We start from the raw sequence: 57,671 nt of genomic DNA, 5'->3' as shown, positions 1-57,671 counted from the left end.
CATCAGGAGACAGGCCACAGAGAGACGATCAAGCTTGTATATGATCCTGAGAAGGTTCCATATGACAGACTTCTTGATATATACTTTGCCAATGTTGATCCATTCGATTCAGAAGGCCAGTTTATAGACAAGGGATTCTCCTATACTCTTGCCATTTTCTATAATTCTGATGAGGAAAAAGAAATTGCTAAGGCCAAGATCGCCAAGATAGAGGCAGAATCAGGCAAGAAGGTTATGGTAGAACTTCTGCCTTATAAGAATTTCTATGAAGCAGAAGAGTATCATCAGGATTATTATCTTAAGAATCCTGAAGCTTTTGAAAAAGAGCTGATAGAATCAGGCAGAAAAAAAGGCTGATAGAATCAGGTAGAAAAAAGCGCTGATTGCTGTAAATATTGTATATAAAAAGGGCTATTGTCAGGTTGATTTGATCATCTGTGACAATAGCCATTTTTTATAAGAGTCTGAATGGAAAAAATAACTTATAGATTCGGGAAGTTATATCAGCCCTGCAAATACACTTGCAAATATTACAGTTAGGATTCCCGCTACAGCGATGGAAAGGGAACTCATAGCGCCTTCTATTTCCCCAAGTTCCATGGCTTTGGCTGTTCCTATGGCATGAGCTGCTGTTCCAAGGGCAAGTCCCTTGGATATAGGCTCGTGGATCCTGAATAGCTTACATATAAGCTCGCCGAATATATTGCCAAGGACACCTGTGATAACAATAACGGCAACAGTAATAGTCACATAACCGCCAAGTTCTTCAGATACGCCCATTCCGATAGCAGTAGTGATGGACTTTGGAAGAAGTGTTACATAGTTTTCGTGGGACAAGCCCATGAGCTTTGAAAGTACAAGTACTGTTACAAGACTCGTCAGAACGCCTGATAAGATGCCAAGGACTACAGCTTTGGCATTATTTTTAAGAAGCTCCCACTCTTCATACAAGGGAATTGCAAGGCAGACAGTAGCAGGCGTTAAGAGCCAGCTAAGATACTTGGCACCTTCGTTATAAGTTTCGTAGTCGACATTGCATCCTATAAGGAACAGAATCGTTACGATTATAGATATGAGAAGTGGATTTAATAATCCAAAACGGAATTCCTTTTTCAAAAAAGCTCCAAGTCCATAAGCTACAAGGCTTATTGTGACTCCGGCATAAGCACTGGTCTGCATAAACTGTGTCATGACATTTCTCCAATTATTACTGATTTATAGATTGTATATGATATAAGTTTCGATTTCTGTTATTTAGTCTCTTTGCTCTTATCCTCGCGGATCACAATCTGTGAGACGATTCCGGTAGCACCCATTACAGTGATAATAGTTATGACTGTAATAACAGATACAGGTACAAGTACAGGCTTTAGGACGTTCCAGGAGGACATAAGTCCTACGCCTGCAGGGATGAACATTACAGGCATGATCTCTATAAGGAACTTGCCCGCGTCCTTAACCTGATCAAGCTTGATAACTCCTGTAAGGAGCAAAATGAACAAAAATACCATTCCATAAATGCTGGCCGGAATAGGAAGTGGCAGGAGTTCCTTCAACACCTCTCCAAGTAGAGATATTGCCAGTATGATCAAAAACTGCTTTAAATATTTCATTATATAAACCTCGAAAGTTTTGAGTGTATGAGTTGAAATCCACTTGAGGATATCGAACCTTACACATTATACTAGATGTGTTCCAGTAAGCAATTGACGTTTGTACTATTATTGTTCATAGATTTTAAATATATTTCGGCTATTTTTTAATGGCATTTATTTAAACTTATCACTTAAAAAGTAATGACGGCATAAGACATTCTATTTATTACGCACCTGGAGGTAACCAAGAAATATATGAAACAGTGGGATAGAGAACAAACAAACAGATATGGTCTTTTACTTGTGACATGCATAGTAGCTCTTGTTCTGGCGCTTATCATAATGGGGATTATATCTTCTCAGGGACCATTTTTTGACCAAGAATGGTCCCTGGGGATGGAGACCATTTAAGAAAATATGTGTTTGTGAATCCTGAATGTATAAGGGTACACTCCAACTGTAATAAAAGATACAATCAGATACCTAAGGCTTCTGACAATGCCTGCTATAAGTGTTCCTGAGTCAAGGAATTCTGCACTAAAAGGAAGCTTTAAGAGTGTGTTTAGAACCAGATATATAGCTACTCCAAAGAATATCCTAAGTACACAGCTGAGAGGATTTCTGGTATTTTCAAAGTGAACGAATCTTTTTTCAAATTCAAAGGCACCGTAGATTCCGCCTACAAGCCCAAGACAGGTAAAATAGTCTGTTGTCTTGCAGTACAAAAGGCCAAGACAAGATATAAGGAAGATCACCAGATACAGGATCCAGGTCTTGTCCTCAGGGATCTTGTTCCTGCAAAAAACAATAAACCATATGCACAGAAATCCCGAGATCCATCCTGCGATAACATCTGTAGGATAGTGGACGCCCACGGCAACTCTGGAGAAGCCGATCAGTAGGATGATAATGCCGCAGAGAATAGTAGCCCATTTCTTCCTGACTATCATGGCGATGGATCCAAAGGCAGCTGCTGCATTGGTAGAATGACCGCTTGGAAAAGATAGTCCCTGAGCCGAGATATCAAAAAGGTCATGCTCAGTATCAAGAGGTCTGTAGCATTCAATGGATTCGTGGTCAAAATAAGGGCGTCTTCGCCAGAAGATATTCTTGATAAGTGGATTTATAATAACGCCAAGAACCAGGATGGAACCCACTTTCTCGCCAATTCTTTTGTCATAGCACCAGTATAAAAATGCTATTAACAGTATGAGAAAATATTCTTCGCCAAGGGCTGAAAAATGTGAGACTATGCCAGCGCCCTTGTCTCCCAGGATCTGCTGTATCCATTCCATAAGTCTTACTTCAAATTCAAAATAAAAAGTATTACCTGTGACTGCGTCCATGATCGAGGCCTCCTGCCAATTCTTTTATTTGTAGACTTCCTTCTTGGGGATACCGGTCCGTCCAAGCGGGAACTCTTAGTCTATTATATAGTAATTGTACTATAAATGCTTCATTTGATGCCTCAAAATGCAATGATTATGGTGATACAACCATGTATGCTTTGGACGATGTATTGGAAGCGTTTAAAGAGAAAATGATATATGAAGATGTTGAAAGCAGACAATACGATGCTCGTGTTGTATATTTCAGACTTTATGATGCAGATGGAAATGTAATATACGAGCCTGCGAATTGCTCCGCAGGCTGAATTTTTATTTTATGATACATCCCTTCTTTAAGATGATATTTGCATACTGGCTTGTCTCGGATGTTGCGATGACGGCATATGCCTTTTTTGCCTCTTCATAAAAGGCAAAGCGTTCAAGAGTTCCGATGACTTTAGATCCTCTAGGATCAGCTTCATCTACAGTTTTCTTATACTTATCCCAGATAGATATATCAGCATTGTCTCCTTCACATCGCTCCATGAGTGTTACCGGCTTATCTTCATACTGATCGAGAGGGAATAGTTTTAGTATACTTTCAAGAATCTCTGGAACGCCGTGTCCGTCCATTCGTACAAGTATAGAATCTTTAGCTATAGAAGCGGCCGGGAAGTTGCCGTCAGCTATAACGATTGTATCTCCGTGTCCCATCTCGCATAGTACTTTGAGAAGATCCGGGCCTATGATCGGTGGTATACCTTTTAACATAATATTGTTCCTTTTAGTAGTATTGTTATTGACTATTAATAATGTGACATTGATCTATAATTCAGCCTATAATCAGTCCTATTCAGATGATTCTTTGAGAATAACGTAACTTTATAGGATGAAGTTTTATAAACTTATCGTTACAGCATGTTCTTTATATCAGGCAGCGGCTCTTTGAAATCAAATCCATAGAAGCGCATCGCATTGCCTCCAAGAAAAGCTCTTTTTTCTTCATCTGTGAGCTTGTTCGTCTCTTCGATGAAGCGGACAGCCATGATATAAGTGATATCTGTCATGGTACGCGGGTAGTCGCTTCCCCACATGAGCTTGTCCATGCCGCAGATATCCCGGGCTGTGATAATGGCATCGATAGCAGAAGGGTAGGGGTAGAACTCTTTGTGGAAGAGCCAGGTAAGGCCACCGCTTTCGATATATACGTTCTTGTTCCTGGCAAGAGCGATCTGCGATTCCCAGCCTTTGGTCGTGACCATACCAAAATGTCCTATGGCGATCCTAAGATCAGGACATGAATCTATCACAGCCTGAAGCGAATCTACCTGAAGGTCTCCGTCAGCCATATCGATAGATATGAACATTCCAAGTTCCTGCGCCTTCTTGAATACTGCCATATGAGAAGTCAGATCCTGATCCTTAAGACGGCCTGCACAGATCTTGATTCCATCAAAGCCTTCTGTATTAAAATCAGTATTTTCTTCATATAAAGAGCAGATCTTCAGGCGATCTTTATATTTAGCTTTAGAACTAAGGAGATAACTGTCCTGATTGCCATCGATATATTCCTGAGTGATCACTGCGCCGTTAACCTTTGAATAGTTCATATTTGCAATAAGGCGCGGGGCGGTATTTCTATTATCATCCATATATGGAGGCATCATCTGGCGAGTTTCGCCGCCAAAATCTGCAAGACCGTTGCCAAGACCTATGACAGGCTTCCCATCCACAATTCCTTGCTGCACGTCCCATAGATGTACGTGTGCATCAATCTTAATACAATCCATAGTAACCTCACGCCTTTCAATAATTTTGACAAGTCTTTTTACGATGTGTCTGAATAATCTTTAGACTATTACACCAATTCGTTTTCAGAATTGTAGATAAAAGATTTCATCTTCAATATTTTAACGCTTCTGCCTGTCTCAGATGTAGATTCAGATATAGAATCCTCCGGTTTATTGACTTCTATAAGCACCTTGGAAAGTGATCCGTCGTTGTGAGTCAGAGCATCGAAAGCGCCTTTTGTATCATCAATCGGATATACATCACTTACCATGTCCATTACATTAACTTTGCCTGAAGATATGAGATCTATAACGGCTTCGAAATCTTCCGGATAGGAGTTCCTGCTTCCGAAGACGTTCAGTTCTTTTTTCAGAAGGATTGAGTGAAGGAAGGTGGTCTCTTTCTTACCATTGCCTATCAATATGATCTTACCTGCAAATGCTGCGCAGTCTATGCAGTTTAGGAATGTGACACTGCTACCGCAAGCTTCAACGCATACATCGAAACCATTGCCATCTGTGATCTTCATGGACTCTTCGAGGATGTCAGTTTTAGCTGAGTTGATAGTGCCTGTAGCGCCGAAGTGCATGGCCTTTTCAAGTCTTCCGTCAAGGATATCAGCAACATATACTCTCGCACCCTTGGCAACAGCAGATATTGTTGCAAAGAGGCCTATGGGACCAGCGCCTACTACCAGCACTTTGTCAGAAGGCTTGATCTGTGTACGGCTAAGAGCGTGCCAGCCGATAGTGAAGGGCTCTACAAGTGCTAGCTCCTTGGCAGACAGGCCGCGGCCTGGATATATGCGCTCTATTGGCATTACGATATAATCTCGAAAACTTCCGTCTCTCTGAACGCCCATAGTCTGATTGTCAGTGCAGCAGTTGACAAAGCCCCTCTTACAGGAATAGCACTTGCCGCAGTTGAAGTAAGGGTTGCAGGTTACGATATCACCTGCTTTAAGCCCCTTGGAGTTCTCAGGTATCTCAACGATCCTTGCACTAAACTCATGGCCGGGGATCCTGGGATATGTGGTAAAAGGCTGATTGCCTGTGAAGCTTGCTACGTCTGCTCCGCAGATGCCGCAGTAGAGGACCTGAAGAAGAGCTTCTCCTTCACTGGGAGTGGGCTTCTCTGTCTCTACTACTGATATTTCAAATGGTTTATTTATAAGTACAGTTTTCATGTTTTTTCACCTTTCCCTGTTAACGTACTTCTCGTTCCAGATAACTGCTGTTTTAAGCGGTGCATTCTTGGAGTAGATCTTCTCTTTGTAAGCCTTGATCGGATCGGCGGCGAATTCTTCTCTGTCTATGAGTTCGACGATCTCGTCGTAGTTACTCTTTGAGAGGAGCTCTATTGCTTTCTCCATGTGATCTTGCCTGAAATTGATGGAGGCTATGATGAGATGATTTTCAAATCCAAAAGGCATTGTGTCAAAAGAAATCTTGGGTCCTAAAGAGAAGCTGTTGTACAGGCCATTGCATCCCAGCACTTTGTGCTCAAAAGCAATCCTGTGCTCGACATTGCTGCCGCTGACGCCGATGAAAGTAGTAGCTCTTCCGCCCAGCTTTTTGATAATGGCATCTGCAAGCTCTTTCTCAGTATCATAAGTATTGCGAAGGTACTGTGCGCCGGAGTTCTTGACAGAGAAAGTTACCTTCTTGGAATCTTCAGGGCTTCTTGCTATGAACAGGATCTTAGCTTCAGGATACTTCTTAGATATGAGGTCGCCGATGAACATACCTGTAGTTCCAAGACCGAAGATGACGGTTCTATCGAAGATCTCCTTTTTAGCAATCTCTCTGGCCGATGCCTCATCGCACTTATGTGCTCTCATAGTACGCCTGAAGTTGTGGGTGCTGCCCATGTCTTCCATGCGCTCTAGCTGGAATAGCATGCAGGCGAATGGATCAGGGAATACCATTTTTTTGGCAAAAGACAGATCGAGCTTGCCGTCATGGACATATCCATCCGGGATGGGCAGCAGCATGTCAGGATTGAAATATTCCTTATCTGCAAAAAGACCATCAGCCTTGTCACAGCCGTATTCGAAATAGGTCTCATCTTCTGTATATCTTGTAGGATCTATGGAATCACCGCCCCTTATCAGAACTATTGCAAAGCGGTTTTGTGAAGGAACCCATACGATGCCTTCGTGGCCGTTGACAAGCCTGTTCTTGCCTTCAGGGAATTTGGCAGATAGTTCTCCCCTTTGCCCCATGTTCATGAGCTCATTGTCTGTGCCGCAAAAACCAACCATGACAGGCTCGCATAGTACGCTGTCAAGAAGCGGCTCCCCCTTAAGACGCTGTCTTTTGATGTTCTCGATCTCTACATCACCGTAGACCAAAGGCCTATTGGCATCATTTTGAAAATAAGTGCCTTTTACGATCATTTGTAACCTCCCTATTTATTGTATTTATTTGATGAAAATAGTGTATCTTGCTTAAAACTTCCCACTTGGACAGACCGGCATCCCCAAAGTCTTTACAGGGGGCAGGCAGTATATAAATCATTGCCGCGCTGTTAATTGTTTTATAATTCATGGCATGATATCTGGCGCTTTTTATTCTGGGGTCCAAACTCGCTTCGCTCAAACATGTGGACCCCTGGCAGAATAAAAATCTCCATCTATCACGCTCATGAATTCTATAAAACAATTAAAAAGCGCGGCAATGATTTATATACTGCCTGCCTCCTGTAAAGACTTTGGGGATGCCGGTCCGTCCAAGTGGGAAGTTTTAGTATTTTTATCGTTAATTTACGAATGCTTAAGAGTATAAGGCATCTAGAGATGTATGTTTACTTTGACCGGAGAGAATTGTTGATTATGTTTTTTGAAGAAATAGAGCAATCCGGTCGTAATTATGATTCAAAAGAAACTTTTGAATCATATCGTATGTATTTATATAAGCCTTGCACTAGAGCACTTTACTTTAAGATTTATATAAGGCCCTGAACTAGAGCTCTTTACTTTAAGGATAAATCAGATAATATATGCCTAACAATGTCATAGAATGACGTGATAAGGCGATTAATGTCGTATAATTGCAGTTTTGCCTATATGCTTTTGAAGCTGGACATTTTAGAATGGTATTAGAGAAGGGACGTTCATTTGGGGCGTATTAAGCAAGGATATACTGCCTGTAATATGGAAAATATGATCATGGCAGTAGAATAAAGCTGCAGACAACTGCCTAAAACAAGCAAACAAGAAACATGGCAGTAAGATAAAGCGGCAGACAACTGCCCAAAACAAGAAATCAAGAAACATGGCAGTAGGGTATATGGGAGGGTATCACTATGAAGTATCGAGATCTAAGAATTTCTTTTGAGTTATCAGATATAGAATTCACAATCTTAAGTATTGGAGAAGAGACGATTCTGACTCCCTTCCCCAAGCATAGCCACAGTAAGAGTAGCTATGAACTTCATTATATTAAGAGCGGGCATGGCACCCTGATTGCAGACAATGTGACATACAAGGTCGGCCCGGGGACATTTTTTGTAACAGGTCCGGGAGTTCTTCATGAGCAGATCTCAGATATGGATGACCCAATGGTTGAGTATGGCATGTATCTACAGGCTTTTGTTCCGGGGGTGGTATCTAAAGATAACACCATGTCTCTTTTTCTAAATACTGTTTTCTATATATGTGACGCCGGTCAGAAGCCTGCCTACATCATGGAGGAGATATTTAAGGAACTCAGAGATACAAGATACGGATATGAGCTTATGCTCAATGCTCTTATACAGCAGTTCCTGCTTACTATTACAAGGCTTTACGAGAACGGAACTGTAAGACGTCAAAAGGCAGTGCTTGCAAGCCCTGCAGATATGACCTATCTCACTATAGAGGAGGCATTTCTATATGACTACAAGGATCTGACGCTTCCGGAACTTGCCAGAAGAGTTAATCTTGGAACCCGTCAGACCCAGCGCCTTCTTAACAAGCATTACAACCTGACTTTCTCGCAGAAGAAGGCAGAGGCAAGGATGTCAGCGGCGCTTCTTCTTTTAAAGGGCACTACTAAAAGTATAGGTCAGATTTCTGAAGAGCTGGGATTCTCGTCTCCGGAGCACTTTACCAATACATTCAAGAAGTATTATGGGATGACGCCGGGCTCCTATAGAAGATCGGCGTAGATAGTTCACAGGTACATTTATTTGCGCCAAAAGGTACTATTGATATAGATATCATCTGCTCAAACCTGGTGATATTCTGTCACAAGAAAGCTTTGTTCAGAAGATTAATAAAAAACTATAGACCATGATAATTATTGCGAGATTTGTCGCATGTTTTGAGAAGAATTAAGGGTTTTTATATTGCAAAATTAGTGTATGGAAAAACTCAAACTTAATATCATGTCATGAGCAAAGCGAGTGGCTGATAAAATAAATATTAGAATTTCTCACTTGGCCTTTGGTATGCCGGTACGTCCAAGTGCGAAGTTTGATCAAATACATTTAAGCGGGGATATATAATGACAACTAATAATACAAAAATAAACTTATGGTACAAACAGCCTGCAAGAAGATGGGAAGAGGCACTGCCTCTTGGATGCGGAAGACTTGGAGCGATGGTAATGGGCGGCGTATTAAGAGATGATATATTCCTAAATGAGGACAGCATCTGGAGCGGCAAGCCTACAGACAGGATCAATAAAGATGCTAAAAAGTATCTAGGAAGGATCAGGCAGCTTATAAGAGAGGGCAAGATCCCTGAAGCTGAGAAGCTGTCTATGATGGCGCTTTCAGGTACTCCTAATTCTGAAAGATCATACGAAACAGCAGGTAACCTTGCTATCTTTTTTGACAATGAAGGTGAATATACTGATTACAGACGTGAACTTGATCTTGGTACCGGAATTGTGACGGCTTCGTATAAGATAGGCAGCACTGAGTATACAAGGAAGTGCATAGCTTCTGCAGACTATCAGGTTATCGCATATCACATTGAAGCTGGAAGATCTGGTAGCGGCGATGATAGCGGCCTTTTGAACTTCTCTATGAGACTTGAAAGATGCCATAACAGACAGGATGAGATCATATACGATGATGATGAGATCGGATTCCATGTGACATCTGATGAAGGACATCCCTTTGCTGTAAAGGCAAGGGCTGTGACAGATGGCGGAAGCATCACATCTATAGGTGAGCATCTTGTGATAGAAGGAGCCAGGGCTGCAACTATTTTTATTGATATACATACAAGTTTTTATGACAAAGACTATCTCAAAGCCGGAAGCGATAATCTTGACAGGGCTGTAGCTGCGGGCTGGGACAAGATACTTGAGAATAACATTAAAGACTTTGAAGAGCATTTTAATACCATGTCCCTGAAATTGAGTAATGATAACGCTAAAGATAATGCGTATGGTGGTATCTCCAAAAGAGAACTTCCAACTGATGAAAGGCTTGATGCCTTGAAAAAAGGTGAAGAAGATCCTGAACTTTTTGCGACATATTTTATGTATGGCCGTTATCTTCTTTTTGCATCAAGTAGGGGAACATGCCTTCCGGCAAATCTTCAGGGAGTATGGAATAACAGCATGACTCCACCATGGGAGAGTAAGTATACTATTAACATTAATACTCAGATGAACTACTGGATTGCAGAGAGTGGTAACTTATCAGATTGCCATATGCCTTTCTTTGAGCTTCTAAAAAGAGTATGTGAAAATGGCAAAAAGACTGCCGAGAAGATGTATGGCTGCAGAGGCTCGGTTGCTCACCACAATACTGATATATATGCAGATACCGCGCCTCAGGATCATTGCATATCATCGACCTTCTGGATCATGGGTGAAGCGTGGATGGCAACCCATATCTGGGAGCACTATCTGTATACGGGCGACAGGAAGTTTTTGAATGAGCATTTCTATATACTTGATGAGTGCGTGACTTTCTTCAAAGACTTCCTTATAAGAAATGAAGAAGGCAAGCTCGTCACATCGCCGTCAATATCACCTGAGAATGTCTATATAATGAACAACGGCGTAAGAGGCTGCATGTGTGAAGCTCCGACTATGGATATTGAGATACTTACAGAGCTGCTTACCGATTATATCAAAGCCGGGCAGACTCTTGATATTGATGAAAAGAAGATAAAAGATGCAAAAGATATACTTGCAGATCTTCCTGAGATTAAGATCGGCAGATACGGTCAGATTCAGGAATGGCTTGAAGACTACGATGAGCAGGAGCCTGGCCACAGGCATATATCCCACCTCTACGGAGTATATCCCGGAACTTCTATCAGCATAGACAAGACGCCAGAACTTATGAAGGCTGCAAGGAAGACTCTTGAGAGAAGACTGTCTTATGGCGGCGGCCATACAGGTTGGTCCAGAGCATGGATCATCGGATTGTATGCTCATTTCATGGATGGGGATAAGGTTTATGAGAACTTGAATGCCCTTTTGTGCCAGAGCACATTCAATAATCTTATGGATTCACATCCATATGGAGCAGGCGCGATCTTCCAGATTGATGGAAACTTCGGCGCTGCTGCAGCGATGCTTGAGATGTTGGTTCAGGGCGATGGAGAGAGATTCCGACTCCTTCCGGCCCTTCCAAAACAGTTCTCTACAGGATCTGTAAGCGGATTGTGTCTAAGAGGCGGATATGAGCTTTCTATGGAATGGAAAGATCAGAAGGTCACAAGCTATGAGATAAAGCGCAGGGAAAATACATCTTATGATGATGCGGACAAAGAAATTGAAGTCGAAGTAAATGGAAAGAAGCAGGTTGTAAAGATTTGAACCGGGGGTGAAAATCGCAATCTACTTAGCAGGTAAGAAACAATAGTATGTTCAAAACAATGTTGCTATTGATCTTAACTGGTTGTATAATTGATAACGATTTTCAGTTGGATATATTCTTTTATTGCCAATGAATATGTGATAGATCAACATTTTCTGAGGTAAGTATCAAAAGTTTTTGACGCTATATGTATTTTATGAGGAAGGAGGAAGACAGCGATGACAAGAACTAACAGTTCTAAGGCAAGCAGAATCTTTGCCGGCATGATTGCGGTTCTGATGATTCTTGGCGTGCTGTTTTTTTCTTTCTATATCAGTTCAGAACTTGAGCATAACTGTACAGGTGGAGATTGTCCGATATGTGCAAGCATCCAGCAGTGTGAGAATGTTCTTCATAAAATAGGTGGCGGGATAGCATTGGCTGTTTCTATCATACTGCCTGTTTTACTTATTTGTGTTTTAATATATATTTCTGGCAATGATCTATTGCAGGCAACACCTGTTTCTAGAAAAATCCGTATGAATGATTAAAAAGACCTCCGGTGTGCTGATCTGTATGTACATGGCTTTATTTGTGTTGTCAAAAATCCGGCACAGATCATTTTTCTCTTTGATCATAATCCATGTATTTTTTAGCTATATCAGTCAGCATATCAGAAAATCAAATATTAGATAGCTATATCTATTGTATAGATAATTATTTGTTACTGTTTGGCAATAGCCAAGCCTTTTTGACATATTTTGATTTCTGGAGGTTTTTTATGAAAAAATATATATCTACTATCATTGCTACTGCTATGGCAGGTAGCCTTCTTTGCGCATGCGCTTCTGGCAACTCTTTGACTGAAAACTCCGCTAATAGTGCAGTTTCTGGGGACGCAACAGTATCTGATAATGGTGCTGACAATGCCAGCGGAGATACCATGAGTATCGTTACAACTATTTTCCCGGAATATGACTGGGTTATGAATGTACTTGGAGACAATGCGTCAAATGCAGAAGTTACAATGCTCCTTGATAACGGTGTGGATCTTCACAGCTATCAGCCTACAGCTGATGATATCCTTAAGATCTCAACTTGTGATCTCTTTATATACGTAGGAGGAGAGTCAGACGAATGGGTTGAGGATGCTCTTCTTGAAGCTACAAATAAGGATATGGTAGTGATCGATCTTCTGGATGTCTTGGGTGAATCTGTCAAGGAAGAGGAAGTAGTCGAGGGCATGCAGGAAGAAGACGAACACGACCATGATGAAGATTCAGATCATGACGAAGATGCAGAACACGATGAAGATGCAGAACATGACGAAGACGCAGAACACGATGAAGATGCAGACCATGACGAAGACGCAGATCATGACGAAGATTCAGATCATGACGAAGATACTGATCACGATGAGGGATCCGGTCATGAACACGAAGAGGGAGAAGTAGAATACGACGAGCATGTATGGCTCTCACTTAAGAATGCATCAGTACTGGTGCAGAGTATAGCAGATGCGCTTGAGACTATAGATCCTGACAATGCAGATACTTACAAAACCAATGCGTCAACATATATAGATAGCCTAAATGTCCTTGATGCTCGCTATGAAGAAGCTGTTAACAGCGCTACTTATAACACAGTTCTATTTGGTGACAGATTCCCCTTCAGATATCTTGTGGATGATTATGGTCTTGACTACTATGCAGCTTTCGTTGGTTGCTCTGCAGAGACAGAAGCAAGTTTTGAGACTATAACCTTCCTTTCACAGAAAGTCGATGAACTTGGACTTCCTGCAGTACTTACTATTGAAGGCAATGACCATCGTATAGCTGAGACTATAGTTGGTAATACATCGTCCGGCGATCAGCAGATCCTAACTATGGATTCCATGCAGTCCACAACATCCAAAGATGTAGAAAATGGTGCATCATATCTATCTATTATGGAAGACAATCTCGATGTACTGACCAAGGCTCTTAGCTGACGGATTATTTGAAATAAGGAGGAGTTAAATTAGAAATTAACTCCACAAATTGGTGTCGCGAGCTCCGCCGGTTTGAACCATTAGTCACTTTCTTTGCTCGCGACATGAGGTTAAATATGGCATTACTTAAAGTTCAGAATCTGTCCCTGGGATATGATTCGCATGCAATTGTAGAGAATCTAAACTTTACAGTAAATACAGGAGATTATCTGTGCATAGTTGGAGAGAACGGCTCAGGTAAATCAACTCTTATGAAGACACTGTTACATCTTCAGGAACCGATCAGTGGTCAGATTCTGACTGGTGATGGCCTTAAGAAAAATGAAATTGGATATCTGCCACAGCAGACCATAGTTCAAAAAGACTTCCCCGCATCCGTAAGAGAGATAGTTCTCTCCGGATGCCAGGGGCGAAGTCTATTAAGGCCTTTCTATAGTAAGGAAGACAAAAAGCTTGCAAAGATCAATATGGAGCGTATGGAGATACTTGACCTTGAAAAAAGATGCTACCGCGAGCTCTCAGGAGGCCAGCAGCAACGCGTCTTGCTTGCAAGAGCGCTGTGTGCCACAAGAAAAGTTCTTCTTCTGGATGAGCCTGTATCAGGTCTTGACCCCAAGGTTACGGCACAGATGTATGAACTTATACAAAAACTAAACAAAGATGGAATAACCATTATTATGATCTCGCATGATATTGCAGCTGCTGTTTTATATGCAAGCCATATACTTCACATAGGCGATGATATTTTCTTTGGAACAAGGGATGAATATAAGAAGAGTGAAGTTGGTAAGCTCTTCCTGATGCAGAACAAGATAGCTTTAAATACTACAAATACTATAAAAACTATAGAAGCGCCTGGCTCAAATACAGTATCAAGCCTCGGGCAGGGACAAGGAGGTCAGGCATGATATTCGATAAATTTATGATGTATCTTCAATATCCATTTGTGCGTTATGCACTTATAGTTGGTATACTTATTGCCCTTTGTTCATCACTTCTTGGGGTGACGCTGGTACTTAAGAGATTTTCATTTATCGGAGATGGATTATCTCATGTAGCCTTTGGTGCTATAGCCATAGCGTCAGTTTTTAATCTGACCAATAAGATGCTTCTGGTACTGCCTGTAACTATCATAAGCGCGGTTCTTTTGCTTCGTACAGGTCAGAACGCCAAGATAAAAGGCGACGCTGCGATAGCTATGATATCAGTTGGAGCTCTTGCATTTGGTTACCTTATCATGAACATATTTTCGACATCATCGAACTTATCCGGTGATGTATGCAGTACTTTGTTTGGATCAACTTCAATACTTACTCTTACGCAGAAAGAGGTATGGGTCTGCATAGTATTGTCGATTGCAGTTGTTATTATCTTTGTTCTTTTTTATAACAAGATATTTGCAGTGACTTTTGATGAAAATTTTGCAAAGGCAGCAGGCACCAGCGCTGATACCTATAACCTTCTTATAGCGATAGTCATAGCAGTTATCATAGTACTTGCAATGAACCTTGTGGGTTCACTTCTTATATCCGCACTTGTGATATTCCCTGCGCTGTCAGCCATGAGGATATTCAGAAGCTTTAAGAGCGTTACGATATTCTCTGCAATATTGTCGGTGGTATGTGCTTTTGGCGGTATGGTCATATCTATTCTTGCAGGTACACCAGTTGGATCAACGATAGTTGCAGTGGACGTAGCAGCTTTTGCCATATGCAGCATTATCGGATTTATATCAGGCAGAAGATAAAGAAGATAAGTAATATAAAGAAGAAAAGCAAGATAATGAAGCACCCGAAGGAGTAATAGATCATCATGAAAAAGAACATATGCTTATTGTATATTATATCGCTAATGTGTATAGTATCAGGCTGCGGAGATATTGCGCCGTCATCAAGAACTACAAGCTTGTCGCCAACTGTTGGAGACGTACTTGAAGCAGGAATAGAAGCAGAAGACAGTAAGAATACCACGTCAGAGCAAAACGATTACGAAAGTGAAAACAGTACCTCTTTTCAAGATGTTGCATCAGACAATGCCGCAAGCAATATGGACTCTCAGGATATAGCATCGTCTGATAATTCTGCAAGCGGCAGATCCAGCGGTGTGAATGAAAATGCTCCTTTACCTGAATCGGTGGATGATTCTGCAGTGCTTGGAAATAGCGAAGAAGGCATTGATATAGATCTGACAAATGCCTCAGCTACAGTAGTGTATTCTGAAGTATATGACATGATGTACTTCCCGGAGAACTATGTGGGCAAAACCATAAAGATGGACGGACTATTCACCTATTACTATGATGAAGCCATGGACAAGTACTACTTTGCCTGCATTATTATGGATGCCACAGCATGCTGCTCTCAGGGAATTGAATTCGAGCTTACTGATGATTATGTATATCCTGATGATTATCCTGAGGATGGCGGAGATATCTGCGTAGTAGGTACATTCGATACCTATGAAGAAGACGGATTTACTTACTGCGTGTTAAGGGATGCAAGGCTTTGCTAGTGTACTGACTCCTTCATATTTAATCAAATAAAAATATTTTTCTATATTCTGTAAAATTGATGTAAATTAATATTAATATTGATATATAATAGGTTGTTCGAATAATACATGGTATTGTGTTGAGTCAAGAATCAAACAGGAGAGATATAGTGAATCTTTTTGACATAATTGGTCCCATAATGGTAGGCCCCTCAAGCTCCCATACTGCAGGAGCTGTAAAAATCGGATACGTATCAAGAAAGCTGATCGGAGAGCCCATAGCAGAAGCAACTATCAATCTGTATGGCTCCTTCCTTGCTACAGGTAAGGGACATGGTACCAGATTTGCCATAGTGGCAGGACTACTTGGTATGAAGCCTGATGATAAGAGGATACCCGACAGCTATAAGTATGCCAAGGAGGCAGGCATGAAGCTTACATTTGGAGAAGCCGAGCTTCATGATGTACATCCTAACTCTGCGCAGCTTATATTAAAAGGAGTCTCTGGTAAAGAGCTCGAAGTAGTCGGAGAGTCTGTCGGAGGATCGCTGATCAATATAGCCCAGATAGACGGAATCGCTGCTAACTTCTCAGGAGATTATCCGACACTGATAGTTCATAACGTAGATCAGCCCGGACATGTTGCGGAAGTTACCAGCATGCTGGCACATAAATCTATTAATATAGCAACAATGCAGCTCTACAGATCCAGTAGAGGCGGCGAGGCTGCAATGGTAATAGAGTGTGACAAAGAAGTCCCTGCAGAGTCCATTAAGTGGCTTGCGCATCTTGAGGGAATTAATAAGGTTACGTATTACAGTCTTTTGAACTAAGAATATATATGAGGTTAAGTTTGAAAATGATTCATTTTCAAACCCAAATTGATGACGCGAGCTCCATCAATTTGAACCATTAGTCACTCGCGACATGAGGTTATAAATGAGTTTTTCTAAATTGACAGATATAATAAAGCAGGCAGATGAGCATAATATAGCTTTCTGGGAAGTGATAATGCATGATGACATGCAGGAGAGGAATGTCACTGATAAGGAAAGTTTTGATGAGATGCTGGTAATGCTACGTGCCATGAGAACAGCAGATGAAGAATATGATCCAAGCCTTATATCTGCAAGCGGACTTGCAGGGGGCGATGGCGAGAAACTTCATCAGTATAGACTTAAAGAAAATAAGCTTCTTGGCGATTATATATCTCAGGTTATGGAGAAAGCTATCAAGATGGGCGAATCCAATGCCTGTATGAAAAGAATCGTAGCAGCACCGACAGCCGGTTCCTGCGGAGTTATCCCTGCAGTCCTTCTGACTTATGAAGAGCAGAAGGGCGTATCTGAAGAAGAGATAGCTAAGGCACTGTTTGTGGCAGCAGGAATAGGAGAAGTTATAGCAGCAAGTGCCTGCATATCAGGGGCTGGTGGCGGATGCCAGGCTGAGATAGGCTCTGCAAGTGCGATGGCAGCAGGAGCTCTTACTTATCTTGAAGGCGGAACCAATGAACAGATAGTTCATGCAGTAGCTCTCTCTCTAAAGAATATGCTGGGACTTACCTGTGACCCAGTAGCGGGACTTGTTGAAGTTCCCTGCATTAAAAGAAACGTCTCCGGAGCAGTTAATGCTGTAGTATCATCTCAGATGGCTATGGCAGGCATCAAAAGTGCCATAGAACCTGATGAAGTCATAGATTCTATGAGAAGGATCGGCAAGCAGATACCGGAGTGCCTTAGAGAAACATCAAGAGAAGGTCTTGCAATCACACCTTCCGCAATTGCAGTAGCCAAAAGATTAAAATAAAGAACATAAACTTTTTTACAAACTGGAAATAACGATTATATATTCAAACTTCCCACCTTGGGTGCTACTGCACCGTCCAGGTGGGAAGTTTTGTTAAATATCTATAACACTATTTATCAGAATGTCATCGTGTATCCTTCTTCGAAGATCTCGCCTTTTCTTAATATATTTCCATATTTTCTGTTTTCGAGTTTTTTGTCAAAATCTTCGCCATCTGCTCTTCCGTACCAAGGCTCTATGCACATGAAGGGAGCATCCTTGCCGGCAGGAGACCATAGACCAAAGAGTGGTGCATCGAAGTCTACAGTTACAATCCTCTTATCTTTTTCATATAAGGATACGCTTGTTGCCTGCCTATCCTCTATTACCAGCGCATCGCCTGCAAACAGTTCATTTGAAAGGTGAAGCTTACCATTATCAAGATCATACTTTTGCGTACTATTAGTAATAAGCCCATCACTATTAAGAATATATGATGTGATGGAGTCATTCACAGGAGCCTTTGAAGATTCATCACTTATCTTAGCGAATGTAAGATAAGAATCTTTGAGGCAGCAGTTGAAGGCCGGGTGAGCTCCTATAGAGAAGTACATAACATCCTGATCCTTGCCGGATACACGCCAGCTCACAGATACGCTCTTACCTGTAAGAACGTATTCAACTTCAAGCATGAACTTGAAAGGATACTTGGCAAGTGTTTCTTCATTTTCTTCAAGGCGCATTACTATGCGGTTCTTGGAACTATCTACAAGATCAAATTCCATATCTCTGGCAAAACCGTGCTGTGACAGAGTATATGTCTTTCCATCATATACAGACTCTTTGTCCTTATAATTACCAACAAGTGGGAAAAGAATAGGAGAAGTACGCTTCCAGTACGTCGGATCAGCCTGCCACATATATTCGAGGCCATTCTGATCTTTTATAGAGCGGATTTCTGCTCCGAAACTTTCTACAGATACTGTCAGTTCTTCGTTTGCAATGTTATATAACATAATAAATCCTCCGATATATGAATTGGTGGTTTTTGTACATGTCTTTGTGTATGACTGTATAGATTGGATCATCGTCTTACAAAATCAAAAACTGTGCGGAACTTTGAGATACATTCAAGCCTACATGTGGTTTAATTATACCTCAAAAACCTTGGCCTAGGTGAAAAGACATAATAGATAGGTTAAGTTTAAAAATGCTATATTTTCAAAAACAATTTACAATTCTTTTGACACTCATATCAGCATCATGATATCAATCATATTTTGAAGAACTTTTGCAAAACAGTGGAAAATATAACGGTATTTTCATTTGAAACTTAAAAAGTCTACTGAAAAAAAGTTTCCTTAAAAGGTGCGCATTTATCTCTTGTATAGTTCTTGAAATTTATATTTAGTTTATAAAAGTTATGGAAACTGCACAAAAGCGTTTATAGAATGACGAGTTATGGATAGTAAAATACACAAAGAACCATTGATTTGAGTTTATATAATCTTTATAATTTAATTATAAATTCATAATAACAGGAGGGAATACAGTATGCTATTTCAACTTTATTCATCTAGTGCAGCTATGCAGCTCCTTGGATGGATCCTCGTATTTGCGGGACTTATCCTTTTCAATGAGATCGGACGCCGCACTAAGATCGGTGGAATGATCGTATTTGTTATCATTCCGGTGATACTCACTGTATACTTTATAGCTATTCAGGCAGGTGCATTTGGAGGTCTTTCCAATCCTACCAGAGCATATATGAATGGCTGGTTCCATTACTTCAAGCTTTATGCTGCAGACATAGGATGTGTCGGTTTCATGATGATCAAGTACAAATGGGGCCTTGGCAAAAAGGAATGGTTCAAATGGTGGCCTTGGTTCATCGTATCAGCTAACATCATGATCGCTAACGTATCTGACCTTGAGTCTGCATTTGCTGCAAGAGGAATCACAGGTGATTTCTCAGGCGCATGGTGGGCTTCCAACGAAGGTGTATTCATCTACGGTGGATGGTGGAATATCCTCAACTTCATCGCAGGTATGATCAACATCTTCTGTATGACAGGTTGTGTTAAGCTCCTTACTTCCAACGACAAGAACAAGAGCGATATGCTCTGGCCTGATATGACTATCTGGTTCATTCTTGCATATGATGTATGGAACTTCGAGTACACATATCTCAATCTTCCTACTCATTCATGGTACTGCGGTGTTGCACTCCTTCTTGCTCCTACTTTTGCAAACGCATTCTGGAACAAGGGTGCATGGATCCAGAACCGTGCCAACACACTGGCTATCTGGTGTATGTGGGCTCAGGTAGTACCGCTCTTCCAGCTCAAGGGCAGATTTGCTGCAGCACTTCCGAGAATATACGGCGGCGCTACAGAAGCCGGAATCACAACTATGGATCTGTACGAGAAGGCTATAGCAATCTTTAATGCAGGTGATGGTAAAACAGTTGCAGCTAATGAAGCTATGGCACAGATGGGCATAACAGCTGATCCTACAGCACAGGGCGTAGTAGCTATCGCAGCCGTAGTGATCAACGTTGTCTGCATCATGGTTATCATCAAACGCTCCATCAAGGCAGGACGCAATCCTTATTCCAACAATGTATTTGAAGGAACAAGAGATTTCGAAGAAGCAATGGCAAGAGCAGAGCGATAAGATGATTCGAGCATCATAATTCATTTTGATTTAAGATTGTATCATAAGGGTAAAATGTTATTTTTGATATATGGTAATTAACGGGTAACTAGACTCCTGATATGGCATTTCGCTGTATCAGGAGTCTTTTTATATCCAGTTATAGGAAAAAGCTATTATACAAATCTGAAATAGGGTGCTAGAATACAATCATTCAAATCCTATAGAAATAGTATGAAAACAGCAAACACGGTCAAAGGAGGAGACAATTATGGGAAAATTATTTACATCAGAATCAGTAACAGAGGGACATCCGGACAAGGTAGCAGATCAGATTTCAGATGCAATACTTGATGCACTCTTAGAGCAGGATCCCAAGTCAAGAGTTGCAGCAGAGACAACTGTAGCGACAGGACTTGCACTCATCGTAGGCGAGATCACAACCAAGGCTTATGTAGATATTTCCAAGGTTGTCAGAGATACGATCAGGGAGATTGGATATACCAAGAACTCAGATGGATTCAATGCTGACTCCATAGCAGTCCTTCAGTCAATCGATGAACAGTCTGCAGATATCGCACTTGGCGTAGACAAGGCATACGAGTCCAAACAAGAAGGCGCTTCCAAGGATTACGGAACAGGCGCAGGAGATCAGGGTATCATCTTTGGATATGCAACCAATGAGACACCTGAGTATCTGCCTCCGGCTATCTCTTTTGCCCACAGACTTACAAGACAGCTTGCCAAGGTCAGAAAAGATGGCACACTTGCTTACCTTGGACCTGATGGTAAGAGTCAGGTTACTGTCGAGTTTGATGACTCAGGCAAGAAAGTTAAGAGAATAGATACCATCGTCATTTCCACTCAGCATAGCGCTGATGTAACTCAGGAACAGATCCACAAGGATATCAAGGAATATGTCATCAAAGCAGTTATCCCTGCAGAGCTTTTAGATGAGGCTACCAAGTATTTCATCAATCCTACCGGAAGATTCGTAATAGGCGGACCTCAGGGAGATTCAGGACTTACAGGTCGTAAGATCATCGTAGACACATACGGTGGAGCCGGACACCACGGCGGCGGAGCTTTCTCAGGCAAGGACCCGACAAAGGTAGATAGAAGCGCAGCTTATGCAGCAAGATGGGTTGCCAAGAACCTCGTAGCAGCAGGCGCTGCAGATCAGCTTGAGATAGAGCTTGCTTATGCTATCGGCGTTGCCGAACCTGTATCTATAACCGTAGATACATTCGGAACAGGCAAGTACTCAGATGAAAAGCTCGTTGAGGTTGTTAAGAACGTATTCGACTTAAGACCTGAAGCTATCATTGATTCACTTGATCTTAGAAGACCTATTTATAAGAAAACTGCAGCATACGGACACTTTGGAAGAGACGATGCAGATTTTACCTGGGAGAAGCTTGATAAGGTTGAAGCTATCAAGGCTCAGCTTGGCTGATCTTATATAGAGATAATATCCTTGGCAGTCCTAAGATAAAAGGATTGCCAAAGAATATAATGGCAGATCATATTGGTATACATTTTTGAATCAAAGATTCAAAAATGCAGCAATAGAGCCAATTAAGTTCACCTTCGGTGAAGGCTCTATTGCCAACTGATTCATTGAATCACGAAACACGCAGTAAATGCGCGTTTCTGTAATTTATGTTCAAGAAGTCATACATTCTGTATTTAAGTTTAGTATACCTATGATGAATTGAAATGTGAGGAGAACGGAGTATGAAATATTATGAATCTTTAAAGGAAGCTATAGGTAATACGCCCATGCTCAAGCTCCAGAGGGCAGATGAAAGCATAACATCAGATATATATGCCAAGCTGGAGCTTTTCAATCCTTGTGGCAGCGTCAAGGACCGCGTTGGATACGCAATGGTCGAAGATGCTGAGAAAAGAGGAATATTAAAACCGGGAAGTGTGATCATAGAGGCCACAGCGGGGAATACCGGTATAGGAGTAGCTTTTGGTGCTTTGGGAAAAGGATATAAGGTTATCTTCGTAGTTCCTTTAAAGTTCTCTCCTGAGAAGCAGACTCTCATGAGGATGCTGGGAGCAGAGATTGTCAATACACCTACAGAAGGGGGCATGCAGGGAGCTATCAAAAAGGCTGATGAACTTGTAGCTTCTACGCCGGGAGCTGTCCAGCTGGGACAGTTTGTAAATCCTGAGAATCCCGCTGTCCACTACCGTACAACAGGACCTGAGATCTGGAGAGATATGTCAGGACATATCGATTATTTTGTAGCAGGCGCCGGAAGTGGCGGTACATTCTCCGGAATTGTCAAATATTTAAAAGAGAAAAATCCTAATATCATCGCAGTTCTTGCAGATCCTGTTGGCTCTACCATGGGCGGCGGCGAGCATGCTGACTATAAGATAGAAGGAATAGGCAACGACTTCATAGCAGACACAATGGATATGTCTCTTGTAGACAGAGTTGTGAAAGTTAATGACGATCAGGCATACGGTCAGGCAAGAGAACTTGCTCATACAGAAGGTGTATTTGCAGGAAGTTCATCAGGAGCAGCCCTTTATGTTGCCAAGCAGATAGCAAGAGAAGAAAAGGGCAAGAATATAGTGACAGTCTTCCCTGACAGAGGCGACAGATACTTTAGTGAACATCTGTATGAATAATATTAACATCATCTTAATTAAAACAATATAAAAAATATAATAAGTATATTTGAATACAAAATCAGTGTATTTCTAAAATCGATAAGTATATTTATAGAATCGATAAGTATATTTATAGAAATATTTATTGTTTATAAGTATAGTACGAGAGGTAACGGTCATGGCAATCAGCAGATTCAGTAATCATAAAATAGAAACAAAACTTATACATGGAGGAATATACGGCGACGAGCTGACAGGAGCTGTTAATGTCCCGATATATCAGACATCTACTTACGAGCAGGAGATCCCCGGAGTTCATAAGGGCTTTGAATATTCAAGAACAGGCAACCCTACAAGGAAGGCTCTGGAAGCCCTTATTGCAGATCTTGAGAACGGGACACAGGGCTTTGCTTTTGCATCAGGTCTTGCAGCTATCACAACAGTTCTTAGCCTTTTCAAACAGGGTGATAAGCTCATCATATCTGACAATGTATATGGCGGAACATATAGACTTCTTAGCAAGGTATTCGATAACTTTGGCATCAGCTTTGTATCAGTAGATACAACAGATCCAGCCAAGGTTGAGGCAGCTATAACAAGTGATGTCAAGGCCATCTATATAGAGACTCCAACCAATCCCCTTCTTGGTATCACAGACCTTCAGGCTATCTCCGATATAGCTCACAAGCACGGCCTTCTTCATATAGTAGATAACACTTTCTATACACCATATATCCAGAGACCAATAGAGCATGGTGCGGATATAGTGATCCACAGCGCTACTAAGTACCTTGGCGGTCACAGCGACCTTGTTGCAGGACTTGTAGTAGTCAATGATGCAGTACTCGGCGAAAAAATTGCATTTATCCAGAACGCGGCAGGAGGTGTTCTTGGACCTTTCGATTCATTCCTTCTTATTAGAGGTATCAAGACTCTTGGTGTTCGTCTTGACAGGCATGTTGATAATGCAGTAAAGATAGCAGATGCCCTTAAGAACAATGCTGATGTCAAGAACGTGTACTATCCTGGATTTGAGGATCATCCGGGACATGATATTAACCTTAAACAGGCCAAGAACGGCGGAGCTATGATCTCTTTTGAGCTTACAGAAGGTCATGACATTAATAAGTTCTTCAGAGCTCTTTCTATTTTTGCTCTTGCAGAGAGTCTTGGCGGCGTTGAGTCACTTGTATGCCATCCTGCAACTATGACGCACGCTGCTATTCCGAAAGAAGTCAGAGACAGTGTTGGCATCACTGACGGTCTTATCAGAGTATCTGTAGGTATCGAAGACGGGGATGAACTTACAAGAGATCTGCTTCAGGCAATAGAAGCTTCCCGCGTCTGATGACACGAGCTTACTTTGCTCGTGACATAAGATAATATTTATGCAAAAAAGCTGTGTTTTTTACAAGCACGATTATCTACGGACTATGTGCAACAAGTAATAATTATATGATTTTTGCCATCAATAATATGATTATGCAGTATACATTAATAAATGTGTATACTGCATTTTTATAAAAAATGTATAGTTTTTGAATTAAAAATCTTCTTTTTTTGAAAAATACGTCAGTTATATTTTAAAACTATAGCCGGAAATATCTTACAAGTATTATTCAAAAAAATTTACAAATGCTATAGTGCTTAAAACAACAAATCAAAGTTTAGTTTTCAGGCAGGAGGAAAGAAATGGGCAAGTTGGACATAAGCATACCCGAGGTTTCCATAAGAGAGATAAGACTTGGATCCATCACAGGATATCAGGGGTCAGCCAAAGGACTTGTGGATGGATATGGATGCGGCGGACTTAAGAACAGAGATCGTAAATTCCAGCAATGTGCAGGATGTTCGATCAGTAAAGCTGCATGTATGGTAACTCTTATTCAGGATGCGGCGGTTATAATACATGGTCCTGTAGGATGTGCATCATGTCTTCATGAATTCAACTTTACATACTATGTAAATGCAAAATCAAGAAGAGGCATCGACAATCCTACTCAGAGAAAGATCTTCTCAACCAATCTCAAAGAAACAGACACAGTATACGGCGGAGCAAGAAAACTTGCAAAAGCTATACGTGAAGTAAATGAAAGAACAAATGCATCAGCTATATTCGTACTAAGCTCCTGTGCATCAGCAATAATCGGTGATGACATCGAGAGCGTAGCAAATGAAGCTGAAGAAGAGATCGGAAAGCCGGTAGTTGCTATCTACTGTGAAGGCTTCAGATCCACAGTATGGACAACCGGTTTTGATGCAGGCTATCACGGAATCGTAAGGAAACTGGTAAAGCCTCCGGTCAAAAAAGACAACGGACTTATAAATGTAATAAACTTCTGGGGATCAGATGTATTCACTAAGTGGTTTGAGCCTTTTGGAGTAAAACCCAATCTGATCACACCATATTCTACTGTAGAGGGCCTGTCACATGCATCAGAAGCATCTGCTACAGTTCAGATATGTCCTACGCTTGGTTCATATCTTGGAGCAGCCCTTGAGCAGGAGTATGGAGTCCCTGAGATCAGAACAGCAGCACCATACGGAATCATCCAGACTGACAGATGGTTCAGAGAACTTGGTAAGCTCCTTCACAAAGAAGATGTAGCAGAACAGGTTATTAAAGAAAAGAAAGAACAATATCTCCCTAAGATAGAAGAACTTCGTAAGAGACTTAAAGGCGTAAGAGCATATGTTACAGCGGGATCTGCTCATGGACATGCACTTCTTAACATCGTAGGAGACCTTGGAATGGAAGCAGTAGGAGCCAGCGTATTCCACCATGACCCGACTTATGATGGAGGCGACGGAGCCGCAGATCTTCTTGCAAGAAGAGTAAGAGACTATGGCGATGTACCTAACTATAACGTATGCGCTAAGCAGGAATTTGAATTTGTCAATGTTCTTAACAGGATCCGTCCTGATATCCTCCTTGCAAGACACGGCGGAATCACACTTTGGGCAGCTAAGCTTGGAATCCCGTCACTTCTTGTCGAAGACGAGCAGGCCAACATGGGATATGAAGGACTCATAAGCTACGGTGAGAAGATCGTAGAGACTCTTGAAAACACAGAGTTTATTGAGAATCTTTCCAAGCATGCAACTAATCCATACACAGACTGGTGGATGAATGAGCAGCCTGACACATTCCTAAAAGAAGCTAAGACGGAGGTTATATAAATGGGAGCAGAAATAATAGAACAGGAAAGATTTACATGTGCTCTTGGCGCGATGCAGACAGTAGTTGCTATCCCAAAGGCGCTTCCCATCCTTCACTCAGGACCTGGATGCGGAGATATGGTATCAGGCTTTTTCCAAAGGTCTAAGGGATATGCAGGCGGAAGTACAACACCTTGTTCCAACTTCTCGGAAAAAGAGGTTGTATTCGGTGGTGTCAACAGATTAAGAGAACTTGTAGATAACTCATACAAAATCTTAAATTCAGATCTTCAGGTTATTTTCACAGGATGTACTGCAGGAATAGTAGGCGATGATGTGCAGTCTGTAGCTGAAGAGTTCAGGGATCAGGGTAAACCAATTGTATATGTTGAAAGTCCCGGATTTAAGAGTAACAACTATGTATCACACTCAGTAGTAGTCAATGCCATCATCGATCAGTATGTAAGCCAGTACGAGGATGAGAGCACATTCAGAAGCCAGAAGAATACAGTCAATGTATTTGCTTCAATCCCTTATCAGGATATGTTCTGGAGAGGCAACCTTGATGAATATAAAAGGCTCCTTGAGGCTATAGGACTTAAGGTCAATATCCTCTTTGGTGACAGATCAAGAGGCGTCAAGGAATGGCAGAGTATACCAAAAGCAAACTTCAATATTCTGGTATCACCCTGGTATGGCAAAGATATAGTTGATCACCTTAAGGATATATACGGACAGCCTTATGTTCAGTATCCTAACATTCCGATAGGCGCCGGTGAGACAGAGAAGTTCCTTAATAAGGTAGTATCTTTTGCCATAGAGCAGGGCGCAGACATCAACGAGGTCGAAGCCAGAAAGTTCATCAAGAAAGAGTCGGATGCTTACTATGCACAGCTTGAAGATCTTGCGACATTCCTTCTTGAGTTCAGATACGGACTTCCAAATCATGCACATATAATCCATGATGCAGGCTATGTTCTGGGACTGTCCAAGTTCCTTATAAACGAGACAGGGGTTATTCCTAAGGAGCAGTTCATAGTAGATGATACACCTGAGAAATATCAGGAAGAGATCGCCAAAGAGCTTCAGAGTATATCTACCAAAAGGCAGATCCCGGTATTCTTCTCACCTGATGCCGGCAAGGCTCAGAACAAAATAAGAGAGCTAAACCATAAGGGCAAGGGCGTCATCATAGGCGCAGGCTGGGACAAGCAGATAGCAAGAGAGAAGAACTACGACTTCATATCAGCAGCGATCCCTACTGATTACAGACTTGTCATGAGAACAGGTTATGTGGGATTTGCTGGAGGGCTAAGGCTTATAGAGGATATCTACAGTAATACACTTTCTAAATTTGCTTGAATTCTGGCCGGCATTATCGTTTTGGCTCACAAGAAGCTGCAATATAACACATGGTTTTCTGAGGAGTTTTAAGCTTTATATGAATAATTTATAAAGGCTTAAAACTCCCGGTCCTTAAAAGGGCCAAGAGGAGAATATTATGGGAAAATTAAGAGCTGCATTTGCAAGTAGCAATAATGCATATATAGATGAGCATTTCGGATCTGCACAGTATTTTCAGATATATGATATTGATGAAAAAGAGGCTGAATATATAGAAGAGCGCAGGATAAATCCCTTGTGCAAGGGACACTGCGAAGGCGGATTTGAAGCGGCATATGATCTTCTTAAAGATACAGATGCAATATTCGTACTAAGAATAGGCGAGTCTGCTGCTGGATATATGATACAGCATGGCAAAAGAGTCTTTGAAGCTCACGGCTTTATCGAGAATATTGTAAAAGAGCTTATAGGTGATGGCTTCGCCAAGGACTCAGACACAGACAATGATAACGAAAACGTAGTTCTTGCAAGCTCTGATGAAGACCAGCTTGCAGGTGACGAAGGGCATGCATATAGAAAAGAGGCAGTATAGTGGCAAAAAGTTACCAGGAGCTTACGCAGAATCATCCATGCTTTGCCCGTGGCCAAAAGAGCAATAAAGGAAGGATACACCTTCCGGTGTCACCTGGCTGCAATATAGCATGTAAGTTCTGCGACAGACAGATTAACGACTATGAAGACAGACCGGGAGTTACCAGCGAAGTAATATCACCGGAAGAAGCACTTGAAGCTGTTGGCAGAGCTATTGAACTTAACCCGGATATCCATGTTGCAGGTATCGCAGGTCCGGGAGATACGCTTGCTACAGACTTCGCACTTAAGACATTCAGACTTATCAAGGATAGATATCCGGAGCTTATCAAATGTATGAGTACCAACGGTCTCATGCTTCCTGACAAGGCTGATGAGATAATTGATGTCGGGGTTGATTCTCTTACAGTTACAGTCAATGCTGTAGATCCCAAGATTGAAGCCAAACTTAACAGCGCTATTGTATATCACGGTAAGAGATATACAGGAGAAGAGGCAGCAGGGATCCTCATTCATAACCAGCTTGAGGGCATCAGAAAAGTTGCAGCATCAGGAACATCAGTCAAGGTAAATACGGTACTGGTACCTGAGATCAACAAGGATCATATAGAGACTATAGCAAAAACTGTAGCACAGGCAGGAGCTAAGATTTACAACATCATCCCCCTTATACCGCAGGCAGAGCTTGCATGGTGCAGTGCACCAACCTGCCATGACATCGAAAGAGCCAAGGCGGTAGCCATCAAATATCTGGATGTATTCATGCACTGTTCAAGATGCAGAGCTGATGCAGTCGGCGTACCGGGAGGAGTAGATATATCTAAATACGTATGGCTTAAGGTTCTTAATACAAGACAGACTTTTAGTCATGGCTGATAGGTAAGTAATAGTAACTTAAGAAAACAGTAACTTTAAGAAATAATAACTTAAGAAAAATATATGCCAATGATTTAAAAATATAGTTATTGGTATACATGCCTATAGGAGGAGAGAAATGGCTGAGAAAGCACTTAGACAGATTGCAATATATGGAAAAGGTGGAATCGGAAAATCAACAACAACACAGAATCTTACAGCAGGACTTGCAGAGCTTGGTAAAAAGGTAATGGTAGTAGGATGTGATCCTAAGGCTGACTCCACAAGACTTCTGCTTGGTGGCCTTCACCAGAAGACAGTTCTTGATACACTTCGTGAGGATGGCGATGTACAGCTTGATTCGATCATGAAGGAAGGTTTTGGCGGTACCAGATGCGTTGAGTCAGGCGGTCCTGAGCCAGGTGTTGGATGCGCAGGTCGTGGTATCATCACATCAATTGGCCTTCTTGAAAGACTTGGAGCATATACAGAAGATCTTGATTATGTATTCTATGACGTTCTTGGTGACGTTGTATGTGGCGGTTTCGCAATGCCTATCCGTGAAGGTAAGGCTAAAGAGATTTACATCGTAGCATCAGGTGAGATGATGGCTTTGTATGCAGCTAACAATATCTCAAAAGGTATCTCCAGATATGCTAGAACAGGCGGCGTAAGACTTGGCGGTATCATCTGCAACTCAAGAAATGTAGATAGAGAAAAAGAGCTTCTTGAAGCCTTCGCTAAGGAACTTGGTACACAGCTTATCTACTTCGTACCAAGAGACAATATCGTACAGAGAGCTGAGATCAATAAGAAGACTGTTATCGCTTATGATCCTAACTCCAAGCAGGCAGATGAGTACAGAAACCTTGCAGAAGCAATCGACAAGAATACATTCCTTACAGTACCAAAGCCGATGACTCAGGAGAGACTTGAAGAGATCCTTATAGAGCATGGTCTTATCGATACAGAGGAATATTCCAAGGCTATCTGATAATTTGAAAAAACAGGTCGGAGGTCACATGGCAGAATTTGTTACAATTAAAAACCTTCATAAGAATTTCATAAAAGATTCTGTTGAGATCAAAGTCCTAAACGGTGTCAATCTTACAGTTAATAAAGGGGAGATCTTCGGAGTCATAGGATTTAGCGGCGCCGGTAAGTCAACACTTGCCAGATGTATCAACAGACTTGAAACTCCGGATAGCGGTGAGATCTATGTTGATGGTACGCAGATCCTTGCTCTCTCGGAGAATGAGCTTAGGAAGAAGCGCAAGAAGATAGGAATGATATTCCAGAACTTCAATCTTTTCGAATCCAAGACTGTATACCAGAACATAGCGTATCCCCTTGTTATAGACGGTTATAAGAAGTCTGATATTAAGAAAAAGGTTCTTGAGACTGCAGAAATGGTAGGCCTTACAGATAAGCTTTCGGAATATCCGGGAGCCTTATCCGGAGGCCAGAAGCAAAGGGTTGGAATAGCAAGGGCTCTTGTGGGTGATCCTGATCTTCTTTTGTCAGATGAATCCACATCTGCTCTTGATCCTCAGACTACTATTCAGATCCTCGACCTTCTCAAAGAGATCAATAGGAAAAAGAATATAACTATTCTGATGATCACTCATGAGCTTGATGCTATCAAATATACCTGCAAGAAGATGGCTGTACTTGAAAACGGAGAGATCACAGAAGAGGGGCTTGTAGAGGATATATTTAGAAGTCCTACAAGTAAGACAGGAGCTCTTTTTGCTAAGGTATTCAATCAGATGCAGCATGCAGAACTTGGTGATGGTGCAGGAATCTAATAATAAAAGAAAAGAGGAAAGCCATGAGTTTATTGAATGAGCCATTTTCTAAAGTTTTCATAGCATCTTTTTCCAAAGATGTGTGGGACAGTATACTGCCATCAGTATCAGAGACTTTGTACATGACACTTGTAGCCAGCGTCATAATGCTGGTGATAGGGGCAGTGCTTGGAGTAGTCCTTACAGTGACCAATCCAACAGGACTTGCGCCTGTTAAGCCACTGTATACTGGAATGGGCGGATCCATCAACATCTTAAGGTCACTGCCGCAGATGATAATGATAATACTTATGATCCCGGTATCAAGGGCACTTTTTGGTAAGTCCTACGGAACCAATGCATGTATCATCGCTATCGCAGCCAGTTGTATCCCAATGTATGCAAGAATGGTAGAATCAAGCCTTCTGGAGATAGAAAAAGGTAAGATCGATGCAGCCAAGGCGCTTGGAAGTACCAACTTCCAGATAATAACCAGGGTCATCATTCCTGAGACGCTTCCATCTCTTGTGAGAGGATATACTCTTGCTGTCATATCAGTAATATCTATGACAGCTCTTGCAGGAATGTTCGGCGCAGGCGGAATAGGTGATATCGCCGTAAGATTTGGTTATCAGAGGTTTCAACACGATGTTCTGTTTGCAACTGTATATGTCCTTGTAATACTGGTGCAAGGCATACAGCTGATTGGAGACCATGTTTCGAGACATATACTAATAAAAAGGCACCTGCTATCATCCGGCGCAGGGCTAAAAAGGAGGAGACATTATGAAAAAAAATCTGACAAAAACACTGAAACTAACAACATCACTACTGGTGTCAGCAGCCATGTTGGCAGCTTGCGGACAGACAACTAGTACAGATAATAGTGGTGCATCACAGGAAAGCAGCAATGAAAATGCCTCCGATGCTCTTGCTATTACAGACACCCAGGTACCTGACATAGATCTGTCTGCATATGACATATCACAGTCTAAGCTTGGTACTGTTAACTCAGACGGGCTTAGAGAGATCACAGCTATCGCAGATCTCACACCACACTCAGAGCTTCTTGAGTATGTGGAGCCTGCGCTTGAGGCAGCAGGACTTAAGGTAGTACTTGTAGCAACAGCAGCTGATGCCACAACTCTTGAAAAGACTCAGAACGGAGAGATCGACTTCAACTTCTATGCTCACTGGCCATATGTTAACGATCAGAATGAAACTAATGGTTTTACTATAGTCAATGCAGGTGACATTCATGTAGAGCCTATCAGAGCATATTCGGATAAGTATACATCAGCTGATGAGATTCAGGATGGAGATGTTGTAGCTATCCCTAATGATGCCACTAATGAGTACAGAGCTCTTAAGATCCTTGAAGATCAGGGACTTATAACACTTGATGACAGCACAGATTCTACTCTTAGCGCTACTGTAGACAGCATCGTATCATATGAGAAGCAGATAGAGATCGTAGAGCTTGACTCAGCTCAGATCATTCCTACCAAAGATGACTTTGACTTTTTTATCACCAATACCAATAAGGCACTTGAAGCCGGTATCACTTCTAATGTTCTCTTCTCAGAAAGTGGAGAGAACAATCCATTTGCCAACATCATCGCGGTAGCGCAGGGCAATGAAAATGATCCTGCAATTTTGGCAGTAGTTGCAGCACTTAGATCAGATGCAGTTAAGAAGTTTATCGAAGAGAAGTACAACGGAGCAGTTATACCGGCAGAATAAGATAATATCTTTTCTTCGAAATAATTATGGGTTCTAAAGGACCTTGGAAGATTATCTATGGCAAGTTAACCAATCATTTATCTTTTGGCAGGGAGCAGGTGCAGACTATATGACAATCAATCAGATAAGATATGTGATCTATATAGCTAAGTGTGGTTCTTATAACAAGGCAGCGGAGCAGCTCTTTGTAGCTCAGCCTTCGCTTACCAATGCAATTCAGGATCTTGAAAAAGAGCTTGGAATAACAATTTTCATACGAGGATCTCACGGTGTGTCACTTACTCCTGATGGTGCAGAGGCGCTGCTTCACTTCAGACACTTGTATGACCAGTATGAGGACATCGTGGACAAATACTGTGTCAATCATGATATCAGGAAGAAGTTTGGAGTTTCAACTCTGCACTATTCCTTTGCAGTAAAGGCTTTCGTAGAACTTGCAGGAAATCTTGATACAGCCAAGTACGATTTTGCCATCAGAGAGAGCAGAACTCTTGATGTCATAGAAGATGTCAGGAAGAAGCGAAGCGAGATCGGAATACTGTATCTTAACGATTTCAACAGAGTCTTTATCAAAAAATTACTCAGACAAAAGGAGCTTGAATTTCATCACCTTAAAAGTTGCAGAGCGTATGTATACCTTTGGAAAAAACATCCTCTTGCTGACCGTACAAAAATAAACTTTGATGATCTCAAAGGATACCCATGCCTGTCTTTTGAACAAGGTGATGAAAGCTCTTTTTATATGGCTGAAGAAGTCCTCAGCACAGAAGATTATGACAGAGTCATAAAGGCCTGTGACAGGGCTACGATGCTCAATCTCATGAAGGGTCTGAACGGTTATACGCTGTGTTCCGGAATTATATGCGAGGAACTTAATGGAGACGACTTCGTAGCTGTTCCTTTTGAAGATGATAGGATTCAGACAGACAGTTCTATGGAGATAGGATATATCACCGGCAAGCATATAAGCCTTAGCAGCATCGGACAGATGTATATCGATGAGATCAGAAAATATCTAGATGATATTGAAGAGCAGGGCAGTGAAGATACAACAGAACCTTTAAAGAAAATCGTGTAATGAGACTTCCCATCCTGGAGGAGCAGTATCTTCGAAGAATTTGTAAGTATATATAGTTCCCCATGTGGGCTGATGATAGAAAGCTGAGAGAAGCGTTAACTCTCAGCTTTTTCTATGACCATATCTTCAAGAGCAAATCTGACTATTTCTTCAGGATCTGACGATGGGCTTATCCAGTCATCAATTTTATCTGTTGGAAGTATGAGAGGCATTCGGTCGTGAATCTTGGATAGTTCTTTGGTTGGATCTTTTGTCAGGACGACAAAGACAGGATAGCCTTCTTCAATGCGGTACAGGCCGCACAGCCAGGTCACAGTTAATCCGGCAGGCTGGATTGCAAACTTATCACCGGTTTTTTCTTTGCCATCAGGACTTTTAAAGTGTTGCCATTCATAATAATAGGAAGCCGGAATGATGCATCTGTGAGATTTCCAGGCATCTTTAAAAGTGGGCTTAACACTTGCTGTTTCCATGCGTGCATTGAAAAGAGTTCGCTTGTTATCTTTAGATAGAAAGCCCCATTGCATGGGATATGCACATCTCTCACCTTTGGGATTTGGAGCAAGGACAGGTACGATATCAGTAGGGCGGACTTCGCCATAAGTTATGAATGGCCTTGCGTAGCTATCAATAAATTTCTGTACGAGTCTCGATCTTGAGGCTGCATCTATTATATCTTTTAATTCCGGAAGGTCTTTTTCAAGAGCGTATCTGGTACACATAATATTATCTCCTGCAGGTAAATGTCTGACTTTACAATGAACATATGTTGTCATGATAGTTATACAATAATTCGCCTACATATTTTGTTCGAATAGGTAAGATGGACTGCTTGTTATGTGAACTGATTTAGGGTGCTTCATCTATGTGAATTGTATCGTCGAGGTAATTGTCTGTTACATCTGTCTGCATCTTAGCAAGCTCGTCATCAAATCCTTTAAGTGCATCAAATGGACTAAATATCTTCGCCCGTCTGGAAAGGTCCATGGCAGGATGCTTTAATGAAAAACTGTCGTATTTATCATGCACAGGCTTTCCTTTCTCTAAGACATTCTTATATCTGAAAGAGGAAGGAAATGCATTGTTATATGTGGTATTGTACATTGTGGTTCCTCCTTCGTTAGACTTAGGCCTTATGCCCACCAATCTGCTCATTTCTCATTCTGGTAGTTGCTCCCTCCAAGAAGTTTGTTCCTTTTAGGAGTGCATTGGCTCCGTACTTGGTTCTGACTTCAAGAAGAGCAGCGTGAATTCTCTTCTCCCTATCCAAAGCATCATAATCAGTAAAGAGATCCAGCTGATATATTCCATCATCGCTTGTAACATCGCAGGCACTGACACCGAGCCTTCTAAGCAGGATCCTGTGATCGCTCTTTTTGGCAATGTCCTGCATGATCTTAGGAATGATGATATTTGCAGCATTAGTAGCGGCAGTTAATCTGACAGTTCCGTTGGAGTGAGCAGGATGGAGTCTTCCGTACCAGTCGATGGATAGTCTTCCATCATATTCAGGGAAGTACTCCATGCTTTTGTAATCGTAACTTATCCACCAGGTGAATCTTGAGGATACAAGGTTCTTTTTGTACATATCGCAGCACAGTACGTCGATCATCTCCTTAAATACAATGCAGGCCTCTTGGTATTTGTAAGGCCTTGGAAGTACCTGACCATTGGTAAGGGAGTGGTTGTCGCTTTTGTAGTGCTTAATATCATACATGGTGACAGGTTCTATCCCCCATGCATGATCGATCAGTATTTCTGCATCAATACCGAAGATTTTATACAATAGCTCTTCATCCAGCTGTGAACGTTCAGCTATATCACCCATGGTGTACATATGATTGCTGGCAAGCCTTGCAGCCTTACCACGACCTATCTGCCAGAAGTCAGTGAGAGGTTTATGCTCCCATAAAAGAAGCCTGTAGCTTTCTTCCGTAAGTGATGCGATCCGGACCCCGTCTTTATCGGCGGGAGCTTTCTTGGCCACTATGTCCATTGCAACCTTGGCAAGGTATAGGTTGGTCCCTATCCCGACAGTTGCCGTGATGCCGGTATTCTTCAGAACATCGCGTATAATGGTCAGCGCCATGAAGTGGGCCGGATGCTGGCAGGCCTTTCTGGCGGCATCTTCATAGAAGTGCAGATATGGCGTGCAGTCAATAAAGCATTCATCAATGCTGTATACATGGACATCTTCGGGTGATACATACTTTAGGTATATTCCGTATATCTGTGCAGAGATCTTTTCATATTCCGCCATACGTGGAGTTGCCGTGATATAACGGACTTTGGTATGGTGGAGCTTTTCATATTTACTTATCGCTTGTTTGGCTTCAAAGAGTCTAGGCCTACTGGGAACGCCGGTACCTTTAAGAGCAGGAGATACCGCAAGGCAGATGGTCTGATCGGATCTGCTTGCATCTGCTACAAGAAGCTTGGCACTTAGGGGATCAAGCCCTCGGGCAACACATTCTACAGATGCATAGAAGCTTTTCATATCTATGGCGATGTAAGTTTTTTGGTTAATATCCATATGATCTAATGACTTTAATGGTGCAAATCTGAGCACTGATCAGGTTTTGGCAATCAGGGCTAAGCAAACAGGATGTGTTCTTATCAGGCAAAGATGCTTAATCTGTGGCGAGCTTGCCAAATATTTTGAAAGTATTATATTCGCCTACTTCAATAGGCTTGTACTTGGCATTGAGTGATACCAGGAATGTTCCCGATTTATTGACTACATATTTTTTGATATAAGTCATTCCATCCAGAAAAAAGAGTCCGATGTCACCTGATTCGAGCATGTCTTTTTGCTCGATCCAGACTAGCTCTTCGTCATGGAACCTGGGTTCCATACTGTCTCCTGTAATGTATACGCCAAAGTCAGCTTTCTTAGGAACAGGTTCTGTGATCTCCATCATTTCGAAGTTCTCTTCATCAAGAAGATTACCGGTACCTGCTGATGCAGAAATAAGAGCTATCTTCATGAGACGAGGTCTTATATCGATAATATCTGAGCTGTGCTTCTTGTAATCTCCGGACTTTTTGAGAAGATCAATGTATTCGAGTGCCTTCTGAGCCCCTTCAGAATTAAGGTCTTTAAAAGGATCCAGAGGATTCTCACCAATGAATTCTGTGTAAATATCGTTTATCTTAAGTATCTCACAGACCGTCAGAAGAGCTTCGGCGCTGGGGGTAGTGTTTCCTTTCTCCCAGGCACTGATTCCTGCGTTGGTAATGACGATATTGTGCTCTGCAAGCTGCCTGGCAAGGTCTATCTGGGATAATTTCATCGCTTTGCGATGTTTTGCAATAACTTTACCTATGTCTTTCTTCATGTTTTCCTTTCCTTTTTGCTATAGCTGTTATAAGGGAAATGATAAAATCTAAAATCCAGTTCAATGCCCTTAGCAGAATGTACGTGTGCAAGGAGTGTTATCATCTGGAATTTGCTTTCAAGTCTATAATTAAAACATAACATATTTTCTTACGCAATTCAATCCGTAATTGAATTAATATGTTGCACAATGTATAATATCAATGTATAGTAGATTATGCATGCTTGGTGATTAAAAAAATCAATTATGGTTTTAATGCCAAGCAAGTAGTAACTGTTTTAAAAGCAAACAAAATTCAGGCATAAAGCTTGCAAAGGCTAAGCTGGTATTAGGTGGCAAAGTGCTGAATAAAAGATAGTTGGGGGTGAGTAAATGCTATAGAGATGACTGATTATAAAGATGTATACCGATAATGGAGGCCTCAGTGTCGGCATACTATTATTCATAGTTTTTTAATTGTAAGGCTTTTTGTATGATGCTATCATTAAAGGAGAGTTATAAAGTTAATGGGAGAGTTAGAAGCAAGCACCAGTGACAATAATCAGCGAGATATTAATAAAATCGTTGACAACATGGATCTGTTTGATGATGATCTGATGGCACTGGTTTTCAAGAAAAATATACCGGCAACAGAGCTGGTACTAAGTATCATTTTTGGAAGGAAAATAACCGTAAAAAGCGTTTATACACAGGACGAGATGCGAAGCCCTGAAATTGGTGGACGAGACATTGCTCTTGATATCCATGCTTTAGATTCTGATGGTACTGAATTTAATGTAGAAGTTCAAGGTAATTCAGAAGGAGCACATGTAAGAAGAACACGTTTTCATAGTGCTGTCATGGATTCAAGGATGCTGAAAGAAGGTGATCCATTCAAGGCCCTAAAGGATTCGTATGTGATATTCTTCTATAAGCATGATAAGTTTGGTAAAGGATTGCCGCTGTACCATGTGGAACGAGTGGTTCTAGAAACAGATAGTCTGTTTAATGATGGATCACATATTATTTATGTTAATGGTAAATATAAAGGTAACGATGAGATAGGAAGACTGATAGAAGATTTCCATTCAAAGAATGCAAAGAATATGCATTTTAAACTCTTGGCAGATGGACTCCATCATTACAAGGAAACAGAGAAAGGTCGTGATATTGTGTGTGAAAAAGTTGAAAGATATGCCAAAAAATATGCCAAAGAACGTGTCGAAGAGAATAGAATAAAGACATTGACGCAGAATGTTAAAGTGCTAATGAAAAACACTTCTTTTACAATGGAACAGGCGTTTGATAGTTTGGAAATTTCAGAGACGGATAGAACAATTATTTCTGAACAACTTCAAGTGTAATGGTCATATGAGTATACACATCATAATGTGTTTGGATGGCGGTAGATCTTAAAGATCTACCGTTTTTTTATGTTGACTATTACGTTACGTAATAGTTTATATTTGTAATCACAAGAAGATAAATGATTACGAGTTTTTTATATCATACAGTCAGTAATCATATTATCAAAGTGTTTTTAAAACAAATACATATAAATTACTTAAACTTCCCACTTGGGTGATACTGCACCGTCCAAGTGGGATGTTTGAATGAATTATAAATGACCTATCAAGGAGATGACTAATGAAACTAAATCGATTATTTTCACCGGATATCTATACTAAAATCATGCTTGCAGATATGGACAAGAAAGATGATATCTACCGCTATGAAATGATGATGCCATTTAAGGGAAAGTGGGATAAGTATCATATTCCTATGAAGCCTACGCATCCCGGAGGTTACGATATCATTATGGCCAATAACAGACTGGGACTTATGCCACCTTCTGAAATTAATACTAATTATAAAGATAGTATTGAAGCGCTATATGATGAGGCTATCTGGGATTCATGCACGAAAGCTATAGAGACAGCTCTTAATAGATTTGAAGATCAGGGAGTTGAGCTTAAAGTTAAAGAATATCTTTATTCTATATTTCTTGCTAATCCAAAGAATGCTTATACGATCATGAATGAGGGTTACTGTGGTGATGGTGGGATTCCCGGATACATAATGGGATGGCTGATTCCATCTGATGACACTATTAAGAGGCTTCCGGCTGCACTGGCACATGAGACTAATCATAATGTAAGGTATCAGTATATAAAATGGACAAATGATATAAATCTTGCAGAGATGATCGTGAGCGAAGGGCTTGCAGAGAACTATGCCACGACGATATTCGGAGAGGAGGTTCTTGGGCCATGGGTTACCAAGACTGATATGGAGCTGATGCCTCTTATTAAAGAGATAATAAGAGATGGTCTTAATGTGACTGGATTTGCAGAGATAACGGCATATCTGTACGGTGATGAGTTGGCGGAGATTCAGCAGTTTCCAAAAGTTGGACTTCCTTACTGTGCTGGATATGCTACAGGTTACTATCTGATCAAGTATTATCTAGAGAAAACTCACATGCCGATTGAGAAGGCGACAGTTCTGCCTGCTGATGAAATACTTGCAGAAGTGGAAGAATTCTGGTCATAAACAAAATCCCCCATCACCGGAAGGTGACAGGGGGTGAATTATGTGAGCTTTGATCTGTTCCGATACATAGTTCTAGGGGACTTTGTTAGTTACGGAACATATGGTAAAGTATCAGGTAACTGTTTTTTAGATATTAGTAATAATCAAATTCTCCAAGAACTCCATTTTTAACTGAGCATATGGCAAAGTACCATGCACCGGTATAGCTTCTTGCCAGATAATCATCACGGGTTCTTACTTCATAGTTGTCATTTGCGTCCCAGATCTCTGCATAGCAGTCAGTATCGATTGTATTGGTACTGGTCTGCCAGGAGATGTTGTATGTAAGATCATCTCTGAAAATACAAATGCTGTAGCCTTCCTCGCCTACAGCATGGGAGTAGATCTTTTCTTCCGTACCGTTTACAAGTGCATAATAAGTATCAGTATTTTCAAATGTCTCACATCTGAGAGAAGTTATGTCTATAGTTGAGCTTCCGTCTGAAACATCTACATATACGTCGTTTTCATAAGGTTCTATACCCATTTCACGCCATGTATCTTCCTCATAATTATCAAAATAGGTCCAGTTGACGTGGATGCGATAGAGTGGGTCGGAGCTTACAGTTGTCTCGAATCCGTAATCATGAACGAAATCAAAGTCAGGAGCTGAGTCGGACATCTTGATAGTATAAGTTCCTTTTTTAGGAAGCGAAGCCTGGGTTTTTACAAAATCATCGCCGCTTCCGCAGGTATAGCCCCAGAAATATTCATCAGTAGCACCAAAGTTGTAGCCGCCTTTTTTGTTATCCCACTCTGTATCTATACTGAGAGTAGCAGTATCTATAGCCGTCCATGTATCAGTGCCGTATTCCATTACATAGATATTATTAAGCTTCATGCTTCTAAGTTCGTTGCAGTCATTAGAATTAAAGTTCTCCATGAAAAAAGACATGTTGCCTTCCAGATAAGAATCTTTGATATGTGTATCATAAGCTGCATAAAGAGTCCATTCGCCGCTCTCTTTATCCTGAACCCACTCTTCAACAACAGTTCCATCAGACCATTCAGGGTCAAAAGCTCTTATAACCATTCTGTACCAGTGATCCTTTTCCCAGGAATAATCTCTTATCCACTTAACACCTGACCCTTCATTGTCAAAAGTATCTGCTGTATCATCCGGGTAAACTAAGGTTGCAAGTTCTTTATCTGAATCTGTAGCATGCTCATTTTTCCAAAAGGATAATACGGCAACTTTTTTATTAGAAGCATTTTGTAAACCTGCATAGGCTCCGCTACCATTATGCATGTTCCAGTTGCAAAGTGACCAGTAAGTACTGTTTGCATCATCGGAAGTTTTGAAATCAATACTGTAAGCGGTGAAAGCATTAGAAGTATTACTTAGATCAGGATTAAGATATATATTATGCGCCATGCGGTTTTCCGGATTAGGATCAGAAGGATCTATATCATATGGATAGCCTTCCGTTCCAAATGAAGATTCTTCAAAATTTTCGGTATCATCTGCTTGCGATGAGCTATCGCCGGAATTTGATTCTGTTTCACTTTCAGAATCAGTGTCGTTAGATGTTTCAACCACATCATCTGCTTTTTCTTCATTATCATTTTGCAGTTCAATCGATACGCCTTGTCCTGAACATCCTGCCAGTAGTGATAGTGTCATAACAGATGACAATAATAGACCGCATATTTTTCTTTTCATAATTACCCCTTTTTTGAATGTATTTTGTTAAAACTCCTAGAAGCACAAAATTTATCATTCCCTATTCAATTATTCATTATCTGATATATTATTAAACAGGTAAAGATATTAATGGAAAAGAATTTAACGGTAATAGGCAGTTGTTCGAATTAAAGACAGAGAGGAAAAAATAATGAATTGATTTAAAACTATAACTATAGATATCGACAACGAATATTTCAATGGAAAAACGCTTAAGTATGTTGCCTATAACTACAGCGGCAACCCTGTGATAGCAGAATCAGGAGCAACCGTCAACGTATACAAGGGAAGCGTTCTCGTGGACACATTTGAAGTTCCTACAAGCGGCAGCGGTAATGCATGGTATGTATTTGATATTGACGCAGATGGGGTTCATGAAGTGAACGAATTGATTCAATACAGTTATAGATAAGACATTAAGGGCCAGAGGTATTTTACCTCTGGCTCTTTTTGGGTGAATATAGGTTAAATAATTACAAAATCTTTTAGTGCTGTGTTAGTATAAAAATATGAGTGATTACAAAATTGCTATCTGTGATGACACAGAAGTGGATAGAAACTATATAAAAGATATTGTAAGTAACTGGGCGCATCAAAGCGGACATAGCGTAGATATATGTCTTTTTTCCTCCGCAGAAGAGTTTTTATTTGAATATGAAGAAGATAAGAGCTATCAGATTCTTTTGCTGGATATCGAGATGGGTAAGATGGATGGAGTTACTATGGCTAAGAAGATCCGGCAGGCAAGTGACAGTGTCCAGATAGTGTTTATAACAGGTTATTCTGATTATATAGCTGAAGGGTACGAGGTAGCGGCGCTGCATTATCTGATGAAGCCGGTCAAGGAGGATAAGCTGTTTGAAGTTCTTGACAGGGCTGTTAAGAAGATCTCAAAGGACGGGAAGGTGCTTATACTTGAAGCGGGTGGCGAGATAGATATGGTTCCGATCTACAGGATTCGCTATGTTGATGTCAGGGCTAACTATATAACTGTTCATGCGGATAAGGATATTACGGTTAAAAAGACTCTTAGCGAGATAGAAAAAGAGCTTGATGAGAGATTTTTCAGGGTCGGAAGATCCTGTATTGTGAATCTGACTTGTATCAGTAGGGTTACAAAAACTGATATTTACTTTAATGATGGCGGATCTGTGCAGCTTCCAAGGGGAAGCTATGAGAAGGTTAATCGCGCGATCATTAATAACTCCTGAATCAGTAATATTTTTGATTTAGAATACTTAATAATTCAATTGCTGAAGATGGCATCAATGAATCTGAGTACGAGTGGAATATCATTATGAATATTTTTACAAAAAAGATAGACAAAGAAATAGAAGTATACCAACGCGAACTTGTAGAGACTCACTACAAAGAAGTCGATAACATGTACAGGAAAATGCGTGGCTGGAGGCATGACTACCGCAATCACATTCAGATGATGAAGGCGCTTGCGGCTAATAATGACATGGATGGGATAAGGGCGTATCTGGATCAGCTTGATACGGATCTTAATACTGTTGATACCGTTATAAAGACAGGTAATGCCATGGCGGATGCAATCCTTAACAGTAAGATATCTCTTGCTCAGTCCAAAGATATAAATGTTCAGGTGGATGCCCACATTCCTGTTAAGCTCAAAATGTCAGAACTTGACCTTTGCTGTATCATAGGCAATCTTTTTGATAATGCGATAGAGGCGAGTTTAGAGCTCCCTGCTGATGAGCGCATTATCCGTGTATATATGGACATGAAGGGCACTCAGCTCTATATTTCTTTTACCAACTTTACAGCAGGCAAGAAGCTCAAGAAGATCGGCAAACTCTTTAGCACCACCAAAGGTGAAGGGCACGGTTTTGGCCTTATCAGAATTGACGGAATCGTAGAAAGGCTCGGCGGTTACCTTAGCAGGAACAGTGAAGATGGAGCCTTTACAACAGAGATCCTGATACCGCAGATGTAAGTAAAATACAAATTCATCCCCAAAATAAAGCAATTCATCCCCGAAGAAATTTGGGGATGTTTTTTATGCTATGATTACAATGTCAAAAGACATGTAGCGAATCAATCCGGAGAAAAAGCTGCGAAAACACAAAAATAGAATTAAAGAAAACAGAATCAAAATGATTCGGGCACCAAGAGATTAGAACGATAATAAATGGGGCGGTAATTATGGATAATAATACTGATAAAACGAAGGAAAACAAGAAAAAGCCAAAATATTCCATTCCAAGTAATATAGCATTCATGATAAGCAAAGCCTGGAACGGTCATAAGATAGTACTTTTCTTCTGTCTTGCAACAGCGCTTACTACATTTGGTAAAAACGTTATCCAAATGCTTGTAGCGCCAATGATCTTACAGGTTGTAGAAGAGGACAGAAGCTTTTCGCAGTTTGTGATAAGGGTGGCAGTATTTACACTTCTTATGATTTTCTTTGGCGGATTACTTGAGTATCTAAACGCAAACAGTGAGTTTGGCAGAATCGGCACTAGGGCTGGTATTGTTGTAGAGTTGGAAAAGAAACGCTGCACTACTTCATATCCAAACCTTTATGATACCAAATTCATAGAGTTTTCTGAAAAGGCTTATGAAGCTATTGGTGGCAATAGTTCTGCTACTGAAGCTATTTGGGGAACACTGGAAGGGCTTATTGCAAACAGTCTTGGATTTGTTTTTTATCTGATACTGATATCTGGCCTTGATGTAAGGATAGCAGCTATTGTTACGGTGCTCACAATAATAGGATTTGTTGTTAATGCCAAGATTTCCAACTACAGCTACAAGCATAAGGAAGAAAAAGCGGAGATCGTTAACAAGCTGTTCTATTGTAATAATGTACTTAAGGATAGAAATTATGCAAAGGAGATCAAACTGTTTGGAGTAGCGAACTGGGCAGGCGATCTTTGGGAAAAGAATATGAAGCTTTTGACAGTTTTTATCAATAAAAATCAAAAGCGTCTTTTCCTTGGAAATCTATTGGATGTGGTACTTACCTTTTTGAAAAATGCAGTTGCATATTATGTACTGATATCAATGACAATAAGTGGAAAGATTACGTTGTCAGAGTTTCTCCTATATTCTGCGGCCGTTACAGGATATTCGGAGTGGGTTGGAGGAATCCTTAATCAACTTCTGGAGCTTCATAAGCAGAGCATAGATCTTTCTATCTTACGCGAATTCATCGATTGGGAAGAACCCTTTAGATTTGAAGGCGGAAAAAAGGTACCTGAGGCTCCGTATGTTTTTGAATTAAGAAATGTTACTTATCGCTATCCTGAAGCTGATAAAGATACTATCAAAAATATGAACCTTAAGATTGAACCCAAAGAAAAGATAGCGATTGTAGGACTTAATGGTGCTGGAAAGACAACACTCATAAAGCTTCTTTCAGGATTCCTTGATCCGACTGATGGACAGGTACTTCTTAACGGAATTGATATAAGAGAGTTTAACAGGCAGGAATATTACGATATTTTCTCAGCGGTATTCCAGGAGTTTTCAGTTATTCCAGCTACGATAAAAGAAAATGTCACTCAGACAAATTCTGATTATGATAAAGATAAACTTAAGGAAAGTCTTGAAAAAGCAGGTCTTTTGGATAAGATAAACAGCCTTTCAAAAGGTATAGAGTCTCAGATAACAAGAAATGTATTTGAAGATGGCCTTGAACTGTCAGGAGGCGAAACACAAAGACTAATGCTTGCAAGAGTTCTTTACAAAGATTCTCCGATCATCCTTCTTGATGAACCGACAGCAGCGCTTGATCCTATAGCAGAGAACAACATCTACCTTCGCTATAACGAGATGACAGAAGGTAAACAGTCTGTTTTCATATCACACAGACTGGCTTCAACGAGATTCTGCAACAGGATCCTATATTTAGAGGATGGACAGATCAAAGAAGAGGGAACTCACGAACAGCTGATGGCTAAAGACGGAAAATACGCAGAAATATATGGTGTTCAGAGTAAATACTATAAAGAGGATGGCGACAATGAAGAATCAGATTTCGATGAAAACAGCGCTAGTGCGTGAATTTAAAGCTTTAAAAATCTGGAGCAGATATTCAAAGGGTATGATAACACTGATCATAATATCAAAGCTCTTTTCAAAATTTTCTATTTATGTACCAATTGCTCTTACAGCAAGATTTATAAATATGATAGCAGCATCAGAGCCTGCAGAAGATATATCAAAAATGGTGCTTATAACACTCTTGATAACAGCAGGGCTTTCTGTAATATCTTCGTTACTGGCAAGACTTTTGGAAAAGCATAGAAATTATAATATACTATGGCAAATTGTCGAGAAAATTCTTGCAGACAAAAAGTCAAGTATGGACTATGTCGATGTTGACAGTCAAAAGATTGCAGATATGCAGGCGCAGATAGAGCAGAACATGAACTGGTCATCCTGGGGGCTGCTCCGTTCAATATACTGCTTGGAAAATCTACTTGATTCTGTACTTTCAATTATCTGCTGTCTTGCTTTATCAGTTAGTATGTTTGTACTTCCTGTTACAAAAGGCAAATCTACTATTCTTAATAATCCGCTGATTGCTGCTTTGATAGTAGTACTTATGGTAGTTAATGCAACACTTTCCGGATACTTTTTTAGCTTCAGGCAGAAGGCATGGTCTGATTATTCGGATGAAGCAAGACTTGGAAACAGAAGATTTTCAGCCTATGGATGGTTTTCTCACGACCGTTCAAGGGCAGCAGATATAAGACTTTACAGACAGGATAAGATTACAACAAGTTATATGAGCAGCGGTGATATGTTTACAGAAAAGTCTTCACTTGCTGAAAAGTTTATAGGTAAGGTAGGCATTCTTTCATCCCTCTCTGTTGTTTTTCAGAATATAATGGCCGGCATCATATACTTTTTTGTATGTGCCAAGGCATGGGCAGGAGCTTTTCCGATAGGCTCTGCTACTCAGTATATTGCAGCTGTTACAGGCGTTTTCTATGGAATAAATGGACTTATATCTCAGATTGAAGAATTAAAGAGTAACGGTAAGTTCCTAGAGGATACTTTTGAATTCTTAAGTCTCCCCAACAATATGTATCAGGGAAGTCTCACAACTGAAAAAAGGCGTGATAACAAGTATGAGATCGAGTTTAGAAATGTCTCCTTCAAGTATCCTGGAAGTGATGACTATGCTCTTAGAAATGTAAATCTTAAGTTTACTGTTGGCGAAAAGCTTGCTATCGTTGGCATGAACGGATCCGGCAAGACAACTTTTATTAAGCTTCTATGCAGACTTTATGATCCTACAGAAGGTACGATCTTCCTAAACGGAATCGATATCAGGAAGTACCGCTATGATGAGTACATGAATATCTTTTCTATAGTTTTCCAGGATTTCAAATTGTTTGCAATGCCACTTGGTGAGAATGTTGCAACAAGCTATGCATATGATGAAGCTAAAGTTATGAAATGCCTGAGGGAAGCAGGCTTTGATGACAGATTTGATAAGATGCCCAAAGGCCTTAAGACACATCTTTACAAGGATCTGGATAAAGAAGGCGTTGATGTCTCCGGCGGCGAAGCTCAGAAGATCGCTATTGCAAGAGCCCTTTACAAAGATGCTCCTTTCATCATACTGGATGAGCCTACAGCAGCGCTTGACCCTGTCGCAGAAGCAGAGATATATGAGAAATTCAATGATATGGTGGATGACAGAACAGCAGTATACATAAGCCACAGACTTTCTTCCTGCAAGTTCTGTGATGAGATAGCTGTATTCCATGAAGGCAGGGTGATTCAGAAGGGAACTCACAAGGATCTGCTCAAAGATGAATCCGGCAAGTACTACGAACTCTGGAATGCCCAGGCTCAGTATTATGAAGACGAAAAGGCTGTCTCGTGAGACTTAAGCTACGCACTTGAAACATACATCACCAGCTGAGGTAGCACCGATACGTACTGTTTATAAAGCATTTTAGTAGCTTGAAGGTGTTATAAATTCCAAAGCATAAAAATTCATCCATGTATTTCTATACATGCCTGGTTACATCCTGTAACCAGGCATGATATCTGGAACTATATATTTACAATATAGTCAAAAGCAATACCAAACTATAGTTAAAATCTATAGCTGTAGGTATTGCTTTTTGTTTTGAGGGGGCGTATTATTCATTTAACAGTTATTCCTACCTAAACGGTATGAATAGTATGAAAACAAAAAGTGGCAAGAGGAGGACATGGTTATGAGTAATTTAAAGTCTATCGATAAAGAAGAGAACTGGGGAATCGGAACCAAATGCATACAGTCAGGATATAGACCCGGAATCGGCGAAGCAAGAGTACTTCCTATATACCAGTCTACTACATATAAATACGAAGATCTTGATCAGGTTGAAAGACTCTTTTCACTTCAGGAAAGTGGTAATAAGTATTCAAGAACAGGCAACCCTACACTGAATGCATTAGAAGCTAAGGTGGCAGCACTTGAAGGCGGAGTTGGAGCTCTTACAACAGCGTCAGGTCAGGCAGCAGTATTCCTTGCAATATCAACTATAGTTCAGGCAGGTGACCATATCGTAGCATCCAATGCCATCTACGGCGGAACCTATACTCTTCTTGATGTAAGACTTAGAAAGCTTGGAATAGAGACAACTTTCGTAGATCCGGAAGCACCGATAGAAGAGCTGAGAAAAGCATTTAAGCCTAACACCAAGATAGTATACGGCGAGACGCTTGGTAATCCGGCACTTGGAATTCTGGACTTCGATAAATTCTCAGCACTTGCTAAAGAGTTCGATGTTCCATTTCTGGTAGATAATACACTTGCAACTCCTTTCTTAAGTAAACCATTGAAGCACGGAGCTGACATAGTCATCCATTCAGGAACCAAGTACATGGACGGACATGCAGTAGCTCTTGGCGGCATCATCGTAGACGGCGGAACCTATAACTGGGCTAACGGCAAGTTCCCTGATTTCGTAGAGCCTGATGAGCAGTACGCGAACACCTCTTACACAGGTAAGTTTGGAAATAAAGCATTTATCACAAAGGCAAGAGCTCAGTACCTTAGAGACTACGGCCCGGTACTTAGTCCCCTTAACGCATTCCTTATAAATCTTGGTCTTGAATCACTCCATTTAAGAGTTCCAAGACACTCAGACAATGCGCTTAAGCTCGCCAAGTTCCTTCAGAATAACGAAGCAGTTAACTGGGTCAACTATCCGGGACTTGAAGATAATCCAAATCATAAGAGAGTGGAGAAGTACTTCGACTACGACGGAGCAAGCGGTGTTCTGACCTTCGGACTTAAAGGCGGAAGAGAAGCTATAAAGGCTTTCTTTGCATCCCTCAAAGTAGCTGCACTTGTAGTACACGTAGGAGATGCAAGAACCTCAGTCCTTCACCCCGCAACCAGCACCCATTCCCAGATGAGCCCTGAAGACAGACACAAGGCAGGAATTCCTGAAGATATGATTAGAGTTTCTGTTGGAATCGAAGACGCAGAAGACATTATCGCAGATTTTGCACAGGCAATTAATAAAGCAGTAAATATAAGCGAAGTAGAGCAGATTGCAGGCTGATATAAACTCGTTGTAATTAGTAGACAAGTACTTTCAACTGAATTCAGACCTCCGGCAAATAGATACAAATGCCGATTTTGAAAATGTTCCTGATTTTTGTTAGGGGGTTAGGAGCGAAAGTACAGCGTGTTTACGACAGCGGATAACCCCCTTACAAAAATCAGGGTTATTTTCACATGAGGCATTTGTATCTATTTGCCGGAGGCCTGAATTCAGGGCGAAAACCCTAATACAACGAGTTTATGAAGCATTTTGGAGGACGGTATGAATATTGAAGTTGATATAAAGAAATACTTTGAGTTAAAAAATGATGCAGATCATATAAAGGATAAAGTTGACATCTCAGTTGAGTCTCACGCTTATCTGCCTCAGGTCGAAGATGTTAAGAGCGACTGGCTTTCATTTGTATCAGTTCCGGCATTTAAGATCGCAAGAAAGGAAAATGGCAAGGACTTTGGCTCTTTCCTTTCCCTTGGGACAGGCTCAGGCCTTGATGTTCTTGCAGGCGCGGAGATACTGGGAGCTAAGACCCTTGGCTTTACAGACCTTCAGAAGAGCGTTGTAGATATAGCAAGACAAAATGTTGAAAAAGGACTTAAGAAAACTGGCACCTACAATCTGCTTAGCGGTGCAGGCGACCTCTTTGCTCCATTTGCAAATGAGTCAGAACCTGAAAATCGTCCGAAGTTCGACGTCATATACGAGAACCTTCCGAACGTGCCGCTTGCAGATGACAAGGAAGTCACAGACAGTCGCAACAGTGGTCACTATCTTGAAAAAAGAGTAGAAAGAATACCTGATAAGGTTCATGGCGATATGCTGGATCTTCACTATCTGGCTTTGGTTCAGGCCGGTGATTATCTTACGGATGATGGATTTGTATTTTCATTAATGGGAGGAAGAGTACCTCTTAGCTCTTTTATCAGACTTGGAGAACTGGCCGGGGTACAATCTGAGATCTATACCTATCAGTGGAAGGTTCAGGCTGAGCCTTTGGACGTAATAGGAGGGTATGCAAGGCAGGAAGAAGAGGGATTTGGCCCCTTCATATTTTATAGGGCAGAAGATCTTGAAGAAGCCTTTAAGGGAGTCAGCGTAGAAGAGTCCGGCCAAAAAGCTTTTGAAATCGAGAAGGCGCTTGAAGATAAGAGACTTACTGCAACTAAAGCTTTTGAAATCTTCAAAAACGGAGGCAGCATAGGACATACAGTCGTAGTGCTGAAGTCACATGTCTAAAGAACTAGATATAAAGATCAGAAAGATCATCGATGAAGCTATAAAGCTTTTGAATGAAAATAATAAAGACAGTAATAACTATGAAAAAGATCATAATGATTCTAATAGTAATATAGGTGATCATCTTATTCATAATAATGAGTTTGATAAAGACATAAATAAAGAAATAAAGGAAGAAATAGCAAGGGTGACATCATCAGTCATTCCGGAGCAGACAGGCTCATTTGAAAAGAGCACGTCTCCACTTTTGAAATATGCAGAGTCATCTACTCTTCATGGATCTAAAGAGACGGAGCCCTTGCTAAGGCTTATCAGGGAAGTATTAGACTATCTTCCCTGGAAGTACAACTACGAAGAAAGAGAAGATAAGAAAGACCTAGGTTCATATATGGGATGGGCAGAGCTTATAGGGCCTGAAGCCCCGTATAAGGCAGATGATTTCTGCCTTGGATTTACATTGATATCACCTTACACTTTGTACCCGGAGCACAGACATCCTGCCATAGAGCTATACAAAGTCCTATCAGGGACTGCAGAATGGACACTTGAAGGAGCAACCAGCAAAAGAGTGCCCGGTGAAGTGATCCTGCATCCGTCTAATAAGATTCATAAGATGCATACTTATGATCAGACGCTTCTGGCGCTATATACCTGGAGTGGAAATGATGTAGTGACTTTGTCTGAATATGTGTGAAGAACGTAAACTATCCTATAAAGTCATTAGGGATGCTTGTCTGTTCAAGCGTGAGCGGTAGTAAACAATTGATGAGAAAGGATATGACATGGAAAAGATAGCAAGCTTTACAGTTAATCATTTAAAACTAGTACCTGGCGTGTATGTATCACGCAGGGATACTGTAGGAGAGGAAGTGATCACAACCTTCGATCTTCGCATGACAGCACCTAACAAGGAACCTGTTATGAATACAGCAGAAATACATACGATAGAGCATCTTGGTGCAACATTTCTTCGAAATGATGAGGAGTTTGGTGATAGGACCATATATTTTGGCCCTATGGGCTGCAGGACAGGATTCTATCTGGTTCTGGCAGGAGATCTTGATAGCAGGGATATTGTGAACCTTCTTACAAGACTTTTTGAATTCATAAGAGATTTTGAAGGTGATATCCCCGGGGCAGCGGCAAGAGACTGCGGCAATTATCTGGATCAGAACCTTGCAATGGCTAACTTTCTTGCAGCTAGATACCTGAATAATGTGCTCTATAACATAAGCGAAGATCAGCTGGTATATCCGGAGTAAACTATAGCGGATGCCTTTAGAAAAAAACTCTCGATTTAGAATAGAAACTTGCATCGCAGGAATCTGTTCTAAAACGGGAGTCTTTTTTTCTTACAGGAAACGTGCTATTTTATAGTGGTAAATTTTGAGGGGAGATACTAGTGTACTTACTCATTTATCTTTGATCAGATATGAACAAGTCAGCACATTAGTCGTTTACAAAATCTTCACGATATGGGGTAAAGATATCCAAAAGGATACCTTCTTCTAGACATACGCAGCCATGCTCTACACTGTCTGTCTTTAGAAGCGTGTCACCTTTTTCAACAATATGCTTTTCGCCATCTATTTCAAACTCGAATCTTCCACTTACTACGTAAGTGATCTGGGTGTGGGGATGATGATGAAGAGCACCTACAGCGCCTTTTTCAAAATGATTCTCAACGGTCATTACATCACCGCTGTAAGCAAGTACGCGCCTTACTACGCCGTTGCCAAGATCTGTAGGCGTTATATCTTTGTGGAATACCCATCTGTCGTTTTTCATACTGAAAACCTCCAAGTTAAATTAGTATTATGAAATATTGTAAGCATAAATGCTCGGAATAATAAAGGGAAAATCTGAACCAGAAATAAATAATATGAATGTAGCAAAAAAACTGTGGCTAAGGCTCTCAATTGAAAGAAAAACAAGGATATACTCACTTACCATCATAACTATAGTGATCGCGGTAGGTGTCTTCAACATGTTTATAATCGGAGGATCAGTAAAAGGCCTAGGCAAGGTTCAATCTGATCTTAGCAAATGTGTTAATGTACAGACTGCATTTGAAGAAGAGAATGCAGCTTTGGAAAAATATATTCGAAATGATATAGATACCAACAAAGAAAATTATGAGAAGGCATGCCTTCATACAAGAGCCTGTATCACAGGGCTTCCCTATTCGTACCGGGATATAGGATCCGAGAGATATGCAAGAACCTGGAGGATCATCAATGCCTACGACTATTATGAATCTCAGAGAAATGAGGTTCTTGATGAGGTCTTGATGGGAGAGCTCAATCAGAAGATCTATGATCTTTATGACATGCAGAACTGCATCTACTCATATATTCAGGATCTTACCAAGATCACTGTCAAAGAGGGAAGCCTTCTGTATTCAATGAAAGAGGTTATTATAGACAGGCTTCCGTTTGTTCTCGTTGTTATAAGCGTTGCAGCTCTTTTTCTTACCATCGCTTTTGGAAGACTTCTGTCGACAACTGTTACAAGGCCGCTCAAGATGCTGGCCGGAGGTGTTCATGATATCTCTGAGAAAAGATTTGATAAAGAGGATATCAAGGTGTCCAATGAGGACGAGATAGGAGAACTTGTAGATACCTTCAATATTATGAAGCATGCCATGTCAGAGCATATAACTACTCTCAAAGAGAATAAGGAACTGACTGACCGTATCCATGAAGAAGAGATGGAGAAACTGGAAATAGAGAAGCAGCTTGGCCTTGCCAAACTCGATCTTTTGCAGAGCCAGATCAATCCGCATTTTCTTTTTAATACTCTAAATGTTATATCCGGAATGGCAGAACTTGAAGATGCAGAAACGACCAACAAGATGATCAAGAGCCTTTCACATCTTTTTAGATATAATCTAAGGACCAGTTCGCAGTTTGTATCATTGTCCCAGGAGATCAGCATCATCGATGACTATATGTATCTTCAGAAGATGCGATTTGGATCAAGGCTTATGTATATCAAAAATATAGCTGATGATCTCGATACGACAAGTATAACGGTACCTGCATTCCTCTTGCAGCCTGTTGTTGAGAATTCAATAGTTCATGGAATCGCTCATATAGAAGAGGGTGGCAGGATAGAACTTAGTGCTTACAAGAAGGACAATACCCTATATATAAAAGTTATGGATACAGGAGCAGGTATGTCCAGGGACAAGGTTGATGAATTAAATACCAAATCAATCTCCGTAACCCAGGAACATGCAGGAATAGGACTGTACAATGTTCAAAAGAGGATCAGCAGCCTCTATAATGACAGCGAAGTGATAGTGGAAAGTACTATGAACAAAGGAACAACGGTGACTATATGTATAAGATACTGATAGCAGATGACGAAATGATAGAGAGAATGGTCCTTAGAAAAAAACTCATCGACAATTTTAAGGACAGGTGCGAGATAAGAGTTGCAGAAAACGGAAGAGAAGTAGTTGATAAATTCAGGCAGTTCGAAGCAGATCTTCTGATTCTGGATATCGAGATGCCCGGGATGAATGGTCTTGAAGCTGCTGAGGCTATAAGGAAGATGGGGAGTGATTGCAGCATAATATTCCTTACTGCTTTTAATGAATTTGATTATGCCAAGAAGGCTATCTCTGTTCATGCACTTGAATATCTGTTAAAGCCTTGCGATGACAAGGAACTGGTATTGTCTGTCGAAGAAGCCATGAGAGTAAGTATACTAAAAAAATCATCTTCACAGATTGAAAGCTATGAAGAAGGCTCCAGATCACAGGCAAGTACAGCAGATGCTATTTTAAGATACATAGAAGATCACTATGGAGAAGAGCTGTCTGTTCAGGTTATGGCTGATAAGTTTGCTTATTCGGAAGTGTATTTTTGCAGATTATTCAAACAGCACTTTGGTGAGAGTTTTATAAGCTTTTTGACTGATTATAGGATCAAAAAGGCAGTTGAGCTTTTAAAGACAACCGGTATGAGCGTCAAGGAAATAGGTAAAAAGGTCGGATATGAGGATTCTAACTATTTTACCAAGGTATTTAAAAGAGTCATGAAGGCTCTTCCGAGTGAATATAGGACTACGGATCAGTGAGATAACTTCATCAGATTATTTATGAATTATAAAGAGTTAAAATCAAAAAGCTTTCAAAATTGTGCATATTCAACATATTTATCAAAAGAATATTATCTAAACTATACATAATAATTAATTAAAGTTCAAAATTTACTACCCGATGTAAAAATATTGCTATTTTGTACCTTTATTTCCCGCTTATATAATGTGCTTGTAAAACAAACCACATAATAACGGGAGGGTACAAAATGAGAAAAAAACTTTTCAGTGCACTTATGAGCGCATCTATAGCAGTAGCCATGATGTCAGGCTGCGGTCTCAATGCTCCTGCCCAGACTGAAGGCAGTCAGGGCACTTCACAGGAAGTAAAAGAGGATACAGAAGATACTAATGTATCTGAGGAGCAATCAGAGTATGAGGTTAATGAAGCAGCAGCTGCTGATCCTGCTGTAACTCTTACTATGGCAGAGGTTAATCCTATTGAAGGAACTATCTGCGGAGCTATGGATACCAAATTTAAAGAAGCAGTAGAAGCCATGTCTGGCGGTTCTATTACGATTGATCTTCAGGGCAGCGGTGTTCTGGGCGTAGAAGCAGACATCCTTGATGGTATGCTTGGCGGAACAGGAACAGTCGATATCTGCCGTATTTCAGCATTTGCACTTAATTCATACGGATGTGACAAGGCAACACTTCTTTCACTTCCTTACACTTTCCAGGATAGAGATCATTTCTGGACATTTGCTAATTCAGATCTTGCTCAGGACTTCCTCAATCAGTCATCCGAGATAGGTCTTGGAGTTAAGGGGCTGTACTATGGTGAAGAGGGCTTCCGTCATTTCTTCACAGCACCTGATAAGCCAATCTCATCTCCTGAAGATATGAAGGATATGAAGATCCGTGTATCCAATGACCCTGTTATGACAGCAATGGTTCAGAATCTTGGAGCAACACCTTCACCTGTTTCTATGTCAGAGATATATCAGTCACTTCAGAATGGAACAATTGACGGAGCTGAGCAGCCAACTGCTAACTATAAGTCCAATTCCTTTGATGAAGTTGGTCCTAACCTTACAATGGACGGACATACACTTGGCGCTATGATGACTATAATCACAGAGAAGTCATGGGGCGAGCTCACAGAGAATCAGCAGCAGGTAATCCTTGATGCAGGTAAGATCGCATCAGATTATTGCAGAGAAGTATCTGAGCAGAAAGAGAATGAAGTTCTCGAGCAGCTCAAAGCAGATGGACGTACCATCATTGAAGTTGAAGATAAGACTCCTTGGCAGGAAGCTTGTAAGCCAATCGTAGAACAGTATGCAACAGGAGATCTTGCAGATATCTATCAGCAGATCCTTGATATGGCAAAATAATATTTTTTAAAAAAAGTTTCAGGCCTCGGATGATTTATGGCACTTGTATGGCAATACTTATATAAATGTCATGAAATAAATTCCGGGGCCTGAATATTGGGGTTGATGGATCATAATAGTTGACCTGGCCTGATAAAAAAGATTTTTATGTATTACGATTGGGGGTTATCATATGCCTGAAATTTTTAATAGACTTCGAAAAATAGAACCCATCTACCAGCTGGTATACAAGATATTTCTTAATATCTGTAAGATACTCCTGGTTGCGGATATCTTGATCACGAGCTGGATCGTTCTTGCTCGTTATATTACAGCTATTCCCGCTCCAAACTGGGGTGAGGAACTTATTCTCACACTTATGGCTTACATGGCAGTATTATCAGCTGCACTTGCGATAAAGAGAAATGCACATATCAGAATGACCTCTTTTGACAGATATCTTCCCAAGAATATGATCGTAGCTCTTGATCTTGTGGCTGATGTTGCAGTGCTGATACTTGCTATCATCATGCTGGTCATTGGCTGGGAGTATGCTCTGTCGATCGGCGCTAAGGGAACTTACATCAGTATGCCCTGGCTTTCTAAATTCTGGATGTATTTTCCTGTTCCTCTTGCAGGAATTGCCATGATCTTTTTTGAAATAGAGAGGATCGTTCTTGATATTGAGAGATTTTTTACAAAGGAGGTTAAGGCATGACTATTAATACTACAGCTATCGCACTCCTTCTTATCAGCTTCCTTGTAATGGTATTTTTGAGATTCCCGATTGCATATTCGGTTGCGATATCATCTCTTTTATGCCTTGCATATCAGGGTCTTCCGCTTGCAACATTGTCACAGCAGATGATCAAGGGTATCAGCTCTTTCTCCCTCATGGCTGTACCGTTCTTTATCACGATGGGCGTTTTGATGGGATCGGGTGGTATCTCTGAAAAACTTCTGAATCTGGCAGACGCCTGTGTAGGCTGGATGACAGGTGGACTTGCAATGGTCAACATTGTAGCATCCTATTTCTTTGGAGGAATATCCGGTTCTGCAGCAGCTGATACTGCATCTCTTGGATCACTTGAGATACCTATGATGGTAGACAGAGGTTATGACAAGGACTTCTCAACAGCAGTTACTATCTCATCTTCAGTAGAAGGTATGCTGGTTCCGCCATCTCACAACATGGTAATCTATGCAACTACCGCAGGCGGATTATCAGTTGGATCACTCTTCCTTGCAGGTTATCTTCCGGGAGCACTTCTTGCAGTATGTCTTATGGTTGGATCATATATCATTTCTAAAAAAAGACATTATCCCAAGGGAGAGAAGTTCAGCCTTAATAGACTAGGAAGAGAGTTCAGGACTTCTATCTGGGCACTGTCAGCTATACTGATAGTAGTAGTGGGAGTTGTAGCCGGCGTATTTACAGCTACAGAGTCTGCGGCTATTGCAGTTATCTACTCACTTCTTGTAAGTATTTATGTTTATAAGGGAATTACATGGAAAGGTGTATGGAAAGTAATTGATTCTTGTATTGATACTCTTTCTATAGTTTTAATACTAATAGCAACATCCAATGTATTCGGTTACTGCCTTACAACTCTTCATGTTCCGGAAATTGCAGCCAAGGCTATAACAGGAGTATCCAGCAATCCTTATGTGATCGCCCTCCTTCTTAATGTGATACTTCTGATACTTGGTATGATCATGGATATGGCACCTATCATCCTGATATCAACACCAATCCTTCTACCGATCGCTACATCAATCGGCATTGATCCTATCCAGTACGGAATCATGCTGGTACTTAACTGTGGTATCGGACTTCTGACTCCACCTGTAGGAGCAGTATTGTTCATCGGTTCAGCTATAGCTGAAGAGCCGATGGAGAAGGTAGTCAAGGCTCAGTTACCATTCTATGTGATGATGATCATTGCACTTATCCTCATTACATTTGTTCCTGCTATCAGTCTTGTAATACCTAACCTGCTTGGATACTAATAGAGATTGATTTGGAACTTTTATGATCATGACTCCCGGCTGCCACAGGCTGGGAGTCTATTTTAATAGGCCTATGCATTAAAAAACATTTTGATCAAACAATTATTTTTAAAATAAAACGTTTTTATAATAAAACAGCAAATTATTAAAATGCGGAGAAAAGAGAATATGAAATTCGAATATAAGTTCAGGAATACCAAGGGCGATTATTTTATATTCAATATGAGTAATATATACAGTCAGTGGACTGCACTTGTAAATATCATATTTACAGTTGCCATGGCGGTGCT

General features: G+C 40.8%; 54 protein-coding genes (2 of these 54 only partly in view). 40 read left to right on the top strand and 14 right to left on the bottom strand.

What is annotated here, in order from left to right; translation table 11 throughout:
- Positions 1-357, top strand: the 3' portion of a protein-coding gene (gene msrA / locus BMX21_RS03410; protein ID WP_092041352.1) for a peptide-methionine (S)-S-oxide reductase MsrA. It extends 132 nt beyond the left edge of the window; only the last 357 of its 489 coding nucleotides appear in the window; its start codon lies off the left edge, out of view; the stop codon is at positions 355-357.
- Between the two features lie 141 nt (positions 358-498).
- On the opposite strand, the gene BMX21_RS03405 is transcribed toward msrA, so the two are convergent.
- A complete protein-coding gene (locus BMX21_RS03405; RefSeq protein ID WP_092041349.1) occupies positions 499-1,191 on the bottom strand; it encodes an LrgB family protein in 693 nt (230 codons plus the stop codon).
- A gap of 59 nt (positions 1,192-1,250) precedes the next feature.
- Positions 1,251-1,613: a CidA/LrgA family protein gene (locus BMX21_RS03400; protein ID WP_092041346.1), complete on the bottom strand. Its 363-nt coding sequence runs from the start codon at positions 1,611-1,613 to the stop codon at positions 1,251-1,253.
- 237 nt (positions 1,614-1,850) lie between these two features.
- Between BMX21_RS03400 and BMX21_RS19280 the strand changes: the two genes are divergently transcribed.
- Positions 1,851-2,006: a hypothetical protein gene (locus tag BMX21_RS19280; protein WP_177173902.1), complete on the top strand. Its 156-nt coding sequence runs from the start codon at positions 1,851-1,853 to the stop codon at positions 2,004-2,006.
- Here BMX21_RS19280 and BMX21_RS03395 read toward each other — a convergent pair.
- The 5 genes from BMX21_RS03395 to BMX21_RS03375 all read right to left on the bottom strand — a co-directional run bounded on the left by BMX21_RS03395 (position 2,003) and on the right by BMX21_RS03375 (position 7,112).
- Positions 2,003-2,941: a phosphatase PAP2 family protein gene (locus BMX21_RS03395; RefSeq protein WP_092041343.1), complete on the bottom strand. Its 939-nt coding sequence runs from the start codon at positions 2,939-2,941 to the stop codon at positions 2,003-2,005. The two genes, BMX21_RS19280 and BMX21_RS03395, sit on opposite strands and share 4 nt — an antisense overlap.
- A gap of 312 nt (positions 2,942-3,253) precedes the next feature.
- Positions 3,254-3,694 (bottom strand): RbsD/FucU family protein, encoded by a 441-nt coding sequence (locus BMX21_RS03390; protein ID WP_092041340.1) that lies wholly within the window; start codon positions 3,692-3,694, stop codon positions 3,254-3,256.
- 140 nt (positions 3,695-3,834) lie between these two features.
- A complete protein-coding gene (locus tag BMX21_RS03385; RefSeq protein WP_027207637.1) occupies positions 3,835-4,713 on the bottom strand; it encodes an amidohydrolase family protein in 879 nt (292 codons plus the stop codon).
- Positions 4,714-4,781: 68 nt separating this feature from the next.
- Positions 4,782-5,900 (bottom strand): zinc-binding alcohol dehydrogenase family protein, encoded by a 1,119-nt coding sequence (locus BMX21_RS03380; RefSeq protein WP_092041337.1) that lies wholly within the window; start codon positions 5,898-5,900, stop codon positions 4,782-4,784.
- A gap of 6 nt (positions 5,901-5,906) precedes the next feature.
- The gene (locus BMX21_RS03375) at positions 5,907-7,112 is read right to left on the bottom strand and encodes an MDR/zinc-dependent alcohol dehydrogenase-like family protein (protein ID WP_092041334.1); all 1,206 of its coding nucleotides are present in this window, start codon (positions 7,110-7,112) and stop codon (positions 5,907-5,909) included.
- 908 nt (positions 7,113-8,020) lie between these two features.
- On the opposite strand from BMX21_RS03375, the gene BMX21_RS03370 reads away from it, so the two are divergent.
- The 9 genes from BMX21_RS03370 to sdaAA all read left to right on the top strand — a co-directional run bounded on the left by BMX21_RS03370 (position 8,021) and on the right by sdaAA (position 17,747).
- Positions 8,021-8,863, top strand: a complete 843-nt coding sequence (locus BMX21_RS03370; protein WP_092041331.1) for an AraC family transcriptional regulator — start codon at positions 8,021-8,023, stop codon at positions 8,861-8,863.
- A 338-nt stretch (positions 8,864-9,201) separates the two neighbouring features.
- A complete protein-coding gene (locus BMX21_RS03365; protein WP_092041328.1) occupies positions 9,202-11,481 on the top strand; it encodes a glycoside hydrolase family 95 protein in 2,280 nt (759 codons plus the stop codon).
- Between the two features lie 219 nt (positions 11,482-11,700).
- A complete protein-coding gene (locus tag BMX21_RS03360; protein ID WP_092041325.1) occupies positions 11,701-12,012 on the top strand; it encodes a hypothetical protein in 312 nt (103 codons plus the stop codon).
- 230 nt (positions 12,013-12,242) lie between these two features.
- A complete protein-coding gene (locus BMX21_RS03355; RefSeq protein ID WP_092041322.1) occupies positions 12,243-13,451 on the top strand; it encodes a metal ABC transporter substrate-binding protein in 1,209 nt (402 codons plus the stop codon).
- Positions 13,452-13,567: 116 nt separating this feature from the next.
- Positions 13,568-14,359, top strand: a complete 792-nt coding sequence (locus BMX21_RS03350) for a metal ABC transporter ATP-binding protein (RefSeq protein ID WP_092041318.1) — start codon at positions 13,568-13,570, stop codon at positions 14,357-14,359.
- The gene (locus BMX21_RS03345; protein ID WP_177173901.1) at positions 14,356-15,198 is read left to right on the top strand and encodes a metal ABC transporter permease; all 843 of its coding nucleotides are present in this window, start codon (positions 14,356-14,358) and stop codon (positions 15,196-15,198) included. Before BMX21_RS03350 ends, BMX21_RS03345 begins: the two co-directional genes overlap by 4 nt.
- A 65-nt stretch (positions 15,199-15,263) precedes the next feature.
- Positions 15,264-15,962, top strand: a complete 699-nt coding sequence (locus tag BMX21_RS03340) for a hypothetical protein (RefSeq protein WP_092041315.1) — start codon at positions 15,264-15,266, stop codon at positions 15,960-15,962.
- A 149-nt stretch (positions 15,963-16,111) separates the two neighbouring features.
- Positions 16,112-16,774 (top strand): L-serine ammonia-lyase, iron-sulfur-dependent subunit beta, encoded by a 663-nt coding sequence (gene sdaAB / locus BMX21_RS03335; protein ID WP_027203942.1) that lies wholly within the window; start codon positions 16,112-16,114, stop codon positions 16,772-16,774.
- A 106-nt stretch (positions 16,775-16,880) separates the two neighbouring features.
- The gene (sdaAA, locus tag BMX21_RS03330; RefSeq protein ID WP_022753066.1) at positions 16,881-17,747 is read left to right on the top strand and encodes an L-serine ammonia-lyase, iron-sulfur-dependent, subunit alpha; all 867 of its coding nucleotides are present in this window, start codon (positions 16,881-16,883) and stop codon (positions 17,745-17,747) included.
- 116 nt (positions 17,748-17,863) lie between these two features.
- Here sdaAA and BMX21_RS03325 read toward each other — a convergent pair whose 3' ends face one another.
- On the bottom strand, positions 17,864-18,742 hold the full coding sequence (locus tag BMX21_RS03325) for an aldose 1-epimerase family protein (RefSeq protein WP_177173900.1): 879 nt from the start codon (positions 18,740-18,742) through the stop codon (positions 17,864-17,866).
- A 538-nt stretch (positions 18,743-19,280) separates the two neighbouring features.
- Between BMX21_RS03325 and BMX21_RS03320 the strand changes: the two genes are divergently transcribed.
- From BMX21_RS03320 to BMX21_RS03260, 13 genes are all read left to right on the top strand, one after another.
- Entirely contained in the window at positions 19,281-20,402 is a 1,122-nt protein-coding gene (locus BMX21_RS03320) for a DUF5692 family protein (protein ID WP_022753064.1), read from the top strand.
- A gap of 250 nt (positions 20,403-20,652) precedes the next feature.
- On the top strand, positions 20,653-21,837 hold the full coding sequence (gene metK / locus BMX21_RS03315; RefSeq protein WP_022753063.1) for a methionine adenosyltransferase: 1,185 nt from the start codon (positions 20,653-20,655) through the stop codon (positions 21,835-21,837).
- Between the two features lie 281 nt (positions 21,838-22,118).
- Positions 22,119-23,030, top strand: coding sequence for a PLP-dependent cysteine synthase family protein (locus tag BMX21_RS03310; protein ID WP_092041309.1), 912 nt, complete (start codon positions 22,119-22,121; stop codon positions 23,028-23,030).
- A 160-nt stretch (positions 23,031-23,190) separates the two neighbouring features.
- A complete protein-coding gene (locus BMX21_RS03305) occupies positions 23,191-24,360 on the top strand; it encodes a trans-sulfuration enzyme family protein (protein ID WP_034485924.1) in 1,170 nt (389 codons plus the stop codon).
- 344 nt (positions 24,361-24,704) lie between these two features.
- Positions 24,705-26,192, top strand: a complete 1,488-nt coding sequence (locus BMX21_RS03300) for a nitrogenase component 1 (RefSeq protein WP_092041306.1) — start codon at positions 24,705-24,707, stop codon at positions 26,190-26,192.
- Positions 26,193-27,533 (top strand): nitrogenase component 1, encoded by a 1,341-nt coding sequence (locus BMX21_RS03295; protein WP_092041303.1) that lies wholly within the window; start codon positions 26,193-26,195, stop codon positions 27,531-27,533. It abuts the gene before it with no gap.
- Between the two features lie 139 nt (positions 27,534-27,672).
- Positions 27,673-28,107: a NifB/NifX family molybdenum-iron cluster-binding protein gene (locus BMX21_RS03290; RefSeq protein ID WP_092041300.1), complete on the top strand. Its 435-nt coding sequence runs from the start codon at positions 27,673-27,675 to the stop codon at positions 28,105-28,107.
- Positions 28,107-28,982, top strand: a complete 876-nt coding sequence (locus tag BMX21_RS03285; protein ID WP_027218832.1) for a radical SAM protein — start codon at positions 28,107-28,109, stop codon at positions 28,980-28,982. The genes BMX21_RS03290 and BMX21_RS03285 overlap by 1 nt, the downstream gene beginning before the upstream one ends.
- A 118-nt stretch (positions 28,983-29,100) precedes the next feature.
- Positions 29,101-29,955 (top strand): nitrogenase iron protein, encoded by an 855-nt coding sequence (gene nifH, locus BMX21_RS03280; RefSeq protein WP_092041297.1) that lies wholly within the window; start codon positions 29,101-29,103, stop codon positions 29,953-29,955.
- A 28-nt stretch (positions 29,956-29,983) separates the two neighbouring features.
- Positions 29,984-30,769: a methionine ABC transporter ATP-binding protein gene (locus BMX21_RS03275; protein WP_092041294.1), complete on the top strand. Its 786-nt coding sequence runs from the start codon at positions 29,984-29,986 to the stop codon at positions 30,767-30,769.
- A 23-nt stretch (positions 30,770-30,792) separates the two neighbouring features.
- The gene (locus BMX21_RS03270) at positions 30,793-31,623 is read left to right on the top strand and encodes a methionine ABC transporter permease (RefSeq protein WP_092041291.1); all 831 of its coding nucleotides are present in this window, start codon (positions 30,793-30,795) and stop codon (positions 31,621-31,623) included.
- Positions 31,535-32,491, top strand: coding sequence for a MetQ/NlpA family ABC transporter substrate-binding protein (locus BMX21_RS03265; RefSeq protein ID WP_242952863.1), 957 nt, complete (start codon positions 31,535-31,537; stop codon positions 32,489-32,491). The genes BMX21_RS03270 and BMX21_RS03265 overlap by 89 nt, the downstream gene beginning before the upstream one ends.
- 109 nt (positions 32,492-32,600) lie before the next feature.
- Complete coding sequence (locus tag BMX21_RS03260) at positions 32,601-33,569, top strand: LysR family transcriptional regulator (protein WP_092041284.1); 969 nt, start codon at positions 32,601-32,603, stop codon at positions 33,567-33,569.
- A gap of 95 nt (positions 33,570-33,664) precedes the next feature.
- Here the strand turns inward: BMX21_RS03260 and BMX21_RS03255 are convergent, their stop codons facing one another.
- The 4 genes from BMX21_RS03255 to BMX21_RS03240 all read right to left on the bottom strand — a co-directional run bounded on the left by BMX21_RS03255 (position 33,665) and on the right by BMX21_RS03240 (position 36,907).
- Positions 33,665-34,291 carry an SOS response-associated peptidase gene (locus tag BMX21_RS03255; RefSeq protein ID WP_177173899.1) on the bottom strand — a complete coding sequence of 209 codons (627 nt, stop codon included), beginning with the start codon at positions 34,289-34,291 and terminating at the stop codon, positions 33,665-33,667.
- A gap of 127 nt (positions 34,292-34,418) precedes the next feature.
- A complete protein-coding gene (locus BMX21_RS03250) occupies positions 34,419-34,673 on the bottom strand; it encodes a hypothetical protein (RefSeq protein WP_022753058.1) in 255 nt (84 codons plus the stop codon).
- Positions 34,674-34,695: 22 nt separating this feature from the next.
- Entirely contained in the window at positions 34,696-36,102 is a 1,407-nt protein-coding gene (locus BMX21_RS03245) for a Y-family DNA polymerase (RefSeq protein WP_092041278.1), read from the bottom strand.
- Between the two features lie 97 nt (positions 36,103-36,199).
- The gene (locus tag BMX21_RS03240) at positions 36,200-36,907 is read right to left on the bottom strand and encodes an XRE family transcriptional regulator (RefSeq protein WP_092041274.1); all 708 of its coding nucleotides are present in this window, start codon (positions 36,905-36,907) and stop codon (positions 36,200-36,202) included.
- 506 nt (positions 36,908-37,413) lie between these two features.
- Between BMX21_RS03240 and BMX21_RS03235 the strand changes: the two genes are divergently transcribed.
- Positions 37,414-38,250 carry a PD-(D/E)XK nuclease family transposase gene (locus BMX21_RS03235; protein WP_051199394.1) on the top strand — a complete coding sequence of 279 codons (837 nt, stop codon included), beginning with the start codon at positions 37,414-37,416 and terminating at the stop codon, positions 38,248-38,250.
- 283 nt (positions 38,251-38,533) lie between these two features.
- The gene (locus BMX21_RS03230) at positions 38,534-39,439 is read left to right on the top strand and encodes a DUF2268 domain-containing putative Zn-dependent protease (RefSeq protein ID WP_092041271.1); all 906 of its coding nucleotides are present in this window, start codon (positions 38,534-38,536) and stop codon (positions 39,437-39,439) included.
- Between the two features lie 133 nt (positions 39,440-39,572).
- On the opposite strand, the gene BMX21_RS03225 is transcribed toward BMX21_RS03230, so the two are convergent.
- On the bottom strand, positions 39,573-41,141 hold the full coding sequence (locus BMX21_RS03225; RefSeq protein ID WP_092041268.1) for a DUF3472 domain-containing protein: 1,569 nt from the start codon (positions 41,139-41,141) through the stop codon (positions 39,573-39,575).
- Positions 41,142-41,671: 530 nt separating this feature from the next.
- Here BMX21_RS03225 and BMX21_RS03220 point away from each other — a divergent pair.
- The 8 genes from BMX21_RS03220 (at position 41,672) to BMX21_RS03185 (ending at position 51,210) form a co-directional block, all read left to right on the top strand.
- Positions 41,672-42,373 (top strand): LytR/AlgR family response regulator transcription factor, encoded by a 702-nt coding sequence (locus BMX21_RS03220; RefSeq protein ID WP_092041265.1) that lies wholly within the window; start codon positions 41,672-41,674, stop codon positions 42,371-42,373.
- Between the two features lie 86 nt (positions 42,374-42,459).
- Positions 42,460-43,122, top strand: a complete 663-nt coding sequence (locus BMX21_RS03215; protein WP_092041262.1) for a sensor histidine kinase — start codon at positions 42,460-42,462, stop codon at positions 43,120-43,122.
- Between the two features lie 209 nt (positions 43,123-43,331).
- Entirely contained in the window at positions 43,332-45,197 is a 1,866-nt protein-coding gene (locus BMX21_RS03210) for an ABC transporter ATP-binding protein (RefSeq protein WP_092041259.1), read from the top strand.
- Positions 45,157-47,034 (top strand): ABC transporter ATP-binding protein, encoded by a 1,878-nt coding sequence (locus tag BMX21_RS19625; protein WP_242952862.1) that lies wholly within the window; start codon positions 45,157-45,159, stop codon positions 47,032-47,034. Before BMX21_RS03210 ends, BMX21_RS19625 begins: the two co-directional genes overlap by 41 nt.
- A gap of 340 nt (positions 47,035-47,374) precedes the next feature.
- Positions 47,375-48,712: an O-acetylhomoserine aminocarboxypropyltransferase/cysteine synthase family protein gene (locus BMX21_RS03200; protein ID WP_177173898.1), complete on the top strand. Its 1,338-nt coding sequence runs from the start codon at positions 47,375-47,377 to the stop codon at positions 48,710-48,712.
- A gap of 264 nt (positions 48,713-48,976) precedes the next feature.
- Positions 48,977-49,948 carry a class I SAM-dependent methyltransferase gene (locus BMX21_RS03195; RefSeq protein ID WP_092041249.1) on the top strand — a complete coding sequence of 324 codons (972 nt, stop codon included), beginning with the start codon at positions 48,977-48,979 and terminating at the stop codon, positions 49,946-49,948.
- Positions 49,941-50,642, top strand: coding sequence for a dimethylsulfonioproprionate lyase family protein (locus BMX21_RS03190; protein ID WP_092041246.1), 702 nt, complete (start codon positions 49,941-49,943; stop codon positions 50,640-50,642). The genes BMX21_RS03195 and BMX21_RS03190 overlap by 8 nt, the downstream gene beginning before the upstream one ends.
- A gap of 88 nt (positions 50,643-50,730) precedes the next feature.
- Entirely contained in the window at positions 50,731-51,210 is a 480-nt protein-coding gene (locus BMX21_RS03185) for an S-ribosylhomocysteine lyase (protein ID WP_092041243.1), read from the top strand.
- Positions 51,211-51,397: 187 nt separating this feature from the next.
- Here the strand turns inward: BMX21_RS03185 and BMX21_RS03180 are convergent, their stop codons facing one another.
- Positions 51,398-51,736, bottom strand: a complete 339-nt coding sequence (locus BMX21_RS03180) for a cupin domain-containing protein (protein ID WP_092041240.1) — start codon at positions 51,734-51,736, stop codon at positions 51,398-51,400.
- A gap of 94 nt (positions 51,737-51,830) precedes the next feature.
- Here BMX21_RS03180 and BMX21_RS03175 point away from each other — a divergent pair, with 94 nt between their 5' ends.
- From BMX21_RS03175 to BMX21_RS03150, 6 genes are all read left to right on the top strand, one after another.
- The gene (locus BMX21_RS03175; RefSeq protein WP_177173897.1) at positions 51,831-53,306 is read left to right on the top strand and encodes a sensor histidine kinase; all 1,476 of its coding nucleotides are present in this window, start codon (positions 51,831-51,833) and stop codon (positions 53,304-53,306) included.
- The gene (locus BMX21_RS03170) at positions 53,291-54,034 is read left to right on the top strand and encodes a response regulator transcription factor (protein ID WP_092041231.1); all 744 of its coding nucleotides are present in this window, start codon (positions 53,291-53,293) and stop codon (positions 54,032-54,034) included. Before BMX21_RS03175 ends, BMX21_RS03170 begins: the two co-directional genes overlap by 16 nt.
- 230 nt (positions 54,035-54,264) lie before the next feature.
- Positions 54,265-55,392 carry a TRAP transporter substrate-binding protein gene (locus tag BMX21_RS03165; protein WP_092041228.1) on the top strand — a complete coding sequence of 376 codons (1,128 nt, stop codon included), beginning with the start codon at positions 54,265-54,267 and terminating at the stop codon, positions 55,390-55,392.
- 172 nt (positions 55,393-55,564) lie between these two features.
- On the top strand, positions 55,565-56,089 hold the full coding sequence (locus BMX21_RS03160; RefSeq protein ID WP_092041225.1) for a TRAP transporter small permease: 525 nt from the start codon (positions 55,565-55,567) through the stop codon (positions 56,087-56,089).
- Complete coding sequence (locus BMX21_RS03155) at positions 56,086-57,381, top strand: TRAP transporter large permease (protein ID WP_092041222.1); 1,296 nt, start codon at positions 56,086-56,088, stop codon at positions 57,379-57,381. Before BMX21_RS03160 ends, BMX21_RS03155 begins: the two co-directional genes overlap by 4 nt.
- A 168-nt stretch (positions 57,382-57,549) precedes the next feature.
- A protein-coding gene (locus tag BMX21_RS03150) for a hypothetical protein (RefSeq protein WP_092041219.1) crosses the window boundary here: on the top strand, positions 57,550-57,671 show its start. 358 nt of this gene lie beyond the right edge of the window; the window shows 122 of its 480 coding nt (coding positions 1-122); the start codon lies at positions 57,550-57,552; the stop codon falls past the right edge of the window.

Origin of the sequence: Butyrivibrio sp. TB, assembly GCF_900110805.1 — a bacterium.
In the GTDB taxonomy this organism is placed as follows: domain Bacteria; phylum Bacillota; class Clostridia; order Lachnospirales; family Lachnospiraceae; genus Butyrivibrio; species Butyrivibrio fibrisolvens_C.
This window is presented reverse-complemented; position numbering and strand designations above follow the sequence as displayed.

Coding starts and splice junctions, on each gene's coding strand:
- BMX21_RS03235 (WP_051199394.1), top strand. CDS start 37,414: ATGGGAGAGTTAGAAGCAAGCACCAGTGACAATAATCAGCGAGATATT.
- BMX21_RS03375 (WP_092041334.1), bottom strand. CDS start 7,112: ATGATCGTAAAAGGCACTTATTTTCAAAATGATGCCAATAGGCCTTTG.
- BMX21_RS03170 (WP_092041231.1), top strand. CDS start 53,291: ATGTATAAGATACTGATAGCAGATGACGAAATGATAGAGAGAATGGTC.
- metK (WP_022753063.1), top strand. CDS start 20,653: ATGGGAAAATTATTTACATCAGAATCAGTAACAGAGGGACATCCGGAC.
- BMX21_RS03230 (WP_092041271.1), top strand. CDS start 38,534: ATGAAACTAAATCGATTATTTTCACCGGATATCTATACTAAAATCATG.
- BMX21_RS03300 (WP_092041306.1), top strand. CDS start 24,705: ATGGGCAAGTTGGACATAAGCATACCCGAGGTTTCCATAAGAGAGATA.
- BMX21_RS03255 (WP_177173899.1), bottom strand. CDS start 34,291: ATGTGTACCAGATACGCTCTTGAAAAAGACCTTCCGGAATTAAAAGAT.
- BMX21_RS03260 (WP_092041284.1), top strand. CDS start 32,601: ATGACAATCAATCAGATAAGATATGTGATCTATATAGCTAAGTGTGGT.
- BMX21_RS03270 (WP_092041291.1), top strand. CDS start 30,793: ATGAGTTTATTGAATGAGCCATTTTCTAAAGTTTTCATAGCATCTTTT.
- BMX21_RS03305 (WP_034485924.1), top strand. CDS start 23,191: ATGGCAATCAGCAGATTCAGTAATCATAAAATAGAAACAAAACTTATA.
- BMX21_RS03340 (WP_092041315.1), top strand. CDS start 15,264: ATGAAAAAGAACATATGCTTATTGTATATTATATCGCTAATGTGTATA.
- BMX21_RS03225 (WP_092041268.1), bottom strand. CDS start 41,141: ATGAAAAGAAAAATATGCGGTCTATTATTGTCATCTGTTATGACACTA.
- BMX21_RS03385 (WP_027207637.1), bottom strand. CDS start 4,713: ATGGATTGTATTAAGATTGATGCACACGTACATCTATGGGACGTGCAG.
- BMX21_RS03295 (WP_092041303.1), top strand. CDS start 26,193: ATGGGAGCAGAAATAATAGAACAGGAAAGATTTACATGTGCTCTTGGC.
- BMX21_RS03185 (WP_092041243.1), top strand. CDS start 50,731: ATGGAAAAGATAGCAAGCTTTACAGTTAATCATTTAAAACTAGTACCT.
- BMX21_RS03215 (WP_092041262.1), top strand. CDS start 42,460: ATGAATATTTTTACAAAAAAGATAGACAAAGAAATAGAAGTATACCAA.
- BMX21_RS03165 (WP_092041228.1), top strand. CDS start 54,265: ATGAGAAAAAAACTTTTCAGTGCACTTATGAGCGCATCTATAGCAGTA.
- BMX21_RS03160 (WP_092041225.1), top strand. CDS start 55,565: ATGCCTGAAATTTTTAATAGACTTCGAAAAATAGAACCCATCTACCAG.
- BMX21_RS03290 (WP_092041300.1), top strand. CDS start 27,673: ATGGGAAAATTAAGAGCTGCATTTGCAAGTAGCAATAATGCATATATA.
- BMX21_RS03325 (WP_177173900.1), bottom strand. CDS start 18,742: ATGTTATATAACATTGCAAACGAAGAACTGACAGTATCTGTAGAAAGT.
- BMX21_RS03250 (WP_022753058.1), bottom strand. CDS start 34,673: ATGTACAATACCACATATAACAATGCATTTCCTTCCTCTTTCAGATAT.
- BMX21_RS19280 (WP_177173902.1), top strand. CDS start 1,851: ATGAAACAGTGGGATAGAGAACAAACAAACAGATATGGTCTTTTACTT.
- BMX21_RS03190 (WP_092041246.1), top strand. CDS start 49,941: ATGTCTAAAGAACTAGATATAAAGATCAGAAAGATCATCGATGAAGCT.
- BMX21_RS03310 (WP_092041309.1), top strand. CDS start 22,119: ATGAAATATTATGAATCTTTAAAGGAAGCTATAGGTAATACGCCCATG.
- BMX21_RS03380 (WP_092041337.1), bottom strand. CDS start 5,900: ATGAAAACTGTACTTATAAATAAACCATTTGAAATATCAGTAGTAGAG.
- BMX21_RS03155 (WP_092041222.1), top strand. CDS start 56,086: ATGACTATTAATACTACAGCTATCGCACTCCTTCTTATCAGCTTCCTT.
- BMX21_RS03200 (WP_177173898.1), top strand. CDS start 47,375: ATGAGTAATTTAAAGTCTATCGATAAAGAAGAGAACTGGGGAATCGGA.
- BMX21_RS03275 (WP_092041294.1), top strand. CDS start 29,984: ATGGCAGAATTTGTTACAATTAAAAACCTTCATAAGAATTTCATAAAA.
- BMX21_RS03350 (WP_092041318.1), top strand. CDS start 13,568: ATGGCATTACTTAAAGTTCAGAATCTGTCCCTGGGATATGATTCGCAT.
- BMX21_RS03175 (WP_177173897.1), top strand. CDS start 51,831: ATGAATGTAGCAAAAAAACTGTGGCTAAGGCTCTCAATTGAAAGAAAA.
- BMX21_RS03370 (WP_092041331.1), top strand. CDS start 8,021: ATGAAGTATCGAGATCTAAGAATTTCTTTTGAGTTATCAGATATAGAA.
- BMX21_RS03220 (WP_092041265.1), top strand. CDS start 41,672: ATGAGTGATTACAAAATTGCTATCTGTGATGACACAGAAGTGGATAGA.
- BMX21_RS03245 (WP_092041278.1), bottom strand. CDS start 36,102: ATGGATATTAACCAAAAAACTTACATCGCCATAGATATGAAAAGCTTC.
- nifH (WP_092041297.1), top strand. CDS start 29,101: ATGGCTGAGAAAGCACTTAGACAGATTGCAATATATGGAAAAGGTGGA.
- BMX21_RS03395 (WP_092041343.1), bottom strand. CDS start 2,941: ATGGACGCAGTCACAGGTAATACTTTTTATTTTGAATTTGAAGTAAGA.
- sdaAA (WP_022753066.1), top strand. CDS start 16,881: ATGAGTTTTTCTAAATTGACAGATATAATAAAGCAGGCAGATGAGCAT.
- BMX21_RS03195 (WP_092041249.1), top strand. CDS start 48,977: ATGAATATTGAAGTTGATATAAAGAAATACTTTGAGTTAAAAAATGAT.
- BMX21_RS03355 (WP_092041322.1), top strand. CDS start 12,243: ATGAAAAAATATATATCTACTATCATTGCTACTGCTATGGCAGGTAGC.
- BMX21_RS03210 (WP_092041259.1), top strand. CDS start 43,332: ATGGATAATAATACTGATAAAACGAAGGAAAACAAGAAAAAGCCAAAA.
- BMX21_RS03360 (WP_092041325.1), top strand. CDS start 11,701: ATGACAAGAACTAACAGTTCTAAGGCAAGCAGAATCTTTGCCGGCATG.
- BMX21_RS03390 (WP_092041340.1), bottom strand. CDS start 3,694: ATGTTAAAAGGTATACCACCGATCATAGGCCCGGATCTTCTCAAAGTA.
- BMX21_RS03240 (WP_092041274.1), bottom strand. CDS start 36,907: ATGAAGAAAGACATAGGTAAAGTTATTGCAAAACATCGCAAAGCGATG.
- BMX21_RS03345 (WP_177173901.1), top strand. CDS start 14,356: ATGATATTCGATAAATTTATGATGTATCTTCAATATCCATTTGTGCGT.
- BMX21_RS03265 (WP_242952863.1), top strand. CDS start 31,535: ATGAAAAAAAATCTGACAAAAACACTGAAACTAACAACATCACTACTG.
- BMX21_RS03400 (WP_092041346.1), bottom strand. CDS start 1,613: ATGAAATATTTAAAGCAGTTTTTGATCATACTGGCAATATCTCTACTT.
- BMX21_RS03365 (WP_092041328.1), top strand. CDS start 9,202: ATGACAACTAATAATACAAAAATAAACTTATGGTACAAACAGCCTGCA.
- BMX21_RS19625 (WP_242952862.1), top strand. CDS start 45,157: ATGAAGAATCAGATTTCGATGAAAACAGCGCTAGTGCGTGAATTTAAA.
- BMX21_RS03405 (WP_092041349.1), bottom strand. CDS start 1,191: ATGACACAGTTTATGCAGACCAGTGCTTATGCCGGAGTCACAATAAGC.
- BMX21_RS03320 (WP_022753064.1), top strand. CDS start 19,281: ATGCTATTTCAACTTTATTCATCTAGTGCAGCTATGCAGCTCCTTGGA.
- BMX21_RS03180 (WP_092041240.1), bottom strand. CDS start 51,736: ATGAAAAACGACAGATGGGTATTCCACAAAGATATAACGCCTACAGAT.